Origin of the sequence: Streptomyces sp. NPDC004629 (assembly GCF_042873595.1) — a bacterium.
GTDB lineage: Bacteria > Actinomycetota > Actinomycetes > Streptomycetales > Streptomycetaceae > Streptomyces.
Genome location: NZ_JBIALO010000003.1, coordinates 319,654 through 377,324, shown reverse-complemented (window position 1 = coordinate 377,324; position 57,671 = coordinate 319,654). Strand labels below are relative to the sequence as shown.

The window sequence follows — 57,671 nt, the reverse complement described above, 5'->3', positions numbered from 1 at the left end:
GCCCCGCACCTCGTCACCGACGCCGACACCGCCCCGCACCCCGACGCCGACACCGACCTCCGCGCCCGCTCCGCCGCCCGCTCCGACGGTCTACCGGTGGAGCGAGCTGCGCTACGACGTCACCGGCGACGGCACCAAACCGGAGATGCGGGCGGCCGGGAGCAGCTGGGTGTGGCGGCGGTCCGGTTTGTCCATCGACTACCGCTGGTACACGCACGGCGTCACCGTGCACGGCAGGTCCTCCGTCACCATCGACCTCAACCGCGCGTGCTCGGCCTACGACGCGATGGCCGGCGTGGACGACCTGAACCTGGGCCTCGGCAAGGTCTACTTCTCCGTGTACGCGGACGGCGTGCGGCTGTGGAAGTCCGGGCCGGTCAAGGGCGGTGACCCGGCCATCCCCGTGCATGTGAATCTGGCCGGGCGCGACACCGTGCGACTGGTGGTCGAGCCGCACAACGTCTTGGACGGCCTGGCGCTGGCGGACTGGGCGGATTCCAAGTTCACCTGCCAGTAGGGGCGGGCGGCCTCGTGACGGGGACGGGGGCCCCCGCCCGAAGCTGCTCCAAGACATCGGCCACGGTCAGGGACGCGCCGCGGGCGCGCTCGGCCGCGCAGCGGTCCGGAGGCAGACCCGCCAGGGCGGCGGACTCGATCCGCTCGGCGCACCTGCGCTCCGGCACGGGGCGGGGACGGCCCGCCCGCCAGTGGTCACCGGCGGCGAGCAGCCGGACCGCGCCCGGCAGATCACCGAGGGCGGCCAGCAGCTGCGCCCCGATGTCCGCGAGGCCCGCGGTGACCGTCTCGGCGCACCTCTGCGCCGCGGCCTCCCGCAGCGCGTCGGCCACGAGCGGCAGCGCGCGCCCAGGACCCCACTCCCGCGCGGTGACCAGAACGTCGAGCGCGCTCAGCGCCGCCGTGAACTGCGGCGGCGGGGTGCCGCGGACCGCCGCCGCGCGGGCCGCGTCGCACAGCCGGCGGGCGCGGGCTGTGTCGTCGTCGTCCAGCGCGATATGTGCCCGCTGCATGAGAGCGAACGCCCGCGCGTCCGCCACCCCGTACCGTTCGGCGCCCTCCTCGGCCTCGTCCAGGGCGGCCAGGGCGCGCGCCCGGTCGCCGGAGCGGTAGGCGACCTCGGCGAGCCGGGACACGAGAAAGGGCGACTCGGCCCAGGCGCCCACCTCGTGGGCGAGCCGCAGCGCCTCCTCGTACTCGCTTCCGGCCTCCTCGAACCGGCCGCGGGCCATGGCCGCCTCCCCGGCCACGCCGCACACCTGGGCGCGTATCCAGCGGTCGCCCACGCGGCGGCTGAGGACCCGCAGCTCCGCCAGGTCGTCATCGACGCCGCGCAGGTTTCCGGGCGAGTCGACGACCATGTGGGTGCGGAGCATCAGGGCGACGGCCAGCTCCCAGTCGCCGCCGTACGCGCGGCAGTTGGCTACCACCGCGTCCATCGTGGGCCGCGCGTCGGCCGGGGCGTCCGCGTAGGACGCGGTCAGCGGCCACGCAAGGCCCGGCATCCGGGCCGCCCTGGGACCGCCGTGCCGGAAGGCGTCCTGCACCCGGGCGACGTAGGCGGGGGTCCGCTCGTCCGCGGCGAGGTCCGGGGCAGCGGACTCGGAGACCAGGAACAGGTACATCATCCGCAGGTCCATGCGCAGGGTGTGCCGCGGATGCCGGGCCGCCCCTTCGGGGTCGGTGAGGAAGGCGCCCACCGGGTCGGCGCGCTCGACCAGCAGGGGCAGCTCGGCGGCGGGGGCGCCGTCGGTGACCGCGTCCAGGGCGACCCCCAGCCGCAGTGCCAGCCGCGCCCACTCCGCCCCCTCCAGACGGTGGTTGCGCAGCCACCAGAACCAGCCGACGGCGAGGACGATCGCCCCGGCGTCCTCCTCGCGGCCGTCGCGCACCGCGCGCCCGAGCGCCGCGCGAATGTTGTCGTGCTCGCTCTCCAGGCGGTCGACCCACGGGAGTTGCCCAGCCGAGCGCAGCAGCGGCTCGGCCCGCTCGACCAGCGCGCGCACCCACGCGCGGTGCCGCCGCTCGACCGCCGCACGCCGCTCGGGGGACTCGGCCGCGCGCTCGGCGGCGTACTCGTGAATGGTCTCCAGCATGCGGTACCGCATGGGGCCGGTGCCGTCCCGGCCGGTGGGGGCCGCCACGATCAGGGACTTGTCGACGAGCGCCCCGACCAGGTCGGCGGCGGGGCCCGTGCACACGGTCTCGGCCGCCGCGAGGTCCCAGCCGCCGGCGAACACCGACACCTCGCGCAGCGTCGTACGCTCCCGCTCGTCCAGCAGATCCCAGGACCAGTCCACGACGGCGCGCAGGGTCTGCTGGCGGGGCAGGGCCGTGCGGCTTCCGGAGGTGAGCAGACGGAAGCGGTCGTCGAGGCGGTCGGCGATCTGCCGGGGCGTCAGCAGCCGCAGCCGGGCGGCGGCCAGTTCGATGGCGAGGGGCAGGCCGTCGAGGCGCCGGCAGATCTCGGCGACCGCTTCCTCGTCCCGGAGCGCGCCGACCGCGTCGGGACGGACGGCGGTCGCGCGCTCCGCCAAGAGGCGGCGCGCCTGCTCGGGGGCGAGGGGCTCGACCTGGCGCACCGACTCACCGGGGACACCCAGGGGTTCACGGCTGGTGGCGAGGATCGTGAGCCCCGGGCAGCGGGTGAGCAGCGTCTCGGCGAGGGCGGCGACCGCGCCGATGACGTGTTCGCAGTTGTCAAGGATCAGGAGTTCGCTGCGCGGGGCGCAGTACTCGACGAGCAGGGCCACAGGGTCGCCCTGCTGGGCCGCCAGCTCGTTGGTCATGAGCACGGTCTCGCGCAGACCGAGCGCGCTGACCACCGCGCCTGGCACCGCCTCCGGCCGGTCGAGCGGGGCCAGCTCGACCAGCCAAGCCTGCGGAAGCCCGGCGGCGGCTTCCTCGGCGAGACGGGTCTTTCCCGAGCCGCCCGGTCCGGTGAGGGTGACGAGGCGGGCCCTGTGCAATTCGGAACGAACGGCGTCCAGTTCGGGTTCCCGGCCGACGAAGGAATTCAGGCGGGGGCGGATGTTGCCGACGCGCTCGGGTGGTTGGGGGAGAGCGGCGGACGCGGGCCGGGCCGGGGCATCCATGAGGGTGTTCTGGGTCAGCAACGTCCGGTGCAGCTCGCGGAGTTCCCGGCCCGGGTCCGTGCCGAGGCCGTCGGCGAGGGTGCGGCGGGCCGTCTCGTACGCGGCGAGGGCGTCGGCGCCGCGGCCGGTGTCGCGCAGGGCGCGGACCAGGAGGGCGTGCAGGGACTCGTCGTACGGGTGGGTCGCGGTCAGCTCGCGCAGTTCGGGTACGACGTCGTGGGCGCGGCCGAGCCGCAGTGCCGCCTCGGCCCGGGTCCTGACCGCCTCCAGGTGGCGGGCCTCGGCGCGGGTCGCGGCGGTGCGGTCGGGAAGGTCGGCGAGGGCGGGGCCGCGCCAGAGGGCAAGGGCCTTGGTGAGGGCGCGCCCCGCGGCGGCCGGATCACCCGATTCCAGGGCGGTGGTGCCGTCGCGCACCAGCCGTTCGAAGACGAAGAGGTCGATGTCGTCGCGGGTCGCTTCGAGGCGGTAGCCGCCCGGGACTGCGGCGACGGTGTCCCTGCCGAGGGCGCGGCGGAGGCGGCCGACGAGGGCCTGGAGCGCGGCCGGGGCGTCCTGGGGTGGGTCGTCCGGCCAGACGTCGGCGATCAGGGTCTCGGAGGTGGCGGTACGGCCGGGGCGCAGGGCGAGCGCGGTGAGAAGCGCGCGGAGGCGGGGGCCGCCCACGGGGACGGTGACGCCCGCCTCGTCCGTCGCTTGGGCCACGCCCAGAATTCCGTACCGCACCGAGTCATTGTCACCGGGTCCCACCGCGACGGCACGGGAGTTTCACCGACGCCGACGGGGCGGTCCCGTCCGGCACCGGGATTCCGGAACGGTACGGCGACCGGTACGCAGGCCCAGGCGCCCCTCCGCCCCGGAACCCCACCGGACGCGCGCTGCCGCACCGACACACGCGGCTTCCCAGGCCGGGCGCCGGTACGCACGCGTGCGGCGACGCAGCCGCGGGTGGCGGCGGCCGAGCAAGCACAGGGGGATGACGCAGCAGCCTCGAACGGCGGCGCAAGCCCGGCGGGCGATGCGGGCCCGGTCGGTGGTGCAGGCCCAGGGGGCGATGTCGGCACAGGTGGTGCGGGCCGGTCGGCGGTGCGGGCTCGGGTGGCCGCGCAAGCACTGGGAGCGATCGGCTCGAACGGCGGCGCAAGCCCCGGGGCCGATGCAGACGAGCGACGCGGGCCCCGCGGGGCTGTACAGGCGCGGATGGCCGCGCAAGCCAGGTGGCCGCGCAAGCCGGCGGGCGATGTAGGCACAGGTGGTACGGGCCCACGGGCACGGACAGCGGCGCAAGCCGGTAGCCGCACACGCCCGGCGGGCGATGCGGGCCCGGTCGGTGGTGCGGGCTCGGGTGGCCGCGCAAGCCCTGGGAGCGATCGGCTCGAACGGCGGCGCAAGCACCCGGCGGACGGACGGGCGCGGGCGGTGGTGCAAGCGCGGGTGCATGCGCTGGGCGGCTGGGGTACGGCTGGCCGGAGCGGCCTACCTGGCAAGGGCGGGGTCTCCCCGGCAGGGGCAGCCCGCCACGCACGTGTGGCCGCCAGGCTGGTGCGGTGCGGTGCGGCCAAGAGGCGGGGCGCTCGCGCGCGGCGGGGCCCCGACGGCGCCCACGCATCCGACTTCGCACGGCGCCCCCCCACCCACGCATCCAACTCCACACAGCGACCCGCGCCCGGCGCTGCGACAGCGGCGTGCGTCGGCGTCCTTGTGGGTGGCGGGGACCGGTGTCGGTGTTGCTCGGTCGGGAGCGGGGGCGCGTGTCACCCGGTGCGAGGGGCGGCCTCGGGTCAGCCGCCGGAGGCCAGGGCTCCCCTTCTGGGGGCTATACCCGAGGGGACGGCGCGGGCGCGGGCGGGGGTGCCGCTCCAGCATGTGCCGCGGCGGGCCAGCAGGCGGCGCAGCCACAGTTCCAGGGAGACCAGGTCGGCGAGGCCGTCCAGCGGCAGTGGTTCGCCTGCCGCCGCCCCGCGCAGCGCCTTGCGGACCACCCGGGCCTCGATCAGGCCGGCCTCCGCGAGCAGCGGGGTCGTGAACAGGGAGATCAGCGAGTCGGCGGCGACGCGCAGGCCGGTGCGGGCCGCGGCGGAGGCGGAGGCGTGGGAGGGGGCGCCCCAGCCGGGCGGGAGCCCGGTGACGCCGGCGCCTTCCAGGACCGTACGGAGGATCTCGGCGCGGGCACCGGGCTGGACGCGCAGGGCCTCGGGGAGGGCGCGGCAGGCGCGCACGACCTGGTTGTCGAGGAACGGCGCGTGCAGGCGCTGGGAGCGGACCTCGGCGGCCTGTTCCAGGACGCGCAGGTCGGCGGCGTGCCGGGCCAGGGCGGCACGCGCGCGGTAGTCGCCGGGACGCTGCCCGGGGCCGACTCCGGAGCGGTTCGCCGCGCCCTGAAGCAGAACCGATACTTCAGCCAGTGCCTCTCCGGTCAGCCAGCGCGCCGCCGGCCCCGGTCTGGCCCAGGTGAGCGCGGCCAGGGACGCGCCGACCGCGCCCGCGGGGTCCTCGAAACGGCGGCGCAGCAGACGGTCGGCGAGCGTTTCCAGGCCGGCCCGGTACGGCGTCCGCGCCAGCCGCCGTGCCGCGCCGTACACGCGCGCGGGGACCAGCACCGAGCCGTCCGCCTTGGCCAGCGCGGCGACCGGGCGCACCAGGTGGCGCCGCTTGCGGTCCATGAGGAGGTCCGCAAGGCGCGCCGGGTGCGCGTCGAGGACCTGCCGGGCGCCGTAGCCGGTGAAGTGGTCGGCGCTGCCCGCGGCCAGGCGCACGCGGTGGCGGGCCGCCGACGCCAGGGACGGCCCCGGTTCGTCGGTGAGCGGGCCGTCCAGGTCGGCGTACGGGAGCAGTTCCTCCCCGCCGGTCACCACCACGTGGTGCAGGCGTGGGTTGGCCGCGAGCGTCCCGGCCCGTTCCAGTTCGGCCTCCCGGCCGCCGACGGCGAGGTCGTTGAAGGTGACGGCCAGCAGGCGCTCGCCCGCGCCCGTGCCGTGGCCGAGGAGCGTGCCGGGCCTGCCCGGGAGGCCGGCCGCCAGCAGCGCGAGGGTGCCCGAGGCGGGGCCGCCGGACAGGTCGGCGCCGATGCCCGGTACGGGCATCCCGCGCGCGGCGCGCCGTTCGGCGGGCCCCATGCCGGGCACCGGGCCGGGGTCGAGGTCGATGCCGGGTACGTGCCGGGGCGCGGCGAGACGGGTGCGCACGGCCTCCACGAGCGCGTCGCGCACGGCGTCCACGGCGCTGTCCGGGTCGGCGGGGGGCGCCGCCACCGCGAGGGAGGCGACCGGCTCGTACCCGGCGATCTCGCGCGCGCCGGCGCGCAGGATCAGCGCATGCCCCGGCGGAACGCGTCGCACGCCCTCGTACGGGGTCGAGTCGTGCAGCGCCGCCGGTACGTCGGGGGCGGCGAGCAGGGCGGCGAGGTGGCCGAAGTCGAGGTTGGCCTCAATGAGATCGGCGAGGGGCAGGGCGGCGGTGGCATAGGCGGTGCCGCCCGCCCAGGGGGTGTGGAAGACCGGGCGGGCGCCCGCCAGATCGCCGCAGACGGTGATGCGCCGGCCGACCTGGACGACGGCGGTGTAGCTGCCCGGCCACGCGGTCAGATGGCGCAGTGCGCCCCCGCGCGCGGTGAACAGACCGAGCCGAAGTTCTTCGTCGGAGGCACCGCAGGTGCCCAGGACGGCGATGCGGTTCTGCGCGTCGGCCTTCACCACGCGCACCTCGTCGGGCCGCCAGTCGCCGACCGCCCACAGCGGATCGGGGTCGCCCCACAGGAGCTGGGAGCCGATCGGGTGCACGGTCTCGCCGTCGTATCCGGTGGCGCCCGCGGAGCCGGGACCGACGGCACCCGCGGTGGTGCTGCTCCATCCCACCAACCACCGCATCGCCGCCTCCACAGGCTGTGGACAAACAGTGCACCGTACGAACCGGTTCACCATGCTGCCATGAACAACGCGGCCCGGAGGGACGGTGGCACCGCCTTCGATCGGGGGAACGCGACCACGCGCGCGTGCCTGTGACAAGGCCAACCCCTATAGGGCGCAAGGAGGTTGCGACGCGAATGCGCCCCCAAACGCTCCCCAAAAAACGCCCTTCGCGCCCTCAACTCCCATGGTGGGAGGGGTAATCACCCGCGGGAGGCAGGATCGATTTCCGGCCAATTCGCCGGAGCAGGGACAAGCGCGCACACGCTCCGTACAGGCCCTGCGCAGCGCAACGGGCGGCACGGTGAAGCGTACGGTCCGGGAGGCGGGCATCGCCCCCCGGACCGGTCCGCCACCCGCGGGGATGTAGGCGGCGGTATCCCCCAGCCCACTGGATCCAGTACAGCGGGCCGACCCACGCACCGCCCATGGAACCGTTCCCCAGGTGGCCGGAGAAGAGCGCACGGACGGGCGCACGGCCACACGGCGGGGGCACGGCGCGGCACACCGTGCACGGTGCGTACAGGGCCCGTACTCCCGTACGGGACCACAATCCCGCCATCCGGAACAATGCCTCTTAACGCTTGGGATGCGGCGAACTACGCTGGGTTTACGAATGCCGCGTGGTTATGCCAGCGCGGCAGCCGTCTGTGTCGAGGGGTGGCGCATGTCCAGGGAGCAACGCGGGCCGAACGAAAAGCTCGGCGCCGTTCTCGCCCTCGCGGGAATCAGCAACGCAGGACTCGCGCGACGCGTCAACGACCTTGGCGCCCAACGCGGGTTGACTCTTCGCTACGACAAGACGTCGGTGGCGCGCTGGGTGTCGAAGGGGATGGTGCCGCAAGGAGCCGCCCCGCACCTCATCGCGGCCGCCATCGGCCAGAAGCTCGGCCGTCCGGTGCCGCTCCACGAGATCGGCCTGGCGGACGCGGATCCCGCCCCCGAAGTGGGCCTCGCCTTCCCCAGGGACGTGGCCCAGGCGGTGAAGTCGGCGACGGAACTGTACCGGCTCGACCTCGCCGGACGCCGGGCCGGTTCCGGCGGCATCTGGCAGTCGCTCGCCGGGTCCTTCGCGGTGAGCGCCTACGCGACGCCCGCCTCACGATGGCTGATAACCCCCGCCGACAGTTCGGTGGCGCGTGAGGCGAACCCGTCCGAGGGCTCCGGGGCACCGATCAAAGTCGGCCACAGTGATGTGCAGAAACTGCGGGAGGCCGCCGAGGACGCCAGGCGCTGGGACTCCAAGTACGGAGGCGGCGACTGGCGTTCGTCCATGGTGCCCGAGTGCTTAAGGGTGGAGGCGGCGCCGCTGCTGCTCGGCTCGTACTCCGACGAGGTCGGCCGCGCCCTGTTCGGCGCCTCCGCCGAACTGACCCGGCTCGCGGGCTGGATGGCGTTCGACACCGGGCAACAGGAGGCCGCGCAGCGCTACTACATCCAGGCACTCCGGCTCGCGCGCGCGGCGGCCGACGTCCCCCTCGGGGGATATGTGCTGGCCTCCATGTCCCTCCAGGCGACCTACCGGGGCTTCGGCGACGAGGGCGTCGACCTCGCGCAGGCCGCCCTGGAGCGCAACCGGGGCCTGGCCACCGCCCGCACCATGAGCTTCTTCCGTCTGGTCGAGGCACGCGCGCACGCGCGCGCCGGTGACGCGCAGGCCGCCGGCGGGTCCCTGAAGGCGGCCGAGGGCTGGCTGGAGCGGTCCCGGGAGGGCGACAACGACCCGTCCTGGCTCGGCTTCTACTCCTACGACCGGTTCGCCGCCGACGCCGCCGAGTGCTACCGCGACCTGAAGGCACCGCGCCAGGTCCGCCGCTTCACCGAGCAGGCGCTGTCGAAGCCGACGGAGGAGTTCGTGCGCTCGCACGGCCTCAGGCTCGTCGTCTCCGCGGTCGCCGAACTGGAATCGGGCAATCTGGACGCGGCGTGCGAGCAGGGGGTGCGGGCGGTCGAGGTCGCCGGGCGGATCTCGTCCGCGCGGACGACGGAGTACGTGAAGGACCTGTTGCACCGCCTGGAGCCGTACGGGGACGAGCCACGGGTCGTCGAGCTGCGGGAGAGGGCTCGGCCGTTGCTGATGGCCCCCGCGTAGGGGCCGCCGGATGCGCCGGCCCGGGGCCGGGGTGCCGTCCGGGCCGCCCGCCCGTGAACGGTTCCCGCGCGGTTCCCCGGACCCCTCAGGTCTGCTGTCCGACCTGCGTTTGAAGTCACTGTCAGTGGCGCAGTGCACTATCGGAAGCGGGAGGTGGTGCGGGTGCGGGCGGGAAGCGCGTACGACTGCGACGTGCTGGTGATCGGCGGCGGCATCGTCGGTCTGTCGACGGCGTATGCGATCACGCGTGCCGCGCCGGGCACCCGGGTGACGGTGCTGGAGAAGGAGGCGGGCCCGGCCCGGCACCAGACGGGCCGCAACAGCGGGGTCATCCACAGCGGGATCTACTACCGCCCCGGCTCGCTCAAGGCGCGGTACGCGGTGCGGGGCGCGGCCGAGCTGGTGAAGTTCTGCGCGGAGTACGGCATCGCCCACGCCGTCACCGGCAAGCTGATCGTCGCCACGGATCGGGCCGAGCTGCCCCGGCTGCACGCGCTGGTGCAGCGCGGCCGGGAGAACGGTATCCCGGTGCGGGAGCTGGGCCCCGCGCAGATCGCGGACTACGAGCCGGAGGTGCGGGGGCTCGCGGCGATACACGTCGGCACGACGGGGGTGTGCGACTTCGTCGGAGTCGCCCGGCAGCTGGGCCGGGCGTCCGGGGCGGAGATCCGGTACGGGGCGCGGGTCGTGCGGGTGGACCGCCGCCCGGAGCGCGGCGTCGCGGTCCTGACGGCCGCCGGGAGCGTCGTACGGGGACGGGTGCTGGTGAACTGCGCCGGGCTGCACTGCGACGAGGTGGCGCGGCTGACCGGGGACGAACCCGGGATGCGGATCGTGCCGTTCCGGGGGGAGTACTACGAGCTGGCGCGGCCCGAGCTGGTGCGTGGGCTGGTGTATCCGGTGCCGAACCCGGCGTTCCCGTTCCTCGGGGTGCATCTCACCCGCGGGATCGATGCGGGCGTCCACATCGGCCCCAATGCGGTCCCGGCGCTGGCCCGGGAGGGGTACGGCTGGGGGACCGTACGGCCGCGCGAGGTGGCCGGGACGGTGGCCTGGCCCGGCACCTGGCACATGGCCCGCAGACACTGGCGGTACGGGGCCGGGGAGTTCCACCGCTCGGTGTCGAAGCGGGCGTTCGCCACGGAGGTGCGCAGACTGCTGCCGGCCGTGACACAGGACGACCTGGTGCGGGCCGCCGCGGGGGTGCGGGCGCAGGCGCTGCTGCGGGACGGGACGCTGGTGGACGACTTCCTGCTCCGCGAGGGGCCGCGGGCGATCCATGTGCTGAACGCGCCCTCGCCCGCGGCCACCGCCTGCCTGCCGATCGGAAGAGAGGTGGCCCGCAGGGCGCTGACCGCGCTCACCGCACCGTGAAACACCACGCCACCGCCCTCCGCCGAGGCTGGGGCTCCGCCGCGGGTGGCGGGGAGGGTCTGGGGCGGTCGGGGGTGCCGGGTGGCTGGGGCCCGCGGTGGCCGTGTGCTGCCGCGGCTCGGGCACCATGTGTGTGGGGTGCCGTGCATCAGATGCTCGGCGTGCTGGACCGGGGGCGGCAGGGACCGGGCCGACGCGCCTGGGGGCGTCGCATGGTCCTGTGAGTTGTCGCGTGCGCGGGGCGCGGTTCGGTCCGCGCTGCACCACATAAAATCGACTCACTGTGGCTGACTCCGTGAACACCCCCGAAACCCCCGGCGCCCACCCGGCCACCCCGGGTGAGCTGCCGCACCCGCACGCCCCCGGCGTCTCCATCCGGCACACCCGGGCCAAGGGTGAGCCGCGGTTCCCGGACGGCCCCCGGGCCGACCCCGCCGGATCGCACTTCGAGCGGCGGATCCGGAGCTTCCAGCCGCGCCGCAGCCGGGTGACCACGGGGCAGGCGGACGCGTTGCAGCGGCTGTGGCCCAAGTGGGGCCTGGACATCGACGGGCAGCGGATCGTCGACCTGGAGGAGCTGTTCGGCAACGAACGGCCCGTCGTGCTGGAGATCGGGTTCGGGATGGGCGAGGCCACTGCTCGGATGGCCGCCGAGGACCCCGAGGTCAACATCCTCGCCGTCGACGTGCACACCCCGGGACAGGGCAACCTGCTCAATCTCGCCGACCGGATGGGGCTGTCCAACATCCGGGTGGCGAACGGGGACGCCATCATCCTGCTCCGCGAGATGCTGCGCCCCGACTCACTCGACGGGCTGCGTGTCTACTTCCCCGACCCCTGGCCCAAGAAGCGGCACCACAAGCGCCGGCTGATCCAACCGGAGTTCCTCACGCTGGCCGCCTCCCGGCTCAGGCCGGGTGCGCTCGTGCACTGCGCGACGGACTGGGAGCCGTACGCCGGGCAGATGCTCGACGTGCTGACCGCGCACCCGGACTTCGAGAACACCCGGCCGGACGGCGGTTTCGCGCCGCGTCCCGGGTTCCGGCCGCTGACCCGTTTCGAGGCCCAGGGACTGGACAAGGGTCATGTGGTGAACGATCTGCTCTTCCGCCGCGTACCGCACCGGGGGCAGCAGCGAGAACGGAGATGACGGCGGTTCCCCCACCGGATTCATCGTCAGGTGATCGTTAGGGTCGATGCCGTGGCCACCTCCTCCCCGTACCCGACGTACCCCGCCGACGCCGGTGACCGTGCGTTCCGGGCCGTGCGCTGGTGGCAGCGCGGATGGGTGCGCTACGGAGCGCTGATCCTCCTGCTCGCGGTCTCCGGGCTGGTCATCCTGGCGCTGGTGCGCGAGCAGACCGGCACAGAGGGGTTCCTGGTCGGCCTGGGGCTCGCCGTGCTGCCGGTGCCGCTGCTGCTGGCCGCCTTCCGGTGGCTCGACCGGGTCGAGCCCGGACCCTGGCGCAACCTGCTGTTCGCGTTGGCCTGGGGGGCGTGCGCGGCCGCGCTGATAGCCATCGTCGCCAACAGCTTCGCCACACGGTGGATAGCCACGACGACGACGGATCCGACCAGCGCGGACACCCTCGGCGCGACGGTCATAGCGCCCGTCGTCGAGGAGACCGCCAAGGCCGCCGCCGTCCTCCTGGTGTTCCTCTTCCGCCGGCGGGACTTCACCGGGATCGTCGACGGGGTGGTGATAGCGGGGGTCACCGCCACCGGGTTCGCCTTCACCGAGAACATCCTCTACCTCGGTACGGCCTTCGGCACGGACCAGCTCACCGGCGACCGCGGCATCGCCTCCGTCACCGCCGCCACCTTCTTCGTGCGCGTCATCATGTCCCCGTTCGCGCACCCCCTCTTCACCGTCCTGACCGGCATCGGCTTCGGTATCGCCGCGCGCGCCGCGGACCGGGGGCCCGCGCGACGGGCCCTGCTGCCGCTGTGCGGGCTGCTGCTGGCGATGGGCATGCACGCGTTCTGGAACGGTTCGTCCACCTTCGGCGAGTACGGGTTCTTCGCGGTGTACGGGGCGTTCATGGTGCCCGCGTTCGGGCTGCTGACCTGGCTGGCGATCTGGACCCGGCAGCGCGAGCTGCGGATGGTGCGGGAGGAGCTGCCGGCGTATGTGTTCGCGGGCTGGCTGGGGCCCGCCGAGCCGTTCGCGCTGGGCTCGATGGGGGCGCGGCGGCTGGCCCGGGACTACGCAGGCCACCACCTCGGCAAGCAGGCGGCGCGGGCGGTGGCCCAGTACGAGGCGTACGCGACGTCCCTGGCGTTCCTGCGGCAGCGCGGCCGGCGGGGGCGGGCCGGGGCGGACTTCGTCGTACGGGAGCGGGAGTTACTGGCCGAGTTGTGGCAGCGGCGGGCGGTGGCCCGGCCGGCCCTGGAGTACGCGGCACGCTCGAACGCGCCGGCGTGGCCGGTTCCCGGCGCACCGACGCCGTACGGCTACCCGGCACCGCCCCATGCCCAGCCGACGGTGCCGTACCCGACGTACAACCCTTACCGGTCGTAACCCTTGAGTGACGGGGCGGCGGTCGGGTGCGGGAGCATCGTGGCCTTTCGCGCAGTTCCCCGCGCCCCTGTGGGCGCCGCCGCCCGTCGTGTTCCTGCGGTCTCCGCCGTCGCGCGGTGGCGGCTCAGCGTGGTGTCCAGACGAACCACACTCGCGCCAAGGGCGCCGCATCAGCCCACAGCACCCCACCCCACCAGGGGCGCAGGGAACTGCGCGAGGAACCACAACGCTCCCGCAGCCAACCGACTACCTGCCACCCGCGCGGACCACACCCGCTCAGGGCGCCGCATCAGCCCACAAGACTGCGCCCCATAGGGGCGCGGGGAACTGCGCAACCCGCCGCAACGCTCCCGCACACGACCGACCACCCGCCGCCCGCGCGGAGCGCATGCGTCGGGTCAGGTCGATGCCTGGGTGAGGCGGTCGGTTTCCTCTTCCGTCAGGGTCAGGTCGGCCGCGGCGAGCAGGGCCGGGAGCTGGTCCACCGTCCGGGCCGAGGCGATCGGGGCGACCACCGTCGGCCGGGTCGCGAGCCACGCCAGCGCCACGCTGGGCACGGCGACACCGTGGGCGGCGGCGATCTCGTCCAGGGCCGTGAGGACCTTCTGGCCGCGCTCGCTCTCCAGGTGCTTGGCCGCGCCCCCGGCACGTACGCTGTCGACGGTCGTACCGGGGCGGTACTTGCCGGTGAGGAAGCCGGCGGCCAGGGAGTAGTACGGGAGGGCGGCGAGGCCGGCGCGGGCGGCGACGTCCTGGAGCGGGCCCTCGTAGGTGTCGCGCGAGACCAGGTTGTAGTGCGGCTGGAGCGCCACGTACCGGGCGAGGCCCTCGCGGTCGGAGAAGTCCAGGGACGCCTGGAGCCGCTCCGCGCTGATGTTGGACGCGGCGATGTACCGCACCTTGCCGGCCCGCACCAGTGCGTCGAGCGCGCCGATGATCTCCTCGACCGGCACGTCCGGCTTGTCGAAGTGCGTGTAGTAGAGGTCGATGTAGTCGGTGCCGAGCCGGCGCAGCGAGGCGTCCGCCGCGGCCGTGATGTTGGCGGCGGACAGTCCCGGGTAGTCGGGGTGCTGGCTGACCTTGGTGGCGATCAGGACGTCCGAACGGTTGCCGCGCGCCTTGACCCATGTGCCGATGATCGTCTCGGACTCGCCGCCCTTGTTGCCCTCGACCCACGCCGAGTAGGCGTCGGCGGTGTCGATGAGGTTGCCGCCGGCGGCCGTGTAGGCGTCGAGGACGGCGAAGGACGTCGGCTCGTCGGCGCTCCAGCCGAAGACGTTGCCGCCGAGGGCGAGCGGGAAGACCTCAAGGTCGGAGGGACCGAGTTTTTGAAGGGAAGTCATACTCGCCTTCAACGCGCCCGCCGGAACCCCCGATTCCATCACCGTACGCAAAGACCGGGTAAACACCGGACCGGCAGCCCTGACGTCGGGGGGATGGGCGCCAGGACCGCCGGGGAACGGGGGGTGTGCGGGGATGTGCCGAGTGGGTCAGGGGTTGAGGCCCTTGCTGCGCAGCCAGGCCATCGGGTCGATGCCGGTGGACTCGCCGCCGGGGTGGACCTCCAGGTGGAGGTGGGGCCCGGTGACGTTGCCCGTGGCGCCCACGCGGCCGATGACGTCCCCGGTGTTGACCTTCTGCCCGACGCTGACGCTGATCGACGACTGGTGGCAGAGCCACACCTCGGTGCCGTCGTCCAGGGTGAGGATCGTGCGGTAGCCGTAGGAGCCGGCCCAGCCCGCCTCGGTGATCGTGCCGGTGTGGACGGCCTTGATCAGCGTGCCCGTGGGGGCGGCGAAGTCGAGGCCGGTGTGATAGCCGGAGGACCACATGGAGCCGGCCTGGCCGAAGGTGCCGGTGACCGTGTACGAGGAGGTCGGCAGGGTGTACTGCCTGGCCAGCGCGGCCAGTCGCGCCTCCTCGGCCTTCTTCTTGGCGGCGGCCTCCGCCTTCTCCTTGGCGGCGGCGGCCCGGGCCGCGGCCTCCTTCTCCGCCTTGGCCGCCGCGTCGGCGACCTCCTGGTCGGCGGCGGACACGGCCGCGGCGACGGCCTTGGTCTCGGCCTGGCCCTGCTGCTGCTCGGCCTGGGCCATGATGCGGTTGCGCAGCGCCTCGCCGGCGTCGGTGGTGCCCTCGGCGCTGTCGGCCTCGGTCACGCCGACGCTGCTCAGGGCGGTCGCGGAGCCCTTGGCGGCCTCGGTGCCCGCGCCGTCGCCGAGCAGGGAGCCGACGGAGGGCAGGTCGGGCATGGAGATGGACACCGGCGGCTTGCCGGTGTTGGCGCTGGCCATGCCGCCCGCGCCGACGGCGGCTATGACGCCGACGCCGAGGACCGTGGAGCTGCGGGCGAGTCCGCCGCCGCGCTGCTTGCCGACGCGGTGCCGACCGCGTAGCGGGCGGATGGAGTCCTCGGTGGGATTCCACTCCTCCCAGGGGCCCTCGTCGGTGCGGTAGGTGCCGTAGCCGAAGGTCTCGGTGCCGTACTGGCTCGGCGCGAACGGGGCTTGTGGGGCGGGCCGGTTGGACGCCACTCGGGCGTACTCCTTTCCTTCCTCCGCCTACCGGGTTAGCTGACGGGTTCGGAGCAGGAAGGTCTCCTACGCGCGTATACCGGCCGTGTTCCCACGGCGGTGTCCGCGTGATTCACCCCAAGGTGGTGGTTCCCCGGTTCCCTTGCGGGATTCGGCGCGTGAGCACGGTGCCGCCTCTTGTGACGGCTGGGACAACCGCGCTGCGTTATCGAACGTTAATAGACTCGGAGGGCAGATTCCAAGCCGTTCAGCTTGATCGTTAACGCTTTCCGGCGCGGACTTACCGCCCATGACCGGCGAAAATCGGGCGAGTTGACCCCTCGCGCAGGGAAACTCGGGAAACCCATGGGACTTGACGGTGTGTCAGTTGTTATGCGGAGGGCGGTCGTCCGATCACCGCTCGTGACCACGCCCGAGTCGCGTCACCATGGGTGGAAAACACTCAGGGCCGGAATCCATGTACTGGATTCCGGCCCTGAGCCTTCAGTAGCGGGGACAGGATTTGAACCTGCGACCTCTGGGTTATGAGCCCAGCGAGCTACCGAGCTGCTCCACCCCGCGTCGGTGTTCCACCAGTGTACGCCATGCGCAGGACGGCGAGCACACGGACAGCCGCCCGGCCCCCGCCGGGACGTCAGCCGAGCAGATGGCGGTTCGGTTCCCTGGCCGCGGCCTCATACTCGGGCAGGACGACGACGCCGACGCCCGCGGCCGTCAGCAGCCCGCTCCCGTCGGCTCCCGCGACGAACGTGTCCGGCTCCCGCCAGGCCGTGACCACCCGTCGCACCCCCGCGTCCAGGATCAGCCGCGCGCAGGGCACGGGCCGCGAGGCCCGCCGGGCGCACGGCTCAAGGCTGCTGTAGACCGTGGCGCCGGCCAGCCGCGGATCCGCCGGATCGGTCTTGGCGAGCGCGGCCTCCTCCGCGTGAACCACGGGGTCGCCCGCCTCCCGGGAGAATCCGCGTGCCAGCTCCGTCCCGTCCGCGGCCACCACGACCGCGCCCACGCTGAACGCCGTCCGCGAGGGCGGGCACCGTTCCGCCAGCTCGCAGGCGATCCGCAGCCAGTGCCGGTCCGCGGCGACGGCCGCCGGACCGCTTCCGGGGGCGGTCGGCTCGTACCGCATCAGGACCACGTCCTCGATCCGCCGGGTCTCCAGGAGCCGCAGCCGCCCGCGCTGGTACTCCCCCGGCCCGAACAGCCGGGGCGCCCCCGGGTCCCCGACGAGCAACGGGGCGACGACGAGCTGGATTTCGTCGGCGAGACCCTGCCGGAGCAGTTGTGTGTGGACGGTCCCGCCGCCCTCGACCATCAGGCGCCGCACCCCGCGCGCCGCATACAGGTGGGAGAGGAGGGCCGGCCAGTCCAAGCGGGGGCCCAGCGGGACGACGTCGGCCGCGAGGCCGGCCCGCCGCGCCCGCTCGGCGCCCTCGTCCGTCGCGTAGAGGACCTTCTCGCCGCCGGTGTGCCAGAACCGGGCGTCCGGGTCCAGGTCGCCCGAGCCGCTGACGGCGACCTTGAGCGGGTACTCCGGCCGGCCCGCGGCGAGCCGGGCCGCGCGCCGCTCGGGCGCGTTGACCAGCAGCCGCGGGTTGTCGGCGCGGATCGTGCCCGCGCCGATCAGGATCGCGTCGACGGACGCCCGCACCTCGTCGACCCGGTCGAAGTCGGCCGGGCCGGACAGGAGCAGCCGCTCGGGGCCGGTGTCGTCCAGACAGCCGTCGAGGGAGACGGCGGCGGACAGCAGGACGTACGGGAAGGGCATCGGCGTGCTCCATCGTGGAGACGGACGGGCTGGGTCGGGCGGGGCCGGTTTCGGCGGCTCCGGATCGGCGCGGGCTTGGTTCAAGTTTGAAACAAACTTACACTGGCGGCATGACGACCCGCTGGCTCACCCCCGAGGAGCAACGCGCCTGGCGCGCGTACGTCGCGGCCTCCCTGCTGCTGGAAGACGCGATCGACCGGCAGCTCCAGCAGGACGCCGGCATGCCGCACCTGTACTACTCCATCCTGGCCAACCTCTCCGAGGCGCCGGAGCACCGGCTGCGGATGACCGACCTGGCCGAGCGGTCGAAGATCACCCGCAGCCGGCTGACATACGCAGTGACCCGGCTGGAGAAGGACGGCCTGGTCCGGCGCGAGGGGTGCCCGTCGGACCGGCGCGGCAGCATCGCCGCGCTGACGGAGGCGGGGGTGGCGGCCCTGGAGCGCACGGCACCCGGGCACGTCGAGACGGTGCGCGCCGCCGTCTTCGACCACCTCAGTGAGGAGCAGGTGGGGCAGCTGGAGGAGATCTGCACGGCGATCGCGCGGGCCTTGCACGGGGACGGGGCACGCCCCGCCTCCGAGGACCTGCCCTGGCGGCGCCGGTCGACGCCCTCCTGTTCCTGAGCGCGTCGCCCCGGCCGTTGTCGCGGGTCCGAATTCCCGTTGCTTCAAAATTGAAGCATGGAGTAGGCTCCCAGCCGAAGTCCTGTTTCAAAACTGAAGCAGATGCAGCCCTTCGGACCCGGAGAACCCGCATGCCCGACACCCCCGTCGCCACACCGCGCGCCCGCGTCCGGGTACCGCTGCGCTTCCACGACGGATACGCCGTCGACGCCGACCTCGTCACCTTCCACGGCCTCGCGGACGGCCGCGAACACCTCGCCGTCGTCCTCGGCGACGCCGGCCCCGTCCCGCTGGTCCGGCTGCACTCCGAATGCCTGACCGGCGACGTCTTCGGCTCGGCCCGCTGCGACTGCGGCCCCCAGCTGCGGGAGGCGGTCGAGCGCATCGCCGACCGCGGCGGCGTCCTGCTCTACCTGCGCCAGGAGGGCCGCGGCATCGGCCTCTACAACAAGCTCGACGCGTACGCCCTGCAGGACCAGGGCCTGGACACGTACGAGGCCAACGCCGCGCTCGGCCTGCCCGAGGACGCCCGCGACTACACGCCCGCCGCCCAGATGCTGCGCGCCCTCGGCATCGAGGAGCTGGACCTGCTGTCCAACAACCCCGACAAGGCGGAGCAGTTGCGGGCGCTGGGCGTCGGCGTCCGCGAGCGGGTGCCGACCGGTGTGTTCCGCACCGCCCACAACGTCCGCTATCTGCGGGCGAAGGTGCTGCAGACCCAGCACACGCTGCCGCTGGGCGAGCTGACGGAGCGCAACGCCGGCTGACCCGGCACCGCTGCCCCGACTTCGCCGACCCGGCCCCGCGGGCACCTCCGGGACAGCGACCCGGCCCGCGGTCACCGGCGGGCGGCGGACCAGGTCCCACGCTCACGGCACCGCGGTCACCGTCCCGCGGTCAGGGCTGGGGCCAGCAGGCCGGGAGCAGGAACGCGGGTAGCAGGGCCAGGGCGAGCAGCCCCGCCGCGACGGAGTACGCGACGCGGAATCCCAGCAGCGGCTCCCGGGCGGTCAGCGCTCGGCGCACGAAGACGGCGGCCAGCAGCACGCCGGTGAGGGCGGGGACGAGCGTCCCGGGCGCACCGACGTCGCCGCGCTCACCGCCCCGCGCGAGCCCGAACAGCAGCAGGGCGAGGCCGACCATGTTGCCTCCCGAGGTCCTGGCGGCCTGGCAGGAGGCGGGCCCGGTTCCGGTCGGCTGCGCGCTGGCCGACGCGATGACGGCCCTCGCCGATGCGGGCCTGATCGACGTACGCGGAGACGCGGACCTGGCGGGCGCCCACTTCATGGCCCTGATCTCCCACGCCGTCGTCCAGCTCTCCCACTACGGCGTACGCCCCCTGCCCCCGCAGCAGACGGAGCGGTTGATCAGGGGCGGGTCGAGGCGTTCCTACGGGCGTACGGGGTGAGTTGACGGTGGCGTTCCTGCCGGCGTACGCGGTGCGCTGACGAACCGGACACGCGCCTTCACCGGGCCGTGTCCGGCAAAAGCTACCCACCACCAGAGGCGCGGCCGTCACCCGGATGTCACGCCCGGCTCGACGGCCCGGTGCGCCGGCACGAGCATGAGTCTGGGTACCGCGGCGGACCTTTGGCGCCTCTCGGGCCCGCCGCGGCAGGTCCCCACAGGGTGTGCCCCTCGCAGACGTCGACGCCGTGCGAGGGGCACACCCACCCCGAACCGGGGCGGCGAGCCGAGGCACATGCCCTGCCCTTCGAGGAAGCGTGGTCGGCGAGGCCGGTCAGGGTTAGGACGGTGGGGCCGGCGACGGTGCCGGCGTCGGTGCGACGTCCGTACCGCGTCAGGTCATGCAACGCTGGATGTCCGACGGGCATTTCCGCTGAGCAGCGTCCGAACCGCGCCGGCTTCAGGCGCTTGCAACCGCTCGTAGATGTCGAGTGCTTCGCTCCACGACGCAACGGCACGGTCGGTCTCACCCAGTGTCGAGAGCGCTCGGCCGAGAACCGTCAGAACGTTGGCCCGGCGCCATTCCCCCCCGATGCCCCGCAACACGGTGAGCGCCATCTCGGCGTTGGCCGCGGCCTGAGCGGGGCGCTGTGCGGCGAGGTCGACCTCAGCCAGGCGGAAAAGGCTCATCCCCTCCCACAGGCGCTGACGGCTGTCGCGGAACACCTCCAGGGCCTCGTGCAGCCGGTCGGCAGCGGAGTTCAGCTCTCCGCTCTGGGTAAGGGCCAGGCCGAGTGCGTAGCGTCCGTTGGCGCCGCGCAGGGAGTTGCCCGTGGCTTCATGGATGTCGAGGCCCTGCTGCGCCAGCGCGACGGCGCTCGCCGTCCGTCCGGTCGCGAGGTGAATCCGCGACAGGTTGGACAGGGCGCCCGCCTCTCCCGGGCGGTCGCCCAGCGAGCGGAACTGCTCGATGGCCTGGCAGAGATGCTCCTCACCGTCCCCGAGCCGGTTCTGGTAGAGCGCGATGACGCCCATGATGTTCAGCGCGTCACCCGTGGTCCAGTGGTCACCCGTCGATCGGCCGAGCCGCACCGCCTCACGTACTTCTCGCTCCGCCTCCTGGAAACAGCCCGTCCAGGAGTGCAGGTGGGCGAGGATCGCTCGTGCCCTTGCCTCGGTCTGCGCATCGCCCGTTGCCTCGGCCGCGTCCAGCAGGGCCGTGACGGCCGACTCGTAGTGCTTGAAGTCGCTGCCGGACTCGGCGAGATCTCGCGCGACGAGCAAGAGATCAATCCCCTTGCGCAACTCAGCTGTGATGACGGCCTGATGGGCCGCACACAGGAGTGACCTCCCTTCGCAAAACAGCCAGTCCAGGGCCTCGTCCCGGCGGCTGAAGCGCAGTCCGTCCCCTGCGGCCGGCTCCAAGTGGTCGACCAGCCGGTCACCGGGCCGTTCCAGCGTGTACACGCGTACCGCGGTCGCCAGGTAGAAGTCGAGTAGCCGCGACAGGGCCGCCTCCCGCTCACCCGGCGGTTGCTCGTCCCTCTCCGCGCAGGCGCGTGCGTAGAGGCGGAGCAGCTGGTGGTACCGGTACCGGCCGGCTGCCGCCGGCTCCACCAACGATGTGTCGATGAGGGATTCGAGGAGATCCTCCGTGTCCTCCACGGGGAGGCCGAGCATGGCCGCGGCTGCCGCCAGGGAGATGTCCGGCCCGTCAACCAGGCCCAGCAGGCGGAACGCGCGCGCCTGTGCCGGCGCCAACTGCCTGTAGACCAACTCGAAGGTGGTCTTTACCGCCAGGTCCCCCGTCTGCAACTCGTCCAGTCGCCGCTGCTCGTCCGCCAGTTTCGTCGCCAGCGTCGAAACGGTCCAGGAACGCCGCATCGCCAGCCGCGACGCCGCGATCCGGATCGCCAGCGGCAGGAACCCGCACGCGGCGACCACGTCGAGGGCCGCTTCGCGCTCGGCGGAGACCCGTTCCCGTCCCACGATCGCGGTGAACAGCCGGAGGGCGTCCTGTGGACTCAACACGTCCACGTCCAGCAGGTGGACACCTGGCAGGTCGCCCATGCGGACCCTGGACGTGATCAACGCAGCGCAGCCCGCCGTGCCGGGCAACAGCGGCCTCACCTGGGCCGCGTCACGCGCGTCGTCCAGGAGCACGAGCACCCGCCGGCCGTCCAGCACCGACCGGTACAGCGCCGCCCGCTCCGCCAGGGAGTCGGGGATCGCCGAGTCCTCCGTGCCCAGGGCCCTCAGGAAGGAGCCGAGGACCTCCTCCGATTCCGCCTCCCTCGACGTCGTGCCCTGAAGGTCGACGTACAACTGGCCGTCGGGGAAGGCCGAGCGCGCTTGATGCGCGACATGGATCGCCAGCGTCGTCTTGCCCACGCCGCCGATACCCGCCAGCGCCGACACCGCCATCACCCGTCCGTCGGCGGCCGAGGTCAGTATCTCGCCCAGCTCCGCCACATAGGACTCCCGGCCCGTGAAGTCCGGTACATCGGCGGGTAGTTGGGCCGGGCGCACCGTGACTGCGGGGGGCTCGATCACCGATACCGAGGGTTCTGCCAAGGCCGGGTCGGCCTGGAGGATCCGGTGTTGCAGCTCCCTCAGCGCCGGCCGAGGGTCAACGCCCAGTTCCTCGGCGAGCAGGCGCCGGGTATCCGCGTACACCGCCAGCGCCTCGGCCTGCCGACCGCTCCGGTACAACGCCAGCATCAGCAGTTCACGCAGCCGCTCCCGCAGGGGGTGCGCCGCGGTCAAAGCCGTGAGCTCCGAGACGGCCTCGGCGTGGTGCCCCTGTTCCAATTCCATGTCCAGGCGCGCTTCGAGGAGTTGGAGACGCCACTCCTCGATACGCAGGCGCTGCGCCTCCGCGTACGGGCCGGGCACCCCGGACAGCGTCTCGCCATCCCACAGAGCCAGCGCCCTGTCGAGCAGATCACGCGCGTGCCACAGGTCTCCGGCGTGCCTTGCCTTCTCCGCCTGCGCCGCCAGATCCTGCGCCGTCGCGAGGTCCAGGGCCCCGTCGGCGAGGTCCCGGATCGCATAGCCGCCCGACTCGCTCACCAGGACCCCGGGGTCGAGTACCTTGCGCAGCCGGGACGCGTACGTCCGCACCGCGGCCAGCCCCTGCGACGGGGGCTCGTCGCCCCACAGGGCACCGATCAGCTCGGCTGCGGTCGCCGTGCGGCCCTCGCGCAGCAGGAGAGCGGCCAGCAGGCCACGCTGCTGAGGGGATCCCGTGGGCAGGGGCTCGTCCCCGCGCCAGGCCCGCACCGGCCCGAGTACCCTGAAGCGGAGCGCTGTCGGCTGGTCCGGCGATGTGGCGGGACGCCGCTGCTCCGGTACCGGTGGTACTCCGTCCATCGCTGCCTCCCCGCCCGCCAGGCTACCAACTCGTTTAGCAGACGTATATGGATCGTTTATCGGCGCCTGCGACCATCGGCTCACCGCACTCTGTGACTTGCCCAGTCCGGGGCTGCGCTTAGCCGGGGTGCCCCGGGAGTGGCATCCCGGGGCCCCGGCCGCCCGGTGGGCGGCCCGGCGACTTCAATCTGCTCTCTTCCTCAACTCTGGTCTATCTGAGGCCGTTTGAGCTACCGTCATGCCCGTGCTGCCCGTGCGGCGAATGGGCCGACCCCTGCCAAGGGTCCTTGACGGTCCGTCTGCCGACGCGCGCCAGCGAATCCGGACTGGGCAAAAGTCATAGGGAGAACGAGCGCTGTCATGCAATCAATCAGTCCACCTGTGCTTGTGGCCGGAGTCGTGGTGACTCTGGCCTATTTCGTATTGGTCGGTTACCTCGTCAGGTCCTTGAGGACCAATAAGCGGCTGCCCGTGGTGATCGCAGCCGTGACGGGACTCGTGGGCGCGCTTCCCGCAGTGCTCTACGCCCTGTACTCCGCGCTCGACGCCGTGGCATAGGCGCCCGCGCCGGATGCGGATCCGGCCAGAAGCCGGGGAAGCGGCTGCACAACCAGGCCGCTCCCCCGGCAACCCCGCCCACACGGCCGGCCGTTGCAGTGGCCGGTACGTCGCCATGCTTCGGCAGGGGTGGGGCCGCCTTCGTGCGTTCAAGGAGCGGTCATGCCTCCGGCGGTCGGTCGTAGGCGGCAAGCATCGCCTTCGCTGTCGACGCGTCCTGGAAGACCAGCTGGGCGATCGACGAGGAGCTGTGGGCCATCGACGGCGCGGAACTTCTGGGCGCTCCGGAGTCCGTGCTGGAGGTCGGCTGCGGCACCGGGCGTGCCCTCGCCCACCTTGCGCAGCAGGGCGTCAAGGCGACCGGCGTGGACCTGGCGCCGCGCATGGTGCAGCGCGCGGGCGAGAAGTGGGCGCCGCTCGGCGTGCGGATCGAGCAGAGGGAGATCCTGAACTGGCTCGCCACCCACGACGGCCGCTACGACGCGGTGTACTCCATCTTCGGTGCGGCCTGGTTCACCGACCCGTCCCGCCTGTTCCCCCTCGTCCGCGAGCACCTGGCGCCGGGGGGCGGCTTCGTCTTCTCCCAGCCGCCGGCGATCCCGGGCGCCTACGGCCCGCAGGGCATGTACAAGGGCGGCTTCGCCGGGAAGGCGATGTTCACGTACCGGTACAGCTACCGGCCCGCGGTATGGGAACGGCTTCTGCTCAGGGCCGGATTCGCCACCGCCGAGGCGACCGAGGTGGATGCCCCGAAGGCCGGGCACATCGGCACCCTCATCGTCCGGGCCCGCGCCTGACCCCTCGACGGCCCCGGCCGGACGCCGATCCGGCCGGGGCCGCTCCATGTCTTGATCGTCTGCGCCTCGGGCGAGCAGCGGGCCAGCTGACGATCACTGAGGGCCCGAAAATGCCGTGAGCCCCAGTCCAGATGCTCTCTGAACTGGGGCTCACCGGTAGGCCCTGTGGGACTCGAACCCACAACCAATGGATTAAAAGTCCACTGCTCTGCCAATTGAGCTAAGGGCCCAGGCGTTGTTGCCTCCCCGAGCATAGCCGGACGAGGCCGTGTCGCCGATCGGGTACCGGGGACACGGCCGCGTCGGGGGGACGGAACGGCCGAAACCGGGTCGCGTGGGCAGGGCCGGGCCCAGGTTGTTCCTGGGTTGACGGGAGGTCCGCAGGGCGCATCAGCCCCATAACCCCCTTCAGCCCCAGAGGGCTCCACCGCACAGAGCTGAAGCGGCTCCGCTCTGCGCTCATGGCGCTGCGTGGATCTGGGACGTCGGGATAGGGTCCGTTGGGAGGTGCGGGGGAATGAGTTTCCGGCTGGCGGCGTACGCCGTGTGCATGGAGGGCGGGCGGGTACTGCTCGCCCGTCACGTGCCGCCGAAGGGCGAGAGCAACTGGACCCTTCCGGGTGGCAGGGTCGAGCACGCGGAGGATCCGTTCGACGCGGTGATCCGGGAGGTCGCTGAGGAGACCGGCTGCGATGCGGTGGTCCAACGCCTGCTGGGCGTGGACTCCCGGGTGATCCCCGCGGCCGAACGTGCCATCCCCGGCGGACCTGAGCATCAGAATGTCGGCGTTTTCTACCAGGTCCGTATCACCGGCGGCCGGCTGCGGCCGGAGCCGAACGGCGAAATCGCCGAGTCGGTCTGGACTCCGATTCCCGATGTCGCTCGCCTGCGCCGGTCATCGCTGGTCGACATCGGCCTCGCCCTGGCTCAGACGCTTCCGCCGACCGGCCACGTCGCTGCCGTCCCGGTCGGCGGCCTGATCCAGCACTGAGGCGCCATCGGGGCTTCCCGGCGCATCGGCCCCAGAACCCCCGCAACCCCGAGCCCATCAGCCCCACGCCCCGGGCGGCCCCCAAGCGCATTGGTCGGCGGGTCCCTCAAGGATCCCCCGTCGTATCGGCCACAGAGTCCTCGGGGGCCAGGGGCGTGGGCGTGGGAGGGTCAGGGGTCTGCTGGTTCTCGGGTGGGTGAGTGGGGGAGGTGGGTTCGGGTGTGGGTGGGGCTGAGGAACCAGTGGCGTGCCGAGGCCAGCCACCAGGCCGGGGCGAAGCCCAGGACGACCAGGACGGCGACCGGGGCGTAGTTGAAGGTCTCCCAGGTGACCGGGGAGACCTGGGGCAGCATGAAGAGGACCGTGATCACGCCGACCCACCCCACCGCGACGATCCCGACCGGCCGCGACCAGCGGCCCAGATGCCAGGGCCCCCGCTCGAACGCCGCGCCCTTGCGGATCCGCAGCAGGGTCGGGACGACGTACGCGATGTAGAGGCCGATCACGGCGATCGAGGTCACGGCCGCGTACGCGGTCTCGTTGATCAGGTAGGGCAGCCCGAGGACGAGCGCGCCCGCCGCCGCCAGCCAGACCGCCGCCACGGGGGTGCGGGTGCGCGGGCTCACGGTGTGCCAGACCCGCGAGAAGGGCAGCGCGCCGTCGCGTGAGAAGGCGTAGATCATGCGGCTGTTGGCGGTCACGGAGGCCATCCCGCAGAACAGCTGCGCGCCGATCACGACGAGCAGCAGCAGCTTGCCGGCGGTCGCGCCGAGCGCGTCCAGGAGGATCTGGGCGGGCGGTGCCCCCGTCGGCGAGGCCAGCGCCCCGTCGTAGGACTGGATGGCGAAGGTGAAGCCGAGGAGGAGGACGAAACCGGCCACCCAGGACGTCCAGATGGAGCGGACGATGCCCTTGGGACCCGCCGTCGACGCGTCGTGCGTCTCCTCCGTCATATGGGCGGAGGCGTCGTAGCCGGTGAAGGTGTACTGCGCCATCAGCAGGCCGATCAGCACCACGTACACGCCGCTGCCCCAGCCCGTGTTGTTCACGAACTCGGTGAACACGAAGGACGCCGAGCGGTGCCGGTCGGGTACGAAGGCCAGCGCGCCGACGATCAGGCCGACGCCCAGCACGTGCCACCACACGCTGACGCTGTTCAGGAAGGCGACGATGCGGACGCCGAAGGTGTTCAGCAGGCCGTGCAGCAGCAGGATCACCGCGAACAGCAGGATGGTGCGCCCCGGGGTGACCTCGAAGTCAAACTGCAGATTCAGATAGGCGCCGAGGAAGGACGCGGCGCCGAAGTCGATGCCCGCCGTCACCGCGACCTGCCCCAGCACGTTGAACCAGCCCGTGAACCAGGCCCAGGCGGCGGCCGAACGCGGCGGGGCCAGGCGGTGCGCCCAGAAGTACAGGCCGGCCGACGTCGGATACGCCGAGCAGATTTCCGCCATCGACAGGCCCACGAACAGCGTCATCAGACCGACCGCCACCCAGCCCCAGGTGATCACCGCCGGGCCGCCGGTGTTCATCCCGAAGAGATAGAGCGTCAGACAGCCGGACAGGACCGAGATGATCGTGAAGGAGACGGCGTAGTTGGAGAACGCCGACATGCGCCGGGCGAGGACCTGGGTGTAGCCGAGCTGGGCAAGCCGTTCCTCGTCCGACGGCCGGCCCGCGATCGCGTCATCTGTCATGTCCCCAGCGATTCCCTCGCCGGGGGTATGACATGCGTCACACAGTGACCGGAAAGTGGCGGTAGTGCTGCCAGCCGGTCGCGATGCGCACCCGCGCGGCGAACGACCCCTTGCCCGTGCCGGTCTGCCGGCACCTGACGAGCGCCGTGGCCCCCACCGGTGTGTCGGTGGGGGCCACGGCGTTCGGTCACGGTGCGTCAGGCACGCGGGGTGCGTCAGCCGTTGCGCTTCCAGCGCGGCTTGTCCTCACGGCGCCCGAAGGAGCCGGAGCCGCGGTGGTCGTCACGGCGGCCGTACGGACGGTCGTGGCTGCCGGCGCGGAAACCGGGGCGGTCGGTCTGGCGGTCCCGGTTGAACGGGCGGTCGCTGCCGCGGTGCCCGGTCCGGTCGTCCCGGCGGAAGCCACCCCGGTCGTCGCGGCGCTCGAAGGAACGCCCGCCACGGTCCCGGTCACGGTCGAACGAACGGTCTCGGTCGAACGAACGGTCCCGGTCGAGCGGACGACGGTCGTCCCGGCGGAAACCGCCCCGGTCGTCACGCCGCTCGAAGGAACGCCCGCCACGGTCGTCCCGGCGGAAACCACCGCGGTCGTCACGCCGCTCGGACGGACGCCCACCGCGGTCACGGTCACGGTCACGGTCGAAGGAACGGTCACGGTCGAACGGACGACGGTCATCGCGGCGGAAACCACCCCGGTCGTCACGCCGCTCGAAGCCACGGTCACGATCCCGGTCGCGGTCCCGGGTGAACCCGGTGCGCTCGCCGCGCTCGCCCCGCTCCTCACGCCGGTCGCGACGCTCGTACCCGCCCGGCGCCGACGTCCGCTCACCGCGCTCCGCGCGCTCGGCCCGCTCCGGCCGTTCCACGTCCTGTGCCGTCGGCTGCTCCGGCACGGACACCTCGGTCGTCGCCTCCGCAGCCGCCGCCTGGGCCTCGGCCACCGCGGCCGCCGGGTCCTCGCCACGCTCGCGGGCGACCCTCGCGACCAGCCGGTCGGCCTCCTCGCGCAGCTCGGACGCCCGGCGCTGGGCGCGCTCCAGCTGCTTGGTGAGCTGGGCGACCTCGCGCTCGGCCTGCTGGGCGGCGTTGCCCGCGGACTCGGCCTGGACCTCGGTCATCGAGCGGGCGCCGGTGATCTCGGCGACCTCCGGGTCGAAGGCACCGGCGCCCTGGATGATGTGGCGCGCGGCGTCGACGCCCGCGTCCTCCATCAGACGGAAGATCTGGCGCCGCTGGTGCGGCAGCGACAGGGAGACGACCGTGCCGGTGCGGCCCGCACGTGCGGTGCGGCCGGCCCGGTGCAGATAGTCCTTGTGGTCGCCCGCCGGGTCGACGTTCAGCACCAGGTCGATGCCGTCCACGTGGATGCCGCGGGCGGCGACGTCGGTGGCGACCAGGACGTTGACGTACCCGTCCTTGAAGTCGGCCAGCGTCCGGGTGCGGGCGCCCTGGGTCATGCCGCCGTGCAGCGCGTCGGCCTTCACGCCCGCGTCGCGCAACTGCTCGGCGACACGGTCGGCGCCCAGCTGGGTGCGGACGAAGATGATGGTGCGGCCCTTGCGGGAGGCGATGGCCGCGGTGACCGGCGCCTTGTCCTTGGGCTTCACGATCAGGATGTGGTGGGACATCGTCGTGACCGCGCCCTGGGCCGCGTCCACCTCGTGTGAGACGGGCGAGGAGAGGTAGCGATCGACGAGGGTCTGGATCTCGTTCTCCATGGTCGCGGAGAACAGCATCCGCTGGCCGCCTGCCGGCACCTGGTCGAGCAGTTCGGTGACCTCGGGCAGGAAGCCCAGGTCGGACATCTGGTCGGCCTCGTCGAGTACGGCGATCTGCACGTCGTCCAGGGAGCAGGCGCCGCGGTTGATGATGTCGCGCAGCCGGCCCGGGGTGGCCACGAGGATGTCGACGCCCCGCTCCAGGGCGTAGATCTGGTTGCCCATGGACGTACCGCCGCAGACGACCTTCATCTTCAGGCCGAGGACGTCGCCGTACGGCTGGAGCGCGTCGGCGACCTGCATGGCCAGCTCACGGGTCGGGGTGAGGATGACGGCGCGCGGGTGCTTCTTCTCGGTGCGGCCGCCCGCCAGCGTGGCCAGCGTGGGCAGGCCGAAGGAGAGCGTCTTGCCGGAGCCGGTGCGGCCACGGCCGAGGATGTCCTTGCCGGTCAGGGCGTCCGGGATGGTCGCGGCCTGGATCGGGAACGGCACGGTCACGCCGTTCTGCGCGAGCTTGCGCACGATGCCCTCGGGCAGGCCGAGGTCGGCGAAAGTGATCTCGGGGGTGTCAGCGGTCTCGCTGACCTCGGAAACCTCGGTGCCAACGTCGGCCCGGCCGTCCTCGACGGCCTCCGGGTTCGCGGAGTGCTCGGTGTTCTGGGGGTGCTCTGTGTTCTGGGGGTGCTCGTGGTGCTCGGGGTGCTCGGACACGACGACATGGTCGGTGCTGGACACGGACATGCGAATGCGAAACCTTCCGGAGTCTCGTCGGCACGCGCCCGTCAACTCCGTGGTGCGCAATACGACCGCCTCAATGCGGTCAGCCACGGCAAAGGAGAGAACGCGCCACACGGCGCGCTCTGCGATGGCGCCGGGCAAATGGGATCAAACGATCTACCACCATACGCACCCACCACCCCCCAACGCAAACCGAGCCCCGAACCACAGCCGACCGGCACCCCGACGAGGCCGAAGTCCCGCCGGCCCGAAGCGCCCGGCTAGGCCGGAGCGCCCGCCGTCGGGGCCGGCTCGCGCTGCACCAGTTGCGGGCCCGGCTCCTCGTGCGCCGACGAGGACGGCTCCGCGGTCGGCGGCACGGGCGGCGAGGCGGGCGGCTCGGGAGGCGTCGGCGGAGGCGTCGGCTCGTCCGTGTGCGGGTCGGGCGGCTGCCCCCCGGGCGTCGCCGGATCGCGCGGCTTCTCGCTCCGCCCGGGCCCGGTCGTCGTCGCGGGCGCACTGCCCCGGCCCGAGGGCGTGGCCGACGCGGACGCCGACTCCTCGGACGTCCCCTTCCCGCCGCGCCCACGCTTGCCGTCACCGCCCTCAGCGCCCAGGCCCCCGGCAGCGGCGCCGGACACCGCCGAGCCGCCGCCGGGCGCCTTGCCGCCCTGCTGCGCGGCGGACGCCGACGGCCCGGCCCGGCCGGCATCGTCGCCGACGTTCACGCAGCCGGCGGCAGCGGCGACGGCCAGCGCCGTGACGGCGAGACGGACGGGTACGGACAAGGGGCGCACGGGAGCCACCTCCGACGACGGGCGGGCCAAGAAGACGACCTGCCCAACTCCCGCCGCCCACAAGAAGACACGCCTCAGCCCCGTCAGCCGTAGCCGAGCGCATGCAGACGGGCGTCATCGATCCCGAAATGGTGGGCGATTTCATGCACCACGGTCACCTCGGTCTCCGCGACGACCTCCTCCCGCGTCTCGCACATCCGCAGCGTCGGCCCCCGGTAGATCGTGATCCGGTCCGGCAGCACGCCCGCGTACCACTCACCGCGATCCGTCAGCGGAGTCCCCTCGTACAGGCCGAGCAGCTCCGGATCGTCGGCGGGCGGCTCGTCCTCGACGAACACCGCGACGTTGTCCATCAGCCGCGTCAGCTCCTGCGGAATCCGGTCCAGGGCCTCGGCGACCAGTTCCTCGAACTCCTCGCGCGTCATCTCCAGCACAGGGCCATTGTCCGGTACGGGACGGCCGCACGAGCGCCGCGGACCGCCGCATATCCGCTTCCGCGCCTGGGCATACGGGACCAATGGTCCGCGCCCGCGTCTCCCTGCCGAAACGCATCGTCTCCATACCGAAGCACGTCATCCCCGTGCCGAAGCACATCGCCTCCGTGACGAACCGGCTCACCTCCCTACCGAAACGCGTCGCCGGCCTGCCCCGGCGCCTCGCCTCCGCAGCGAAACGCGGCCCGAAGACGCCCCGTGCCCTGCCCGCCCTCGAACTCGCCGACCGGTCGCGCCCCTGGGCCCGGGCCCTCGGCCTGACGGCGGTCGTCCTGGTCGGCGCCTGGCTGGGGCTGCTGATCGTCGGCAACGTACGGGCCCCCGTCGGACCCATGAACACGACGATGACCCTGCGCCCCTCGCTCACCGGCGGCACGAAGATCAATGTCTCCCCGCTGGGCGCGCTGACCCTCGACAGCCATGTCGCGCCCGTCCGCCTGGACGTGAACGTCGACCAACTGGACCCGCTGCGCTCCCAGGCCCTCCTCGACCACCCCGAGCGGCTGTCCGGCCTCCAGGACGAGGTCTCCCGGGACGTCGAACACGGCACCATCGACCTGGCCGTGCGCTCCTGCGTCGCCGTCGTCGCCGGCGCCACCGCGCTGGGCCTCGCCGTCTACCGCCGCCCGCGCCGCGCCCTCACCGCCGGCGGCCTCGCCCTGGCCCTCCTCGCCGCCTCCGGCACGACGGCGTACGCCACCTGGAGCCCCAAGTCAGTGCTGGAACCGAAGTTCTCCGGCCTGCTCTCCTCCGCGCCCTCCCTGGTCGGCAACGCCCGCAGCATCGTCACCGAATTCGACGTCTACCAGAAGGAATTGGCGCGCCTGGTGACGAACGTGACGAAACTGTACGACGTCACCTCCACGCTCCCGGCCTACCAGCCGGACCCCACCACCCTCCGCGTCCTGCACGTCTCCGACATCCACCTCAACCCGGCGAGCTGGAAGATCATCGCCTCGCTGGTGGAGCAGTACAAGGTGAACGTGATCGTCGACTCCGGCGACACCATGGACCACGGCACGGCCGCGGAGAACGGCTTCCTGGACCCGATCGCCAACCTGGGCGTGCCCTACGTCTGGGTGCGCGGCAACCACGACTCCCGCGTGACCCAGCGCTACCTGGAGCGCCTGAAGAACGTGCACGTCCTGGACGACGGCCGGGCGCGGACCGTGGCCGGCCTGCGGTTCGCCGGCATCGGCGACCCGCAGTTCACGCCCGACCGCTCGGCCGCGCCCGGCGGCGACCGGGCCGAGCAACTGGCCGGGGACCGGCTGGCCTCGGCGCTGCGCGACCAGCGGGCCGCAGGGACGCCGGTGGACGTGGCCATCGCCCACGAGCCGTCGGCGGCCCGGGAGACGGACGGCGAGGTACCCCTCGTGCTCGCCGGCCATCTGCACCACGAGCAGACGGAGGTCATGAGGTACGGCACCCGGCTGCGCGTCGAGGGGTCGACCGGCGGCAGCGGACTGCGCGCCGTGGAGGGCCGTTACCCGGACCCGATCGAGGCCTCGATCCTCTACTTCGACCGGGACAGCCGACGCCTCCAGGCCTGGGACGAGATCAAACTGGGCGGGCTCGGACTGACGACAGCCGAGGTCAGCCGCCACCTCCCGGAGGAGAACCTGCCGGGCGCGAGCCCCTCCACCACGCCGTCCGGGACATCCGCACGGACCCCCACTCCGTCCGGCTCGTAAACCGTTTTGGCGATACCCCCCGCCATCCCATATGCTTCTGACGTCCCCGACGCGCTGAGAAGCGCCCAGGCGGGCCGATAGCCCTCATCGTCTAGCGGCCTAGGACGCCGCCCTTTCAAGGCGGTAGCACGGGTTCGAATCCCGTTGGGGGCACGCAACACCGTGTGCGACACTGTTGCACACAACGCAAGGTCCTGTGGAGCAGTTTGGAGTGCTCGCCACCCTGTCAAGGTGGAGGCCGCGGGTTCAAATCCCGTCAGGACCGCGAAGACCTCGAAAGAGGTCTTGCGGCTGGGTAGCTCAGCTGGTACGAGCGTCCGCCTGAAAAGCGGAAGGTCGCCGGTTCGACCCCGGCCCCAGCCACAGTCAAGGCCCCGATCTCCGGATCGGGGCCTTGTTGTATGCCCCGTACACCCCGTACCCCCCAGGGAGGGGCGCGTCGCGCCGCAAATCCGTTAGCCATGGATTTCTCCGGGATGAGATCCTGGGTCGCGTATGTCTACGCATCCCGCCCCCGGCGCACAGTCCCTCGGCGTTCTCGCCGGCCGCCTGACCGAGTTGTCGCTGCGTGATGCGCACCGACTCGGGCGCAGGCTTGAGGGCGCGCGCAAGATCCGTAAGCCGGAGGCCCGTGCGGCCGTGCTCGCCGAGATCGAGGGCGAGGTCGTCAGGGCCGAGGAGCGCATGACCGGGCGGCGCTCGCGCGTGCCCGAGGTCGGCTATCCGGAGCAGTTGCCCGTCAGCCAGAAGAAGGACGAGATCGCGGCGGCCATTCGCGATCACCAGGTCGTCATCGTCGCCGGTGAGACCGGTTCCGGCAAGACGACGCAGATCCCGAAGATCTGTCTTGAGCTGGGCCGTGGCGTCCGCGGGATGATCGGGCACACCCAGCCCCGCCGGATCGCCGCCCGTACGGTCGCCGAGCGGGTCGCGGAGGAGCTGCGGACGCCGCTCGGTGAGTCGGTCGGCTGGAAGGTGCGGTTCACCGACCAGGTCGACCCGGACGGCACCTTCATCAAGCTGATGACGGACGGCATCCTGCTCGCCGAGATCCAGACCGACCGTGAGCTGCGCGCCTACGACACGATCATCATCGACGAGGCCCATGAGCGGTCTTTGAACATCGACTTCCTGCTCGGCTATCTGGCGCAGCTGCTGCCGAGGCGGCCGGACCTGAAGGTCGTCATCACGTCGGCGACCATCGACCCCGAGCGTTTCTCCCGGCATTTCGGCGACGCGCCGATCGTGGAGGTCAGCGGGCGGACGTATCCGGTGGAGGTGCGTTACCGGCCGCTGCTGGAGGAGGACGGTGACGACGCCGACCGGGACCAGATCACCGCGATCACGGACGCGGTCGAGGAGTTGATGGCGGAGGGCCGCGGCGACATCCTCGTCTTCCTCTCCGGCGAGCGGGAGATCCGGGACACGGCGGACGCGCTGGAGAAGAAGAGCTACCGGTTCACGGAGATCCTGCCGCTGTACGCCCGGCTCTCGCATGCCGAGCAGCACCGGGTCTTCCAGCCGCATTCCGGCCGTCGGATCGTGTTGGCGACGAACGTCGCCGAGACGTCCCTGACCGTGCCGGGCATCAAGTACGTCATCGACCCCGGCTTCGCGCGGATCTCGCGCTACAGCCATCGCACCAAGGTGCAGCGGCTGCCCATCGAGCCGATCTCCCAGGCGAGCGCGAACCAGCGCAAGGGCCGCTGCGGCCGTACGTCCGACGGCATCTGCATCCGGCTGTACTCCGAGGACGACTTCGAGGCCCGGCCGGAGTTCACGGATGCCGAGATCCTGCGGACGAACCTGGCCTCCGTCATCCTGCAGATGACCGCGGCGGGCCTCGGCGACATCGAGAGGTTCCCGTTCATCGACCCGCCGGACCATCGCAACATCCGTGACGGCGTGCAGCTGCTCCAGGAGCTGGGCGCGCTCGACCCGGCGCAGCAGGACCCGCGCAAGCGGCTGACGCAGACCGGCCGCAAGCTGGCGCAGCTGCCCGTCGATCCGCGGCTGGCCCGTATGGTCCTGGAGGCCGACCGCAACGGCTGTGCGCGCGAGGTCATGGTCATAGCGGCGGCGCTGTCCATCCAGGATCCGCGTGAGCGCCCGGCGGACAAGCAGACGCAGGCCGATCAGCAGCACGCCCGGTTCAAGGACGAGACGAGCGATTTCGTCGCCTTCTTGAACCTGTGGCGGTACATCCGTGAGCAGCAGAAGGAGCGGGGTTCTTCCTCGTTCCGCCGGATGTGCAAGCAGGAGTTCCTGAACTTCCTGCGGATCCGCGAGTGGCAGGACATCTATACGCAGTTGCGAACCGTCGCGAAGCAGATGGGCATCCACCTCAACGAGCAGGACGCCCCCGCCGACCGCGTTCATGTCTCACTGCTGGCCGGCCTGTTGTCGCACATCGGCATGAAGGACGTGAAGAGCGCCGGCGCGGAGAGCGGCAAGGGCGGCGGGAGGAACGAGTATCTGGGCGCCCGGAACGCGAAGTTCGCAATCTTCCCGGGTTCGGCGTTGTTCAGGAAGCCGCCGCGGTTCGTGATGTCGGCGGAGCTGGTGGAGACGAGCCGGCTGTGGGCCCGGGTCAACGCGAGGATCGAACCGGAGTGGGTCGAGCCGCTGGCGGGTCACCTGGTGAAGCGGACCTACAGCGAGCCGCACTGGGAGAAGGACCAGGCGGCGGTGATGGCGTACGAGAAGGTGACCCTGTACGGCGTCCCGATCGTCGCCGACCGCAAGGTCAACTACGGCCGGATCGACCCGGAGGCCAGCCGCGAGCTGTTCATCCGGAACGCGCTCGTGGAGGGGGACTGGCGCACCCATCACAAGTTCTTCGCGGACAACCGCAGGCTGCTCAGCGAGGTCGAGGAGTTGGAGCACCGGGCGCGGCGCCGGGACATCGTCGTGGACGACGACACGCTGTTCGACTTCTACGACCAGCGGGTGCCCGAGGACGTGGTGTCCGGGGCGCACTTCGACGCGTGGTGGAAGCGGAAGCGGCACGAGCAGCCGGACTTCCTGGACTTCGAGCGGGAGATGCTGATCCGCGAGTCGGCGGCGGCGGTCACCGAGACCGACTATCCCGATTCCTGGCGTCAGGGGCCGCTGACGTTCCGTGTGACGTACCAGTTCGAGCCGGGTGCGGACGCGGACGGCGTGACCGTGCACATTCCGCTCCAGGTCCTCAACCAGGTCACGGCCGAGGGTTTTGACTGGCAGATCCCGGGGCTGCGCGAGGAGGTGGTCACGGAGTTGATCCGTTCGCTGCCGAAGCCGATCCGGCGCAACTATGTGCCCGCGCCCAACTATGCGAAGGCGTTCCTGGAGCGTGCGGTGCCGTTGCAGGAGCCGCTGCCGGTGACCATGGCGCGTGAGCTGAAGCGGATGGTGGGGGTGCCGTTCGAGGCGGACGACTTCGACTGGTCGAAGGTCCCCGACCATCTGAAGATCACTTTCCGGATCGTCGACGAGCGGCGCCGCAAGCTCGCCGAGGACAAGGACCTGGAGGCGCTGCGGCTGCGGCTGAAGCCGAAGGCGCAAAAGGCGCTCTCGCAGGCCGCGGCGGCGACGGCCGTGCGCACGGGCGGCGAGTCGCTGGAGCGCACCGGGCTGACGGACTGGACGATGGGGTCGCTCACCCGGGTCTTCGAGACGCGCCGGGCCGGTCAGCCCGTGAAGGCGTACCCGGCGCTGGTGGACGACGGCGACACGGTCTCCGTGCGGCTCTTCGACACCGAGGCGGAGCAGACCGAGGCGATGTGGCGGGGCACGCGCCGGCTGATCCTGCGGAACATCCCGGTGAATCCGGCGAAGTACGCGAGCGATCATCTGACGAACGCCCAGAAGCTCGCCCTGTCCGCGAATCCGCACGGCTCCGTGCAGGCGCTGTTCGACGACTGTGCGATGGCGGCGGCGGACCGGCTGATCGCCGATTTCGGTGGTCCGGTGTGGGACGAGGAGTCGTACCGGAAGCTGTACGACAAGGTGCGCGCGGAGATCGTGGACACGACGGTGCGGACGGTCGGTCAGGTGCAGCAGGTGCTGGCCGCCTGGCAGTCCTGTGAGCGCCGGCTGAAGGCGGTGCGCAGCCCGGTGCTGCTGCCGAATCTGGCGGACGTCAGGGCCCAGCTGGACGCCCTGGTGAAGCCGGGCTTCGTGACCTGGGCGGGGGTGCGGCGGCTGCCCGATCTGATGCGCTATCTGGTGGCGGCGGACCGGCGGCTCCAGCAGATGGCGACGGGCGTCCAGCGGGACACCACGCGCATGGAGAAGGTGCACGAGATGCAGGACGAGTACGCGTGGCTGCTGGAGCAGTTCCCGCAGGGCCGTCCGGTGCCGGCCGCGGTCCTGGACATCCGGTGGATGATCGAGGAGCTGCGAGTCAGCTACTTCGCGCATGCGCTCGGCACGGCGTATCCGGTCTCGGACAAGCGGATCGTGAAGGCGATCGACGCTGTCGTCCCGTGATCGCTCGGGTACGTTGGGTGAGTTCGACCAGGGGCCCACCCTCCTGTACAGTCTTTTCTCGCAGCGCACCGCACGAATGGCGCCGCGACACCAGGTCCTGTGGAGCAGTTTGGAGTGCTCGCCACCCTGTCAAGGTGGAGGCCGCGGGTTCAAATCCCGTCAGGACCGCAGTGCATGAGGGCCCGCCCCGACAGGGGGCGGGCCCTTTTTGTGTTTCCGGGTGCGGCCGGATGGAGCCGGGGCGCCTTGACGGCGGCACTTTCCACCGGTACCCAGGGAGCAGGGCCCACCCGACCCCGTGTGCGGGCCTGTGGAGGTGGGGTATGGCGGCGGTGGCCAGGCACGAGACGCGGGCGCTTCTCAGGGCCCATCTGTCGGCCGCTTCTTCCTACCGGCATGTGACCCGCCATTGCGCGATCTGCCACCGTCTGCTGCGTCTGGCGATGGCCTCCGCCCCGCGGAGCGCGGAGGCCGGGGAGGACGCCGGCGAGGACGAGAGCGCCCTTCCCGCGTGACTCTCGCCGCCCCAACACCCTTGCCACGATGGGCAACTGGCCCCGCGGGCCGGCTCCAGCGCGAGCCCTGGGCGGGCTCCTCTAGCGCATCCGGACCGGCGGTAACAAGCACCTCGACATGTGACGGGTGTCACCGCACGAGTTTGTGAAACGGTGGCTCTTACGCACGTCCTACAACTAGTCAATTTAATATGTACAATTGCACCCCTCTCCGGGGCCTTCCGCAGCGGATCCGACACCCCTCCCCAGACTCCGACAAGCCCGCTCACAGACCCCGCGTCTGCCCGGCCGTCGGCGCACAAAAAAGATCGCGCTGGACCCGGCGGAGTCCAGCGCGATCGACGACGCACCCTGTGTCGCTGCCTAGAACGTTCTGATCGGCTTGGGCGTGGGGCCTGTTGGGGCAGATCCCGCGTCGCTTGGAGCTAGGTTCCGGGCGCCTCGACCGATCGGGGGAACCAGTCGTATTGCCCGGTTATGGAGTTGTCAGGCCTCGCTGCGCTGCTGCGGGATGCCCGCGAGCAGTGCGCGGACCTCCGCCTCGCGGTAGCGGCGGTGCCCGCCGAGCGTACGGATCGACGTGAGCTTTCCGGCCTTCGCCCACCGCGTGACCGTCTTCGGGTCCACACGGAACATCGTGGCGACCTCAGCCGGGGTCAGCAGCGGCTCGGCATCAGGGGTGCGAGCGGTCATGAGCGGCCTCCTCGGGAGAACCGAACCTTCTCGGTTCTTTCCTCTAAATTCTGCACCTTGACCCGCGTTGCCCGAAATGGCGGACGCGAGTCGAGTCGGTTATAGGACGAACGGCTTGTCCTCGGCACTACAACTACACCATCTGTCCAGCCGCGTCGGCCAAACCGATGGAATTGCCCTCCCAGGTGTTCATCACCGACGGAAGCCGATGGACCATGCCATAGCGGACAGTCACGCCACTGTGACGATCAGTCACAGTCGCCCCCAGGAGTCACCAGACCCCCCTAAAGCGTCTGATGCTGAGCCCTTCCCGGACTCCTTGTCCTATTTTGGCATGAGGAGGGGTAAGAGACGCAAGGGCCGGGTAAAGTGCGGTCCATCACCCTTGACGCAAAAGCCCGGATCGGGTCCAACATCCCGTGACGTCGGGGACGTCGGGGAAGTGCCGTCGACCGTACGCGGTCCCTGCCGTCACAGCCGTGACCTACATCACTTCTGATATCACATCAGTTTGCGGAGCGAAGGTCCCGGACCGTCCGCCAGCGCTCCACGAGCCGGCCGTACGCCTCCCCCGCGGCGGCCCCGTCGCCCCGGCGCAGCGCGTCGATGCCCTCGGCCACGTCGGCCGCCGAGTGGTCCCCCGCCAGCTCGCCCGCGGGCACCGCGTGCACCAGACCGCCGTAGTCCAGCTCCACCAGTGAGCGCGGATGGAACTCCTCAAGCCAGCGCCCGACATCCAACACGCCGTCGATCAGGGGCCCCTCCTCGACCGCGTCCTTGAGCGTGCGCAGCGCCCGCGCCACCCGGCGCCGGGCCTGCACCATCGGCGTGCGGTAGCGCAGCAGCGGCGCCTCCTCGTCGGCGCCCTCGGCGTACTCCCGCTCCGTGTCGGAGACCAGCACGAACCAGCTCAACGGCACCTGCCAGGTGGCCGTGCGGATCCAGGGGCGGGCATCGGGGTTACGGGCGAGCCAGCGCTCGTAGTCCTGGGCGGCCTGGCGGCGCACGACCGGGGGCAGCACCGCGTCCAGGACCGGCGGCGGCAGCTCATCGGCCAACTCGCCCAGGGCCTGCCAGCCCCGCAGCCGGGTGCGCCAGGGGCAGACGCAGACCACCCCGTCGACGTCCAGCACAAAGGCCTCGCCGCTCTCGTGCACCGGCACCGGCATCGGCGGGGTGGGCAGCAGATCCGCCAGGGAGCGGCGCAGCTCGTCCTGGTAGGAGGGGCGGTCGGGGCGGCGGGCGTAGCGCGCCCAGTGGCCGCGCTCCGACTCCGGGAAAGCGGCCAGCGGTTCGTACACACGCAGATACGTCGCGTAGGGGACGATCACCGAGGACACCTTGGGCACGCCTGCTCCCTCCCCATCGGACCCGGCTCGAAACCCGTGCGGAACCCGCACTCGGACCTGCCCGAGCGGCGCTCGGACATAGGGAAACCCAGGGAAATCCTGCCACGGCCACGGACGGACGGACGACGCGTCAAGGTGATCCTGAACACTGTGCGGTCGGCGGGCGGCCCAGGCTCTACGCTCGTGCCACGGCATCCCGCCACCTGCACGGGAAACCCGTTCTCCACTCGCCGCTACTTACCCGGGAGTCACCACAGTGACCGACGTGACCAACGGCGTCCTGCGCACCCTGTTCCACTCGGACCAGGGGGGACATGAGCAAGTCGTGCTCTGTCAGGACCGCGCCAGCGGCCTCAAGGCCGTCATCGCCATCCACTCCACCGCCCTGGGCCCCGCGCTCGGCGGCACCCGCTTCTATCCGTACGCGAACGAGGAGGAGGCCGTCGCCGACGCCCTCAACCTCGCGCGCGGGATGTCGTACAAGAACGCCATGGCCGGTCTCGACCACGGCGGCGGGAAGGCCGTGATCATCGGCGACCCGGAGCGGGACAAGTCCGAGCGGCTGCTGCTCGCCTACGGGCGGTTCGTGGCCTCGCTCGGCGGGCGGTACGTCACCGCGTGCGACGTCGGCACCTACGTCGCCGACATGGACGTCGTGGCGCGCGAGTGCCGCTGGACGACCGGCCGTTCCCCGGAGAACGGCGGCGCGGGTGACTCCTCCGTACTCACCGCCTTCGGCGTCTACCAGGGCATGCGCGCCTCCGCCCAGCACCGGTGGGGCGATCCCTCGCTGCGCGGACGCCGGGTCGGCATCGCCGGCGTCGGCAAGGTCGGCCACCACCTGGTGCGGCACCTGCGGGACGAGGGCGCCGAGGTCGTGATCACGGACGTGCGCGAGGAGGCCGTGCGCCGCATCCTCGACCAGCACCCCGAGGGCGTGACGGCGGTCGCCGACACCGAGGCGCTGATCCGGGTCGAGGGGCTGGACGTCTACGCCCCGTGCGCGCTCGGCGGCGCCCTCGGCGACGACAGCGTGCCGGTGCTCACCGCCAAGGTGGTGTGCGGCGCCGCCAACAACCAGCTCGCCCACCCGGGGGTGGAGAAGGACCTCGCCGACCGCGGGATCCTCTACGCGCCGGACTACGTGGTGAACGCCGGCGGGGTCATCCAGGTCGCCGACGAACTGCACGGGTTCGACTTCGACCGGTGCAGGGCGAAGGCGGCGAAGATCTTCGACACCACGCTGGCCATATTCGCACGTGCGAAGGAAGACGGGATTCCGCCGGCCGCCGCGGCCGACCGGATCGCCGAGCAGCGGATGGCGGAGGCCCGCACCGCACGCTGAGCGCTCCGCCGGAGGGCCCATGACGCGCCGCCGGCCGGCTGCGGCGGCATCGTGGCCGGTCCCCCGATCCCCCGTCCGACCGGTACCCGCCGGCTTGAAGTTAGAGAGAACTCTCACTTCAACCGGCGGGTCGTTCCCGGATAAGTGGTTAAAATCGCCACTGACCAGCGAGGACGGGGCACCTCGCAGGTCCTGCGCAGACGCGCGTCCTGCGGGCGACGTACCGTATGGGCGTGGGCTCAGGTACCGTGGAAGCCCTACGGACGGGCCTCTCTGCGGAGAGTCCGTTCCGGATCATGAACGCGTGTCAGACTCTGGGGCCGTCGAGCCCCGTCGTTGAGGGGGTCGAGCCATGGGGCGCGGCCGGGCCAAGGCCAAGCAGACGAAGGTCGCCCGCCAGCTGAAGTACAACAGCGGTGGGACGGACCTCTCACGCCTGGCCGAGGAGCTGGGCGCATCGACGTCGAACCAGTCGCCGAACGGCGACCGCTTCGAGGACGATGAGCATGACGACGACCTGTATTCACGGTACGCCGACCTCTATGAGGACGACGACGAGGAGGACGAGGACGGCCAGTCCTCGCAACACCGTCGCGGCGCGTGACGCCGGTAGCGGCCTTAGCCGTGTCATCCCGGTCCGGGGTTCACCACCGGACCGGGATTTATGCTGACGTCGCGGTTACGCGTAGCCGCCCACCAGCTTCGCGCCCGTGGGTTCGTCCCCTCGGTCGGTGATCTCGCCGGCCACCCAGGCATCGACCCCGCGGTCCGCGAGCGTCGCGAGGGCCGCGTCCGTCGACTCCTGCGGCACGACCGCGATCATGCCGACGCCCATGTTGAGGGTCTTCTCCAGCTCCGGTCGCTCTACGTCACCGGTCCTGCCGACCAGGTCGAAGACCGGGCCCGGGGTCCAGGTGGAGCGGTCGACGACGGCGTGCAGCCCGTCCGGGATCACCCGCGCGAGATTGGCGGCGAGCCCGCCACCGGTCACATGGCTGAAGGCGTGCACCTCGGCGGTGCGGGTCAGCGCCAGACAGTCCAGGGAGTAGATCCTCGTCGGCTCCAGCAGCTCCTCGCCGAGGGTGCGGCCGAACTCCTCGATCCGCGCGTCCAGGGACAGCCCGGCCTGGTTCAGCAGCACATGACGGACCAGGGAGTACCCGTTCGAGTGAAGACCGGAGGACGCCATGGCGATCACCGTGTCCCCCGTACGGATAAGTTCCGCGCCCAGCAGCCGGTCGGCCTCCACGACGCCCGTGCCGGCGCCCGCGACATCGAAGTCGTCCTCGCCCAGCAGACCCGGGTGCTCGGCCGTCTCGCCGCCCACCAGAGCGCATCCGGCCAGCACACAGCCCTCCGCGATGCCCTTCACGATGGCCGCGACCCGCTCCGGGTGCACCTTGCCGACGCAGATGTAGTCGGTCATGAACAGCGGCTCCGCGCCGCACACCACGATGTCGTCCATGACCATCGCGACCAGATCATGGCCGATGGTGTCGTACACGCCCAGCTGACGGGCGATGTCTACCTTCGTGCCGACGCCGTCGGTGGCGGAGGCCAGCAGCGGGCGCTCGTAGCGCTTGAGCGCCGAGGCGTCGAACAGGCCGGCGAAGCCGCCGAGGCCGCCGAGGACCTCGGGGCGCCGGGTCTTCTTCACCCACTCCTTCATCAGTTCGACGGCGCGGTCGCCCGCCTCGATATCGACGCCCGCGGCTGCGTAGCTGGCACCAGTGGTCTCAGGCATGACTGTGACTTTCGTGTCGTACGGCAGGTGTTACGGGCGACGGATCGCGTCGACTGCGGCCGGGGCGGCCGTGCCGGCCGCCAGCTCGGTCTCCAGGAGCTGCTTGCCGAGCAGCTCGGGGTCCGGGAGTTCCATTGGGTACTCGCCGTCGAAGCAGGCGCGGCACAGGTTCGGCTTGGCGATGGTGGTCGCCTCGATCATGCCGTCGATGGAGATGTAGGCCAGGGAGTCGGCGCCCAGCGAGGCGCCGATCTCTTCGATGCTCATGCCGTTGGCGATCAGCTCGGCGCGGGTGGCGAAGTCGATACCGAAGAAGCAGGGCCACTTGACGGGGGGCGAGGAGATCCGGATGTGCACCTCGGCCGCGCCCGCCTCGCGGAGCATGCGGACCAGGGCGCGCTGGGTGTTGCCGCGCACGATGGAGTCGTCCACGACGACCAGGCGCTTGCCCTTGATGACTTCCTTGAGCGGGTTCAGCTTCAGGCGGATGCCGAGCTGGCGGATGGTCTGCGAGGGCTGGATGAAGGTCCGGCCGACGTAGGCGTTCTTGACGAGACCGGCGCCGAACGGGATCCCGCTGGCCTCCGCGTAGCCGATGGCGGCGGGAGTGCCGGACTCCGGGGTCGCTATCACCAGGTCGGCCTCGACCGGGGCCTCCTTGGCGAGGCGGCGGCCCATCTCCACACGGGAGAGATACACGTTCCGGCCGGCGATGTCGGTGTCGGGGCGGGCCAGGTACACGTACTCGAAGACACAGCCCTTGGGCTTCGCTTCCGCGAATCGCGACGTACGCAGACCGTTCTCGTCGATCGCCACGAACTCGCCCGGCTCGATCTCACGCACGAAGCTGGCGCCCGTGATGTCGAGGGCGGCGGTCTCCGAGGCGACCACCCAGCCGCGCTCCAGGCGGCCCAGCACCAGCGGGCGGACGCCCTGCGGGTCACGGGCGGCGTACAGGGTCTGCTCGTCCATGAAGACGAGCGAGAAGGCGCCCCTGACCTTGGGGAGGACCGCGTGCGCGGCCTCCTCGATGGTCAGCGGCTTGCCGTCGTCGTCGACCTGCGCGGCGAGCAGCGCCGTGAGCAGGTCGGTGTCGTTGGTGGCCGCGACCCGGGTCGAGCGGCCGTTGGTGTCCTTCGGCAGGTCGGCGACCATCTCGGCGAGCTGCGCCGTGTTGACCAGGTTGCCGTTGTGGCCGAGCGCGATGGAACCGTGCGCCGTGGCACGGAACGTCGGCTGGGCGTTCTCCCACACGGAGGCGCCGGTGGTCGAGTAGCGGGCGTGTCCGACCGCGATGTGACCCTGGAGCGAACCGAGTGAAGTCTCGTCGAAGACCTGCGAGACCAGGCCCATGTCCTTGAAGACGAGGATCTGGGAGCCGTTGCTGACCGCGATTCCCGCGGATTCCTGACCCCGGTGCTGGAGGGCGTAGAGCCCGAAGTACGTGAGCTTTGCGACCTCTTCGCCCGGAGCCCAGACCCCGAAGACGCCACACGCGTCCTGGGGGCCTTTCTCACCGGGGAGCAGATCGTGATTGAGTCGACCGTCACCACGTGGCACGGCTCCGAGTGTAGGCGAGATCGACCACTGGTCCGAATTGGCTAATGCCCCGAAGATGCGTGTTCGTCATCCGTCACGGTTCCGCGACCGCGCTGACCCACTCGCCGTTTTCGCTGGTCAGCGTGAGGCTTCGGTGATCCAGGCGGTAGCCGACCGTGCCGCCGAAGAGGCGCAGCAGGCTCTTTTCCGTATGCATGAGTGAGACGTCGCACACCATTCGGGTGGTGGCGGGAGTGCCCAGAGTGATATGGGCGTCGCGGACCGTGGCCTTCGCGGTCACCCGGTTGCAGCCCAGGCTGCCGGTGACCCGGCCGCTCTTCTCGCCGAAGACGAGATACGGCGCGGCGCCCCCGGGCGGCGAGGCCGCGGTGCCGTCGGGGCCGTCGGGGCCGTCGGCACCGAGTGCCGTGATCATCCACTTGGAGCCCCGCAGTGGCGCGTCCGGCTCCTCGGTCAGCCGCACGGTGTCACCGGCCTCGGTAACAAGGGTCAGTTCGCCGCCGCGCACCCGGGTGGTGAGCGGGCCGTCGGCGAGGGTACGGGCGAGCGCCCGCTCGAAGGCCATCGGCTCCTGCGCGCAGCCCATCTCGGTCACCCCGGCGTCTTCGAGCGTCAGACGGTCGCCGTCGAAGGCGGCCAGAGCGCTGAAGTGATTGCAGCCGTAGTTGCCCCGGACCCGGCCGTCGGCGAACTCGGCGTAGGCCCCGGCGGGCGCCCGCCGCATCGTGCCGTCCACGGTGACGCTGTCGACGCTCCAGCGGACGCCGGTGACGGACGCGCGGACGGAGCCGGAGCCGCCGTCCGCGCGCTCGCTGCCGCAGGCCACGAGCGGCAGCAGCACGAGCGGGGCCATCAGGGTCAGGCGCCGCCTCTTCCGGTTCCTGGTCCACGTGCTGTCCATGGTCCTTCGACGCGGCGATGCGGCCTTCGGTTCACGCTACGACATCAGCGGCAGCAGTCCGCCGAGATCCGCGCGCTCGCCGCTCGCGCTGACCTTCGCGTCCGCCACGGCGTCCGCCCAGGCCAGCCGTCCCGTGACGAGCCGGATCCAGGTCAGCGGGTCCGTCTCCACGACGTTCGGCGGAGTGCCGCGGGTGTGCCGGGGCCCCTCCACGCACTGCACGACCGCGTACGGCGGGATGCGCACCTCGGTGGAGCCGCCCGGCGCCTTCACCGCGAGGGCGTCGGCGAGCAGGCGGGTCGCCGCGGCGAGCGCCTGCCGGTCGTAGGGGGCCTCCAGACCGGGCACGGCGGCGTTCAGGTCGTCGGTGTGGACGACGAGTTCCACGGTCCGGGTGACGAGATAGTCCGCGAGCGGCAGGGCGCCGGCGTTGGTCTCCAGGATCCGGCTGCCGGGATGCGCGTCGAGCCGGGCGACGAGGTCGCGCTCGACGTCCGCGAGGTAGGCGACCGGATCGGGGTGACGCGCCACGATGCCGCGGGTGAACTCGTCGATGGCCGGGGCGCCGGCCGACGTGGCGAACGGCCAGTCGAGAAGCGTGGCGCCCTGCCGGGGCGGCTCCGGCCGGTCGAGGGAACGGCCGATCGCCGTGACCGCCATCCCGATGTGCGCGACGAGTTCGCGTACGGTCCAGTCGCCGAGCCGCGTGGGAAGCGCCAGCTGTTCGGGAGTGAGGGTGCGGACCGCTTCCCGTACGGTGCCCAGCTGGGCGAGGACCGCGGTGCGGGTTCTGGCGGGGTCGTAGGTCCGGGTGCGCGTTCTGGCCGGGGACATAGACGCTCCGCTGGGTGGGCCGAAGGGCGTTGGAGGGGGGTGCGTTGGGAGAGCGGGGGTGTGGGAAAGGGTGGGATCCGTGGTTGAGCCGGTGCGGGTTCGTCGTGGTTGAGCGCGCCGTTCCCCGCGCCCCTGTCGGGCGCGCTGGCCATCAGCTTCGCTGCGTGGTCCGGGGCGCCTCGGGGAGGGTGGATCCGTTGGCGGACTGGGTGCGGGTTCGTCGTGGTTGAGCGCGCCGTTCCCCGCGCCCCTTTCAGGGCGTTGCGGGTGGAGCCCCGCTGTGGGCGGGGCTCCGGGGGTTAGGACAGGAGGGACGGGATGGTTGATTCGTGGGTTGTGCGTAGGTGGGCCAGGGGGAGGTCGAACTCGTCCTGGAGGGTGATCGTGTCGCCGTCCACCACTCCGATACGGGTGGCCGGCAGGCCCCGCGCACCGCACATGTCGTTGAAGCGGACCTCCTCCGAACGGGGCACCGCGACGAGCGCGCGGCCGGCCGACTCGGAGAAGAGGAAGGTGAAGGCGTCCAGACCGTCCGGCACGACCAGGCGCGCGCCCTTCCCGCCGAGCAGGGCCGACTCGACGACCGCCTGGATCAGACCGCCGTCCGACAGGTCGTGCGCGGAGTCGATCATGCCGTCGCGGGAGGCGGAGATCAGGATCTCGGCCAGCAGCCGCTCGCGCTCCAGGTCCACGGCCGGCGGCAGACCGCCCAGGTGGTCGTGGATCACCTGGGACCAGGCCGAGCCGCCGAACTCCTCACGCGTGTCGCCGAGGAGGTAGAGCAGCTGGCCCTCCTCCTGGAAGGCGACGGGGGTGCGACGGGCGACGTCGTCGATGACGCCCAGAACCGCCACGACCGGGGTGGGGTGGATCGCAGCCTCGCCCGTCTGGTTGTACAGGGAGACGTTGCCGCCCGTCACCGGCGTGCCCAGCTGCCGGCAACCGTCCGCGAGGCCGCGCACGGCCTCCGCGAACTGCCACATCACCGCGGGGTCCTCGGGCGAGCCGAAGTTCAGGCAGTCGGAGACCGCGAGGGGCTTCGCACCGGTCGTCGCCACGTTCCGGTACGCCTCGGCGAGCGCCAGCTGCGCGCCCGTGTACGGGTCCAGCTTGGCGTAGCGGCCGTTGCCGTCCGTGGCGATGGCGACGCCGAGACCGGTCGACTCGTCGATGCGGATCATGCCCGAGTCCTCGGGCTGGGCCAGCACCGTGTTGCCCTGCACGAAGTGGTCGTACTGGGACGTGATCCACTTCTTCGACGCCTGGTTGGGTGAGCCCACGAGCTTGAGGACCTGGTCCTTCAGCTCCGCCGACGTCGCCGGCCGGGGCAGCTTGTTCGCGTCGTCCGCCTGGAGTTCGTCCTGCCAGGCCGGGCGGGCGTACGGGCGCTCGTACACCGGGCCCTCGTGCGCGACCGTACGCGGGTCGACGTCGACGATCTTGCCGCCGTGCCAGTAGATCTCCAGACGGTCGCCGTCGGTGACCTCGCCGATCACCGTGGCGATGACGTCCCACTTGGCGCAGATCTCCAGGAAGCGGTCGACCTTCGCCGGCTCGACGACCGCGCACATGCGTTCCTGCGACTCGCTCATGAGGATTTCCTCGGGCGAGAGCGTGGAGTCGCGCAGCGGGACGTCGTCCAGGGTGACGCGCATGCCGCCGGAGCCGTTGGAGGCCAGCTCGGAGGTGGCGCAGGACAGGCCGGCCGCGCCGAGGTCCTGGATGCCGACGACCAGCTTCTCCTGGAAGGCCTCCAGGGTGCACTCGATGAGGAGCTTCTCCTGGAAGGGGTCGCCGACCTGGACGGCGGGGCGCTTGGAGGGCTTTGCGTCGTCGAAGGTCTCGGAGGCGAGGATCGACGCGCCGCCGATGCCGTCGCCGCCCGTGCGGGCGCCGTACAGGATGACCTTGTTGCCCGCGCCGGACGCCTTCGCCAGGTGGATGTCCTCGTGCCGCATCACGCCGATGGCACCGGCGTTGACCAGCGGGTTTCCCTGGTAGCAGGCGTCGAAGACGACCTCGCCGCCGATGTTGGGCAGGCCCAGGCAGTTGCCGTAGCCGCCGATGCCGGCGACGACTCCGGGGAGCACCCGCTTGGTGTCGGGGTGGTCGGCCGCACCGAAGCGCAGCGGGTCGACCACGGCGACCGGGCGGGCGCCCATCGCGATGATGTCGCGGACGATGCCGCCCACACCCGTGGCCGCGCCCTGGTAGGGCTCGACATAGGAGGGGTGGTTGTGGGACTCGACCTTGAAGGTCACGGCGTAGCCCTGGCCGACGTCCACGACGCCGGCGTTCTCGCCGATGCCGACGAGGAGCGCGTCGGACTCGGGGGCCTTCTCGCCGAACTGGCGCAGATGGACCTTGGAGGACTTGTACGAGCAGTGCTCGGACCACATGACGGAGTACATGGCGAGTTCGGCGCCGGTCGGGCGGCGGCCCAGGATCTCCACGATCCGCTCGTACTCGTCCTTCTTCAGGCCGAGTTCGGCCCAGGGCAGCTCGACGTCGGGGGTCGCGGCCGCGTGTTCGACCGTGTCCAGAGGCGTCCGGCTCATGCGCCCACCAGCTTCTTGAGGATCGAGGTGAAGAAGGGGAGGCCGTCGGTGCGGCCGGTACCGATCAGCGGTTCCACGGCGTGCTCGGGGTGCGGCATGAGACCGACGACGTTGCCCGCCTCGTTGGTGATGCCGGCGATGTCGCGCAGCGAACCGTTGGGGTTGACGTCCAGGTAGCGGAAGACGACCCGGCCCTCGGCCTCCAGCTTGTCGAGCGTGTACCGGTCGGCGACGTACCGGCCGTCCATGTTCTTCAGCGGGATGTGGATCTCCTGGCCCTCGCGGTAGTCGCCGGTCCAGGCGGTTCCCGCGTTCTCCACCCGCAGCCTCTGGTCGCGGCAGATGAAGTGGAGGTGGTCGTTGCCGAGCATCGCGCCCGGCAGGAGGTGGGCCTCGGTGAGGATCTGGAAGCCGTTGCAGATGCCGAGGACCGGCAGTCCGGCCCGCGCCTGCTCGATGACGCTCCCCATCACCGGCGAGAACCGGGAGATGGCGCCGGCCCGCAGATAGTCGCCGTAGGAGAAGCCGCCGGGCAGCACCACGGCGTCGACCTGCTTGAGGTCCTTGTCCTTGTGCCACAGGGCGACCGGTTCGGCGCCGGCGAGGCGGATCGCGCGCCGGGTGTCCTGGTCGTCGAGGCTCCCCGGGAAAGTGACGACGCCAATACGAGCGGTCACTTGGCGGCCTCCGCGACTTCCGCCGCCTCTTCGACCTTGACGGTGAAGTCCTCGATCACGGTGTTGGCGAGGAAGGATTCCGCAAGATCGTGGATGCGGGCGAGCGCGGCCTCGTCGACCGGCCCGTCAACTTCCAGTTCGAATCGCTTTCCCTGACGTACATCCGAGATACCTTCGAAACCCAGGCGCGGCAGGGCACGCTGGACCGCCTGGCCCTGGGGGTCGAGGATCTCCGGCTTGAGCATGACGTCGACTACGACGCGTGCCACTGGCACTCCCGGTGTGTGGTGCTGAGCAGGTTCCTTCAGCGTACCCGTACGGAATTTCTACGCGGGTAGAGTTGGAGGAACCTACGTGATCGCCATCACGATCCGGCATCGAAGGGGTGCGGTTGTGAAAAGTTCCGGGAAAGATCCTCGGTCGGTCCCTCATAGCTATTGCGCTCGGACACGCTGAGGGATTTAGTCGGGCTTCACATTTCATTGCCGGGCACTGTACAAATGAATTGGCAATAGCCGATACTCGGCACGTCATCGCAGCTGAGCTGTATGAGGTGCCGCACGAAGGGACCGATATTCGTGGCGCAGAAGGTCGTGGTCACTCTCTTTGACGACATCGACGGCTCGGAAGCGGCGGAAACGATCGCCTTCGGACTCGACGGCAGGTCGTACGAGATCGACCTGAACCGGGCCAACGCCAAGAAACTGCGTAAGGCCCTGGAGCCGTACGTGGCGGCCGGCCGCAAGCGGTCCAGGTCGGGCAAGACGTACCGGCAGACGGAGGTCGCCCCCGATCCGGCGGCCGTCCGCGCCTGGGCACAGGCGAACAAGATGGACGTACCCGCGCGGGGCCGCATCCCCAAGAAGGTCTACGAGGCGTTCAGCGCCGCGCAGTGAGCGCGGCCGACGACAGGTCACCCGCCCCTCGCCGCAACCGACTTGCGCTGCACCCCTCCTGATCAGCTAGAGTCTGGAGCACGCCGAGGGGCGAGGCCGAAAGACCGAGGCCCATGGAGTACTTGCGGGTGTAGTTCAGTAGCAGAACATCCCCCTTCCAGGGGGAAGGCGCAGTGTGCAATTCCTGTCACCCGCTCTGCACCGCCGTCCGGACCACTCAGGAGGATCGGGTAGGCTGGTGCCCGCACCGATCGGTGGAAGCCGATCGGTAGCAATGCGGACGTAGCTCAGTTGGTAGAGCGCAACCTTGCCAAGGTTGAGGTCGCGAGTTCGAGCCTCGTCGTCCGCTCGGGAATGAGACCCCGGTCCACTGGACCGGGGTCTTTTCATTGCCCGCCGGCCTCCGCCCCCACCCGTCTCTGACATTTGTCATGCCGAGCGATGACATCGCGCACTGCTGCCCGGCCCGGTGCGCCGGGACGCTGATGTCATGGACAACGACGAACACGAACACGTGATTGAGGTCACCGACCTCCGACGTGTCTACGGGGGCGGGTTCGAGGCCGTGCGCGGGATCAGCTTCTCCGTGGCGCGGGGCGAGGTCTTCGCGCTGCTGGGCACCAACGGGGCCGGCAAGACGTCGACGGTCGAGCTGCTGGAGGGGCTCGCGGCACCGGCCGGCGGCCGGGTGCGCATCCTCGGCCACGATCCCCACACGGAGCGGGCCGCCGTGCGCCCGCGCACCGGCGTCATGCTCCAAGAGGGCGGTTTCCCCGCCGAGCTGACCGTCGCCGAGACCGCGCGGATGTGGGCGGACTGCTCCAGCAGGGCACGCCGGGGCACCGCCGAGGCGCTGGCGATGGTCGGCCTGGACCGGAAGGCCGGGGTGCGGGTGAAACAGCTGTCCGGGGGTGAGCGGCGCCGCCTGGACCTGGCCCTCGCCGTCCTCGGCGAGCCCGAGGTGCTGTTCCTGGACGAGCCCACCACCGGCCTGGACGTCGAAGGCCGCCGGGACACCTGGGAGTTGGTGCGGGCGCTGCGCGACGCCGGGACGACCGTGCTGCTGACCACGCACTACCTGGAGGAGGCGGAGAACCTGGCCGACCGGCTGGCGATCCTGCACGAAGGCCGCATCGCCGCTTCCGGGACCCCGGCCGAGGTGACCGCGCTGCGGCCCTCCCGGATCTCGTTCGAACTGCCCACGGGCTACTTCCTCGGCGACCTGCCGCCGCTGGCCCCCCTTGGGGTGTGCGAGCACGAGGTGGATGGCCGGACGGTTCTGCTGCGGACCCGGGAGCTGCAACGGGCGGCCACCGGACTGCTGGTGTGGGCCGAGCGGAGCGGCGTCGCACTGCACCGACTCGACGTGCGGTCGGCCTCGCTGGAAGAGGCGTTCCTGGGGATCGCCCGGGAGAGGGAGGCGAGCGCGGCATGAGCACCCGGACCCGTACGAGTACGCCGACCCGCACCGGCAGCACGGACCAGCCGGGCGCCCGGGACAGCCGGCGCACCGGCCGGGCGGCACTCTCGGCCCGGCGGCTGCGCGCCCTCGCCCGCGCCGAGTTCACCCTCCTCGGCCGCAACCGCACCGTGATCGTGACGGCGCTGCTCGTGCCGCTGGCGCTGCCGTTCAGCGTGCGGCCCGCGCTCGACCGGATGGACCTGGGGGCCTCGGGCCTGAGCGTCGGCGCGGTCATGCTGACCGCGGCGATCGGCTTCTCCTTCCTGTTCGCCGTGTACACCGCCCTGGTGAGCGCGTTCGTCGCCCGCCGCGAGGAACTGGTGCTCAAGCGCCTGCGCACCGGGGAACTCGGCGACGGCGAGATCCTGGCCGGCACGGCCCTGCCCGCCATGAGCCTCGGCCTCGTCCAGGCCCTGGTGCTGTCCGTGGGCTGCGCGGTCCTCCTCGACGCCGGGGCACCCGAAGCGGCGTACCTGACCGTCCTGGGCGTCGTGTGGGGCCTCGTGCTGTGCGCCGCGCTCGCGGCCCTCACCGCCGCCTTCACCAGGACCGCGGAGAGCGCCCAGGTCACCGCGCTGCCGTTGATCTTCGTCTCCATGGTCGGATCGGGCATCGCGATCCCCCCGGAGGTCATGCCCGACCGGCTCGCCTCCGTCTGCGCACTCCTCCCGCTGTCCCCCGCCATCCGGCTGGTGCAGGGCGGCTGGACCGGCCGGCTGACCGGATACGAGGCCCTGGGCGCCCTGGCCATCGCGCTGGCCTGGACCGCAGTCGCGGTGTTTGCTGTACGACGGTGGTTCCGCTGGGAGCCGCGGCGCTGACCACGGGCCGACGACACGGGGACGGGGAGATGGGCAACGGGCACGGCTGGTGGCGGCGAAAGAGCACGCCGGGCAAGGTCGAGACTTATACGCGCTGGTCGTTCCACTTCTTCGCGGTGATGGAGCTGGCATCGTTCGGACTGTCGACGCTCGCGCGGGGGGACGCGGCCCTCGCGGGCTGGCTCACGGCGATGGTGCTGGCGCACGCGGTGCTCGGCGCCCTCACCGCCTCCCGCGCGCTGGACTGGACCCGCGGCCTGCGCCCGCAACCGGTGCGGCTGCTGTGGGCGTACGGCGCGGTCACCTTCGGGGTCGCGGTCGCCGCGCTCGGCTTCAAGGAGTACTGGCCGGGTGGCAACGGCGTCGACGCGGCCACGGGGACGGTGTTCGCCGGCGTGCTGGTCTTCGGCGCCGGGACGATGCCGCTCGGGGTGCGCGACCGGCGGCGGGTGCCCGCGCTCGTGACCGGCTTCGCAACCGGCGCCGGGCTGGTCGCCTTCCTGCTGGGCGTGCCCGGTCCCGCCGTACTGATCGTCGTCCTCACGGTCCTGGTCGGCGCCGGGTTCCTCGCCTTCACCTGCATCTTCTCCGTCTGGCTGCTGAACGCCGTCTACGAACTGGACACGGCCCGCGAGACCCGCGCCCGGCTCGCCGTCGCCGAGGAACGGCTGCGGTTCGGACGGGACCTGCATGACGTGCTGGGGCGCAACCTCTCGGTGATAGCGCTCAAGAGCGAGCTGGCCGTGCAGCTCGCGCGGCGCGAACGGCCGGAGGCCGTGGAGCAGATGATCGAGGTGCAGCGCATCGCACGGGAGTCGCAGCGCGAGGTGCGGGACGTCGTACGCGGCTACCGTGACGCCGACCTCTCCGTCGAACTCAGCGGTGCGCAGGGCGTGTTGACCGCGGCCGGGATCGACTGCGAGATGACGGGCGAGGCCAGAGGGCTGCCCGCCGACGTGCAGTCGGCGCTGGGCTGGGTGGTGCGCGAGGCCACCACCAATGTGCTGCGGCACGGGAACGCCGGGCGGTGCCGCGTGGACCTCGGGGTGCGCGACGGACACGTGGTGCTGACCGTGGAGAACGACGGGAGGTCCGGCGCCCCCGACGCCGCCGGCGGGGGTGCCGGGCTCGCGGGACTGCGGGAGCGGCTGGCCGCGGTGGACGGCACGCTGGAGGCGGACGCCGTCGGAACGGACAGGTTCCGGCTGGTGGCCGAGGTGCCCTTGACGAGTCAGAGCGGAGTGACGCGATGAGTTCCCCGGTACGGCTGCTGCTCGCCGACGACGAGCACCTCATCCGGGGTGCGCTGGCCGCGCTGCTCGCCCTGGAGGACGATCTCCTCGTCGTGGCGGAGGCGGCGAGCGGACCCGAGGCGCTGGCGATGGCCCGCGCCCACCGTCCTGACGTGGCCGTGCTGGATCTGCAGATGCCGGGCGCCGACGGTGTGAGGGTCGCCACATCGGTACGGGCCGAACTGCCCGACTGCCAGGTTCTGATCGTCACCGGGCACGGCCGCCCCGGACATCTGAAGCGGGCCCTCGCGGCGGGCGTGCGCGGCTTTGTGCCGAAGACGGTCAGCGCCCAGCGGCTCGCGGAGATCATCCGTACCGTGCACGCCGGAAACCGCTACGTCGACCCGGAGTTGGCCGCCGACGCGATCTCCGCCGGGGACTCGCCGCTGTCCCCGCGGGAGGCCGAGGTGCTGGAGCTGGCCGCGGACGGGGCGCCGGTCGCGGAGATCGCCCAGCGGGCCGCGCTGTCCCAGGGGACCGTGCGGAACTACCTCTCCTCGGCGGTGATCAAGCTCGGCGCCGAGAACCGGCATGCGGCGGTCCGTCTCGCCCGGGAGCGAGGTTGGGTATAGTTGCTCTCGCGCCACGGCGCAATGCGGACGTAGCTCAGTTGGTAGAGCGCAACCTTGCCAAGGTTGAGGTCGCGAGTTCGAGCCTCGTCGTCCGCTCGGGATGAGACCCCGGTCCACCGGACCGGGGTCTTTTTCGTGCCGTCAGCTCCAGCTCGTGCCGGTCAGCCGCTCGTACGCCTCCACGTACTTCGCCCGGGTCGCCGTCACGACCTCCTGCGGCAGCGGCGGCGGGGGCTGCTCGCTCCTGCGGTCCCAGCCGGACTCGGCGGAGGTCAGCCAGTCGCGCACGAACTGCTTGTCGTACGACGGCTGCGCGCGGCCCGACTGCCACTGGTCGGCCGGCCAGAAGCGAGAGGAGTCCGGGGTGAGCACCTCGTCGGCCAGGACCAGGGTCTCCCCGTCGAAGCCGAACTCGAACTTGGTGTCGGCCAGGATGATCCCGCGGTCGCGGGCGATGTCCCGGGCCCGGGAGTACACGGCGAGGGTGGCCTGGCGCAGCTGGGCCGCGGTCTCGGCGCCGACCTGGCGGGCGACCTCCTCGTAGGAGACGTTCTCGTCGTGCTCGCCGACCTCGGCCTTGGTGGCCGGGGTGAAGATCGCGCCGGGCAGTTCGGAGCCGTCGACCAGGCCCTCGGGCAGGGCGAGGCCGCAGACCGTACGGGACTCGGCGTACTCGGCCAGGCCCGAGCCGGTCAGATAGCCGCGGGCCACGCACTCGACGGGGATCATCCGCAGGGACTTGCACACCAGGGTGCGGCCCGCCCAGTCGGCGGGCGCGCCCGCGGGCAGCTCCGAGCTGAGCACATGGTTCGGCACCAGGTCGGCGAGCTGGTCGAACCACCACAGGGACAGCCGGGTGAGCACCCGGCCCTTGTCGGGGATCTCGGTAGGCAGCACCCAGTCGTAGGCGGAGATGCGATCGCTGGCGACCATCACGAGGTCGCCCGCCTCGTTCTGGTACAGCTCGCGCACCTTCCCGGTGTGCAGATGCACCAGACCCGGCACCTGGATCGGTTCGGGCTTCTCGACGAATCCGGACACGGTTCCTCCCCGTGGCTCTGTCCAACGGGTTGATTCTCCCGTATCGGACAGGGGCCGCCGACAGGGGGTCAGTCACGCTTGCAGATACGGTCCAGCAGATTGGCCGTGGCGCGCTGGACACGGCTGTCCACGTGCCCGGGGCGGTCCAGGGCCGGGGACCAGGCGAACGTGCCGGACGCGAAGACGAGCGCGCCGGAGGGCGCCCGGTACAGCGAGGTCTCCTGGTGGCGCAGGACGCCGTCGCTGTCGGTGTAGGGGGAGTGGGCGAGCAGGATGCGCTCCTCGTGGTCGGGCAGCGGGGTGCGCGGGAAGTAGCGGTCGGCCTCGCCCGCCACCAGGCCGGCCAGTTCGTCGCCCTCGTGCGCGCCGGTCGCCTCCCACAGCCAGTGGCTCGCGTTGCGCACGACCAGGGGGTGGGGTTCGGGGACCCGGCCCGCGTACTGGATGCCGACGAGTTGCTGCTCGGGCCGGTCGATCTCCCGCCACAGCACCGGCCGGCCGGGGCCCTTGCGCTTGCGGCAGGTGAGCAGGCGGTCGGGGACGCCGGACGGTGCGGGGCCCAGCTCCACCTGCCAGTACATGGTGTTGGCGGACAGGAAGACCAGCGAGGTGCCGTTGTCCCGGGCCAGCTCCGCGGTGCGGCGCATGCTGGTCGACCAGTACTCGTCGTGGCCGGGGAAGATCAGGCCCCGGTAGCGAGTGGGATCGACGCGGCCGGCGTGCAGGTCGCGGGCGTCGGCGTAGGCGAGGTCGTAGCCGTAGCGCTCGGCCCAGCGGATGAAGTCGTAGGCATGGCCGACATGCAGGGGCAGGCCCGCGCCGGCGTACGGGCGGTCGAAGGAGACGGTGGTCGCCGCGTCGGCCTCGCCCAGCAGGCGGCCCTCGTCGTCCCAGGCGTGATAGAGGCTGGCGCCGATGCGGCCGTCCTCCGGGTAGAGGTTGTAGGCCTGCCAGGTGATGTCGGGCAGCAGCAGGAGCAGGTCGGCCGGCCGGCTGTCGCGGACCGTGAACGGCACGTGGGAGCGGTATCCGTCCACGGTGGTGAGGACGGCGACATAGGCGCCGTTGCTCCAGGACGACGGGACCTGGAGCCGCCAGGACAGCCACCAGTGGTGGCAGGAGACCGTGCGGTCGGCGGTCAGCGGCGGGGGCTGGACGATGCCGGAGAGCCGGGGGCTGGTGGTGATCTTGGCGGCGCCGTCGCCGCCGTAGTGACCGATCCGGTAGACGTCGACGCTGAACTCCTGCGGCGGGTCGACGGTGATGTGGAAGTCGACGGCCTCGCCCGGTGCCACCGCGCCGGTCGAGGTGAAGCCCTTGATCTGCCGGTGCACATCGTCGGCCGAGCGCGGGCCGCCCGACGAACGCGGTGCCGGCACCCGGGCGGGTCCGGCGGCGGCGGACTGCTGCGGGATCGGGTCCACGTACCAGGGGACGACGTGGCCCGTGTCGTCGAAGTAGGTCTCGCTGCCGCGCAGCCAGGGAACGGGTCCCTGGCCGAAGGGGTCGCTGACGGCGTGTGCGAGTGCGCCCGACTCCCAGCGGCGGATGTGTTCGGATCCCATGGTCGCTCCCCTCCCTCGTGCCCCCGTGGTGCGCCGTTCGCGCTGCCGTGTGCGCCCTCCGGCGCCACGTGCGCGAACGGTCCCAGCACATCACATTCCGCACGCGCGCAGTCACTACTTGTTGTGAATTGACTGAAACTGGAAGATCGGGCTCCGCTACGCCGCGGGTCCTGGAGCCGCGGCGGGGGGCGTCAGACCAGCCGTACCGGCTTCTCCGGCCGTATCCCCGACTCGAACAGCCAGGCGCGCAGCGGGGCCGGGTCGCCGTCCTCGGTCAGGCTGAGGACTCGGGAGCCCAGGTCGGCGACCCGCTCGCCGTTGACGATCAGGGACGGGCCGTCGAGCCAGTCCAGGCCTGGGGTGGCACCGGCGGTGTCCATCGCGGCACAGCAGACCATCGCCGTGACGTGGTCGGCGAGGAGTTCACGGGCGGTGCGCGGCGGCTGGAGCGGGAAGAGCGGCAGGGCGCCGTCGTCCCAGAGGGCGGTGTCGGGGGCCTGGCCGGGGGCGGTACGGCCGGTGGGTGCGGCGGCGGCCGACGCCTCCTCACGGGCCAGTTCGGCGCTGAGCCGGGCGGCGAGCGCGGCTCCGCGCGGGGTCCCGGTGTCGGCACCCGTCTCGTCGCACCACTCCGGCCACTCCTGCGGCTCCGGCCGCTCCGGCCGCTCCGGCCGCTCCGGCTTCGCAGCGTCGCCGGGGACGGGGTGGCCGGGCGGGCCGGCAAGATCGGTGCCATCGGTGACCTCGGTCAAGTCGTCGAGGTCGCTCGGGCCGGGGTGGCCGGTGAGATCCGCGAGGTCGGTCCCGCCCAGGTGGTCGGTGAGGTCGGTCCCGCCCAGGTGGTCGGTGAGGTCGCGGCGGGTGGTGACGGTGGGGGTCGGTGGCTGTGACAGGTGGTCGAGGACGCGGGCCAGGGTGGGGCCTTCGGGGTCCCGGGCGGTGGCGTCCGGCACAGGGCGTACGCCCAACGCGTCCAGGACGCGGTGGAGCCGGGCGGCGTCCGTACGCCACTTGCGGTCGACGACCTCCTCCGGATACTCCTGCCAGTCCACCGGGGACCAGTCGGGTCCCGGCTCCGCCGGGCCGCCGTGGAAGAGGCGGGCGGCGAGCAGCGAGGCCGCCTCGTCCACCGTGCCGGGTTCCTCCAGCAGATCGCAGGCGGGGCGCTCGCCGAGCCGGGAGGCGAAGCCCTCGGCCAGCCGGTCACGGC

General features: G+C 71.8%; 42 protein-coding genes, 9 tRNA genes, 1 pseudogene and 1 riboswitch (2 of these 53 only partly in view). Of the genes and pseudogenes, 27 read left to right on the top strand and 25 right to left on the bottom strand.

What is annotated here, in order from left to right:
• Positions 1 to 517 carry the 3' end of a sigma-70 family RNA polymerase sigma factor gene (locus ACFYTE_RS07000; protein WP_388705916.1) on the top strand. Its footprint begins 1,496 nt before the window's first position, so the window shows 517 of its 2,013 coding nt (coding positions 1,497-2,013); the start codon falls outside the window, past its left edge; the stop codon is at positions 515 to 517.
• Here the strand turns inward: ACFYTE_RS07000 and ACFYTE_RS06995 are convergent.
• Complete coding sequence (locus ACFYTE_RS06995) at positions 504 to 3,833, bottom strand: BTAD domain-containing putative transcriptional regulator (protein ID WP_388705914.1); 3,330 nt, start codon at positions 3,831 to 3,833, stop codon at positions 504 to 506. The genes ACFYTE_RS07000 and ACFYTE_RS06995 overlap by 14 nt on opposite strands.
• Positions 3,834 to 4,888: 1,055 nt before the next feature.
• Positions 4,889 to 6,973, bottom strand: a complete 2,085-nt coding sequence (locus ACFYTE_RS06990; protein WP_388705912.1) for an asparagine synthase-related protein — start codon at positions 6,971 to 6,973, stop codon at positions 4,889 to 4,891.
• Between the two features lie 706 nt (positions 6,974 to 7,679).
• Between ACFYTE_RS06990 and ACFYTE_RS06985 the strand changes: the two genes are divergently transcribed.
• The 4 genes from ACFYTE_RS06985 to ACFYTE_RS06970 all read left to right on the top strand — a co-directional run bounded on the left by ACFYTE_RS06985 (position 7,680) and on the right by ACFYTE_RS06970 (position 12,999).
• Positions 7,680 to 9,104, top strand: a complete 1,425-nt coding sequence (locus ACFYTE_RS06985; protein ID WP_388705909.1) for an MFS transporter — start codon at positions 7,680 to 7,682, stop codon at positions 9,102 to 9,104.
• Positions 9,105 to 9,257: 153 nt separating this feature from the next.
• Positions 9,258 to 10,478, top strand: a complete 1,221-nt coding sequence (gene lhgO / locus ACFYTE_RS06980; protein ID WP_388705957.1) for an L-2-hydroxyglutarate oxidase — start codon at positions 9,258 to 9,260, stop codon at positions 10,476 to 10,478.
• Positions 10,479 to 10,761: 283 nt separating this feature from the next.
• On the top strand, positions 10,762 to 11,628 hold the full coding sequence (trmB, locus tag ACFYTE_RS06975) for a tRNA (guanosine(46)-N7)-methyltransferase TrmB (protein WP_388705906.1): 867 nt from the start codon (positions 10,762 to 10,764) through the stop codon (positions 11,626 to 11,628).
• A 51-nt stretch (positions 11,629 to 11,679) separates the two neighbouring features.
• Positions 11,680 to 12,999, top strand: coding sequence for a PrsW family intramembrane metalloprotease (locus ACFYTE_RS06970; RefSeq protein ID WP_388705904.1), 1,320 nt, complete (start codon positions 11,680 to 11,682; stop codon positions 12,997 to 12,999).
• 398 nt (positions 13,000 to 13,397) lie between these two features.
• Here the strand turns inward: ACFYTE_RS06970 and ACFYTE_RS06965 are convergent, their stop codons facing one another.
• From ACFYTE_RS06965 to ACFYTE_RS06950, 4 genes are all read right to left on the bottom strand, one after another.
• Positions 13,398 to 14,342, bottom strand: a complete 945-nt coding sequence (locus tag ACFYTE_RS06965; protein ID WP_388705901.1) for an aldo/keto reductase — start codon at positions 14,340 to 14,342, stop codon at positions 13,398 to 13,400.
• A gap of 147 nt (positions 14,343 to 14,489) precedes the next feature.
• Positions 14,490 to 15,530, bottom strand: a complete 1,041-nt coding sequence (locus ACFYTE_RS06960; RefSeq protein WP_388705899.1) for a M23 family metallopeptidase — start codon at positions 15,528 to 15,530, stop codon at positions 14,490 to 14,492.
• A 7-nt stretch (positions 15,531 to 15,537) separates the two neighbouring features.
• A riboswitch (cyclic di-AMP (ydaO/yuaA leader) is annotated at positions 15,538 to 15,697 on the bottom strand.
• A gap of 320 nt (positions 15,698 to 16,017) precedes the next feature.
• Positions 16,018 to 16,091: transfer RNA gene (locus ACFYTE_RS06955), tRNA-Met, on the bottom strand.
• 73 nt (positions 16,092 to 16,164) lie between these two features.
• Positions 16,165 to 17,295, bottom strand: coding sequence for a dihydrofolate reductase family protein (locus tag ACFYTE_RS06950; RefSeq protein ID WP_388705896.1), 1,131 nt, complete (start codon positions 17,293 to 17,295; stop codon positions 16,165 to 16,167).
• A 110-nt stretch (positions 17,296 to 17,405) separates the two neighbouring features.
• Here ACFYTE_RS06950 and ACFYTE_RS06945 point away from each other — a divergent pair, with 110 nt between their 5' ends.
• Positions 17,406 to 17,921 carry a MarR family winged helix-turn-helix transcriptional regulator gene (locus tag ACFYTE_RS06945; protein ID WP_388705895.1) on the top strand — a complete coding sequence of 172 codons (516 nt, stop codon included), beginning with the start codon at positions 17,406 to 17,408 and terminating at the stop codon, positions 17,919 to 17,921.
• A 131-nt stretch (positions 17,922 to 18,052) separates the two neighbouring features.
• Positions 18,053 to 18,688 carry a GTP cyclohydrolase II gene (gene ribA, locus ACFYTE_RS06940; RefSeq protein WP_388705893.1) on the top strand — a complete coding sequence of 212 codons (636 nt, stop codon included), beginning with the start codon at positions 18,053 to 18,055 and terminating at the stop codon, positions 18,686 to 18,688.
• 130 nt (positions 18,689 to 18,818) lie between these two features.
• Here ribA and ACFYTE_RS06935 read toward each other — a convergent pair whose 3' ends face one another.
• Positions 18,819 to 19,064: a hypothetical protein gene (locus tag ACFYTE_RS06935; protein WP_388705890.1), complete on the bottom strand. Its 246-nt coding sequence runs from the start codon at positions 19,062 to 19,064 to the stop codon at positions 18,819 to 18,821.
• Here ACFYTE_RS06935 and ACFYTE_RS06930 point away from each other — a divergent pair.
• Complete coding sequence (locus ACFYTE_RS06930; RefSeq protein WP_388705887.1) at positions 19,063 to 19,329, top strand: TetR/AcrR family transcriptional regulator C-terminal domain-containing protein; 267 nt, start codon at positions 19,063 to 19,065, stop codon at positions 19,327 to 19,329. The genes ACFYTE_RS06935 and ACFYTE_RS06930 overlap by 2 nt on opposite strands.
• A 398-nt stretch (positions 19,330 to 19,727) precedes the next feature.
• Here ACFYTE_RS06930 and ACFYTE_RS06925 read toward each other — a convergent pair whose 3' ends face one another.
• On the bottom strand, positions 19,728 to 22,700 hold the full coding sequence (locus tag ACFYTE_RS06925; protein ID WP_388705885.1) for a BTAD domain-containing putative transcriptional regulator: 2,973 nt from the start codon (positions 22,698 to 22,700) through the stop codon (positions 19,728 to 19,730).
• An 821-nt stretch (positions 22,701 to 23,521) separates the two neighbouring features.
• Here ACFYTE_RS06925 and ACFYTE_RS06920 point away from each other — a divergent pair.
• Positions 23,522 to 24,055: pseudogene (locus ACFYTE_RS06920) on the top strand (class I SAM-dependent methyltransferase); the annotation flags it as partial.
• A gap of 157 nt (positions 24,056 to 24,212) precedes the next feature.
• On the opposite strand, the gene ACFYTE_RS06915 reads toward ACFYTE_RS06920, so the two are convergent.
• Positions 24,213 to 24,285: transfer RNA gene (locus ACFYTE_RS06915), tRNA-Lys, on the bottom strand.
• A 287-nt stretch (positions 24,286 to 24,572) separates the two neighbouring features.
• On the opposite strand from ACFYTE_RS06915, the gene ACFYTE_RS06910 reads away from it, so the two are divergent.
• Positions 24,573 to 25,046 (top strand): NUDIX hydrolase, encoded by a 474-nt coding sequence (locus ACFYTE_RS06910; protein WP_388705882.1) that lies wholly within the window; start codon positions 24,573 to 24,575, stop codon positions 25,044 to 25,046.
• A 170-nt stretch (positions 25,047 to 25,216) separates the two neighbouring features.
• Here ACFYTE_RS06910 and ACFYTE_RS06905 read toward each other — a convergent pair whose 3' ends face one another.
• The 4 genes from ACFYTE_RS06905 to ACFYTE_RS06890 all read right to left on the bottom strand — a co-directional run bounded on the left by ACFYTE_RS06905 (position 25,217) and on the right by ACFYTE_RS06890 (position 30,409).
• Positions 25,217 to 26,743, bottom strand: a complete 1,527-nt coding sequence (locus ACFYTE_RS06905; RefSeq protein ID WP_388705881.1) for an amino acid permease — start codon at positions 26,741 to 26,743, stop codon at positions 25,217 to 25,219.
• A 215-nt stretch (positions 26,744 to 26,958) separates the two neighbouring features.
• A complete protein-coding gene (locus tag ACFYTE_RS06900) occupies positions 26,959 to 29,202 on the bottom strand; it encodes a DEAD/DEAH box helicase (protein ID WP_388705878.1) in 2,244 nt (747 codons plus the stop codon).
• Between the two features lie 257 nt (positions 29,203 to 29,459).
• A complete protein-coding gene (locus ACFYTE_RS06895; protein ID WP_388705876.1) occupies positions 29,460 to 29,975 on the bottom strand; it encodes a hypothetical protein in 516 nt (171 codons plus the stop codon).
• An 83-nt stretch (positions 29,976 to 30,058) separates the two neighbouring features.
• Positions 30,059 to 30,409 (bottom strand): metallopeptidase family protein, encoded by a 351-nt coding sequence (locus ACFYTE_RS06890; RefSeq protein ID WP_388705873.1) that lies wholly within the window; start codon positions 30,407 to 30,409, stop codon positions 30,059 to 30,061.
• Between the two features lie 83 nt (positions 30,410 to 30,492).
• On the opposite strand from ACFYTE_RS06890, the gene ACFYTE_RS06885 reads away from it, so the two are divergent.
• From ACFYTE_RS06885 to ACFYTE_RS06855, 7 genes are all read left to right on the top strand, one after another.
• Entirely contained in the window at positions 30,493 to 32,163 is a 1,671-nt protein-coding gene (locus ACFYTE_RS06885) for a metallophosphoesterase (RefSeq protein WP_388705870.1), read from the top strand.
• A gap of 80 nt (positions 32,164 to 32,243) precedes the next feature.
• A tRNA-Glu gene (locus tag ACFYTE_RS06880) sits at positions 32,244 to 32,316 on the top strand.
• Positions 32,317 to 32,353: 37 nt separating this feature from the next.
• Positions 32,354 to 32,428, top strand: a tRNA-Asp gene (locus ACFYTE_RS06875).
• Positions 32,429 to 32,452: 24 nt separating this feature from the next.
• Positions 32,453 to 32,526, top strand: a tRNA-Phe gene (locus tag ACFYTE_RS06870).
• A 132-nt stretch (positions 32,527 to 32,658) separates the two neighbouring features.
• Complete coding sequence (hrpA, locus tag ACFYTE_RS06865) at positions 32,659 to 36,636, top strand: ATP-dependent RNA helicase HrpA (RefSeq protein ID WP_388705867.1); 3,978 nt, start codon at positions 32,659 to 32,661, stop codon at positions 36,634 to 36,636.
• A gap of 93 nt (positions 36,637 to 36,729) precedes the next feature.
• Positions 36,730 to 36,804, top strand: a tRNA-Asp gene (locus ACFYTE_RS06860).
• A 155-nt stretch (positions 36,805 to 36,959) separates the two neighbouring features.
• Positions 36,960 to 37,151 (top strand): DUF6274 family protein, encoded by a 192-nt coding sequence (locus ACFYTE_RS06855; RefSeq protein WP_388705864.1) that lies wholly within the window; start codon positions 36,960 to 36,962, stop codon positions 37,149 to 37,151.
• A gap of 486 nt (positions 37,152 to 37,637) precedes the next feature.
• On the opposite strand, the gene bldC is transcribed toward ACFYTE_RS06855, so the two are convergent.
• A complete protein-coding gene (bldC, locus tag ACFYTE_RS06850) occupies positions 37,638 to 37,844 on the bottom strand; it encodes a developmental transcriptional regulator BldC (protein ID WP_003949541.1) in 207 nt (68 codons plus the stop codon).
• Positions 37,845 to 38,350: 506 nt separating this feature from the next.
• On the bottom strand, positions 38,351 to 39,193 hold the full coding sequence (locus ACFYTE_RS06845) for a hypothetical protein (RefSeq protein WP_388705862.1): 843 nt from the start codon (positions 39,191 to 39,193) through the stop codon (positions 38,351 to 38,353).
• Positions 39,194 to 39,449: 256 nt separating this feature from the next.
• On the opposite strand from ACFYTE_RS06845, the gene ACFYTE_RS06840 reads away from it, so the two are divergent.
• Both ACFYTE_RS06840 and ACFYTE_RS06835 read left to right on the top strand, forming a co-directional pair.
• A complete protein-coding gene (locus ACFYTE_RS06840; RefSeq protein ID WP_388705860.1) occupies positions 39,450 to 40,538 on the top strand; it encodes a Leu/Phe/Val dehydrogenase in 1,089 nt (362 codons plus the stop codon).
• A gap of 352 nt (positions 40,539 to 40,890) precedes the next feature.
• Entirely contained in the window at positions 40,891 to 41,142 is a 252-nt protein-coding gene (locus ACFYTE_RS06835; protein ID WP_121895237.1) for a DUF3073 domain-containing protein, read from the top strand.
• 75 nt (positions 41,143 to 41,217) lie between these two features.
• Here ACFYTE_RS06835 and purM read toward each other — a convergent pair whose 3' ends face one another.
• The 7 genes from purM to purS form a co-directional block, all read right to left on the bottom strand.
• On the bottom strand, positions 41,218 to 42,282 hold the full coding sequence (purM, locus tag ACFYTE_RS06830) for a phosphoribosylformylglycinamidine cyclo-ligase (protein WP_388705858.1): 1,065 nt from the start codon (positions 42,280 to 42,282) through the stop codon (positions 41,218 to 41,220).
• 30 nt (positions 42,283 to 42,312) lie between these two features.
• On the bottom strand, positions 42,313 to 43,842 hold the full coding sequence (gene purF / locus ACFYTE_RS06825) for an amidophosphoribosyltransferase (protein ID WP_388705855.1): 1,530 nt from the start codon (positions 43,840 to 43,842) through the stop codon (positions 42,313 to 42,315).
• Between the two features lie 73 nt (positions 43,843 to 43,915).
• Complete coding sequence (locus tag ACFYTE_RS06820; RefSeq protein WP_388705852.1) at positions 43,916 to 44,743, bottom strand: META domain-containing protein; 828 nt, start codon at positions 44,741 to 44,743, stop codon at positions 43,916 to 43,918.
• Positions 44,744 to 44,779: 36 nt separating this feature from the next.
• A complete protein-coding gene (locus ACFYTE_RS06815) occupies positions 44,780 to 45,577 on the bottom strand; it encodes a sterol carrier family protein (RefSeq protein WP_388705849.1) in 798 nt (265 codons plus the stop codon).
• A 299-nt stretch (positions 45,578 to 45,876) separates the two neighbouring features.
• The gene (purL, locus tag ACFYTE_RS06810) at positions 45,877 to 48,135 is read right to left on the bottom strand and encodes a phosphoribosylformylglycinamidine synthase subunit PurL (RefSeq protein ID WP_388705842.1); all 2,259 of its coding nucleotides are present in this window, start codon (positions 48,133 to 48,135) and stop codon (positions 45,877 to 45,879) included.
• On the bottom strand, positions 48,132 to 48,812 hold the full coding sequence (gene purQ / locus ACFYTE_RS06805; protein ID WP_388705839.1) for a phosphoribosylformylglycinamidine synthase subunit PurQ: 681 nt from the start codon (positions 48,810 to 48,812) through the stop codon (positions 48,132 to 48,134). Before purQ ends, purL begins: the two co-directional genes overlap by 4 nt.
• The gene (gene purS / locus ACFYTE_RS06800) at positions 48,809 to 49,081 is read right to left on the bottom strand and encodes a phosphoribosylformylglycinamidine synthase subunit PurS (protein WP_067056252.1); all 273 of its coding nucleotides are present in this window, start codon (positions 49,079 to 49,081) and stop codon (positions 48,809 to 48,811) included. The genes purQ and purS overlap by 4 nt, the downstream gene beginning before the upstream one ends.
• A gap of 309 nt (positions 49,082 to 49,390) precedes the next feature.
• Between purS and ACFYTE_RS06795 the strand changes: the two genes are divergently transcribed.
• The 8 genes from ACFYTE_RS06795 to ACFYTE_RS06760 all read left to right on the top strand — a co-directional run bounded on the left by ACFYTE_RS06795 (position 49,391) and on the right by ACFYTE_RS06760 (position 53,951).
• A complete protein-coding gene (locus ACFYTE_RS06795) occupies positions 49,391 to 49,708 on the top strand; it encodes an Lsr2 family protein (protein WP_388705837.1) in 318 nt (105 codons plus the stop codon).
• A gap of 124 nt (positions 49,709 to 49,832) precedes the next feature.
• Positions 49,833 to 49,904 (top strand) — tRNA-Gly (locus ACFYTE_RS06790).
• 80 nt (positions 49,905 to 49,984) lie between these two features.
• A tRNA-Gly gene (locus ACFYTE_RS06785) sits at positions 49,985 to 50,057 on the top strand.
• A gap of 141 nt (positions 50,058 to 50,198) precedes the next feature.
• Entirely contained in the window at positions 50,199 to 51,143 is a 945-nt protein-coding gene (locus ACFYTE_RS06780; RefSeq protein ID WP_388705834.1) for an ABC transporter ATP-binding protein, read from the top strand.
• Entirely contained in the window at positions 51,140 to 51,991 is an 852-nt protein-coding gene (locus tag ACFYTE_RS06775; RefSeq protein WP_388705831.1) for an ABC transporter permease, read from the top strand. The genes ACFYTE_RS06780 and ACFYTE_RS06775 overlap by 4 nt, the downstream gene beginning before the upstream one ends.
• A gap of 29 nt (positions 51,992 to 52,020) precedes the next feature.
• Positions 52,021 to 53,244 carry a sensor histidine kinase gene (locus tag ACFYTE_RS06770; RefSeq protein ID WP_388705829.1) on the top strand — a complete coding sequence of 408 codons (1,224 nt, stop codon included), beginning with the start codon at positions 52,021 to 52,023 and terminating at the stop codon, positions 53,242 to 53,244.
• Positions 53,241 to 53,855, top strand: coding sequence for a response regulator (locus tag ACFYTE_RS06765; RefSeq protein WP_388705827.1), 615 nt, complete (start codon positions 53,241 to 53,243; stop codon positions 53,853 to 53,855). Before ACFYTE_RS06770 ends, ACFYTE_RS06765 begins: the two co-directional genes overlap by 4 nt.
• Positions 53,856 to 53,878: 23 nt before the next feature.
• Positions 53,879 to 53,951: transfer RNA gene (locus ACFYTE_RS06760), tRNA-Gly, on the top strand.
• Between the two features lie 45 nt (positions 53,952 to 53,996).
• Here ACFYTE_RS06760 and ACFYTE_RS06755 read toward each other — a convergent pair.
• From ACFYTE_RS06755 to ACFYTE_RS06745, 3 genes are all read right to left on the bottom strand, one after another.
• Positions 53,997 to 54,896: a phosphoribosylaminoimidazolesuccinocarboxamide synthase gene (locus ACFYTE_RS06755; protein ID WP_388705824.1), complete on the bottom strand. Its 900-nt coding sequence runs from the start codon at positions 54,894 to 54,896 to the stop codon at positions 53,997 to 53,999.
• A gap of 68 nt (positions 54,897 to 54,964) precedes the next feature.
• A complete protein-coding gene (locus tag ACFYTE_RS06750; RefSeq protein ID WP_388705821.1) occupies positions 54,965 to 56,461 on the bottom strand; it encodes a N,N-dimethylformamidase beta subunit family domain-containing protein in 1,497 nt (498 codons plus the stop codon).
• 191 nt (positions 56,462 to 56,652) lie between these two features.
• Positions 56,653 to 57,671, bottom strand: the 3' portion of a protein-coding gene (locus ACFYTE_RS06745; RefSeq protein ID WP_388705955.1) for a hypothetical protein. It continues 946 nt past the right edge of the window; the window shows 1,019 of its 1,965 coding nt (coding positions 947-1,965); its start codon lies off the right edge, out of view; it ends in the stop codon at positions 56,653 to 56,655.

Excerpts from the sequence above, each read along its gene's own strand:
- ACFYTE_RS06990 (WP_388705912.1), bottom strand. The coding sequence starts at position 6,973 with ATGCGGTGGTTGGTGGGATGGAGCAGCACCACCGCGGGTGCCGTCGGT.
- ACFYTE_RS06985 (WP_388705909.1), top strand. The coding sequence starts at position 7,680 with ATGTCCAGGGAGCAACGCGGGCCGAACGAAAAGCTCGGCGCCGTTCTC.
- ACFYTE_RS06965 (WP_388705901.1), bottom strand. The coding sequence starts at position 14,342 with ATGACTTCCCTTCAAAAACTCGGTCCCTCCGACCTTGAGGTCTTCCCG.
- ACFYTE_RS06950 (WP_388705896.1), bottom strand. The coding sequence starts at position 17,295 with ATGCCCTTCCCGTACGTCCTGCTGTCCGCCGCCGTCTCCCTCGACGGC.
- ACFYTE_RS06945 (WP_388705895.1), top strand. The coding sequence starts at position 17,406 with ATGACGACCCGCTGGCTCACCCCCGAGGAGCAACGCGCCTGGCGCGCG.
- ribA (WP_388705893.1), top strand. The coding sequence starts at position 18,053 with ATGCCCGACACCCCCGTCGCCACACCGCGCGCCCGCGTCCGGGTACCG.
- ACFYTE_RS06930 (WP_388705887.1), top strand. The coding sequence starts at position 19,063 with ATGTTGCCTCCCGAGGTCCTGGCGGCCTGGCAGGAGGCGGGCCCGGTT.
- ACFYTE_RS06935 (WP_388705890.1), bottom strand. The coding sequence starts at position 19,064 with ATGGTCGGCCTCGCCCTGCTGCTGTTCGGGCTCGCGCGGGGCGGTGAG.
- ACFYTE_RS06925 (WP_388705885.1), bottom strand. The coding sequence starts at position 22,700 with ATGGACGGAGTACCACCGGTACCGGAGCAGCGGCGTCCCGCCACATCG.
- ACFYTE_RS06910 (WP_388705882.1), top strand. The coding sequence starts at position 24,573 with ATGAGTTTCCGGCTGGCGGCGTACGCCGTGTGCATGGAGGGCGGGCGG.
- ACFYTE_RS06905 (WP_388705881.1), bottom strand. The coding sequence starts at position 26,743 with ATGACAGATGACGCGATCGCGGGCCGGCCGTCGGACGAGGAACGGCTT.
- ACFYTE_RS06900 (WP_388705878.1), bottom strand. The coding sequence starts at position 29,202 with ATGTCCGTGTCCAGCACCGACCATGTCGTCGTGTCCGAGCACCCCGAG.
- ACFYTE_RS06885 (WP_388705870.1), top strand. The coding sequence starts at position 30,493 with ATGGTCCGCGCCCGCGTCTCCCTGCCGAAACGCATCGTCTCCATACCG.
- hrpA (WP_388705867.1), top strand. The coding sequence starts at position 32,659 with ATGTCTACGCATCCCGCCCCCGGCGCACAGTCCCTCGGCGTTCTCGCC.
- ACFYTE_RS06855 (WP_388705864.1), top strand. The coding sequence starts at position 36,960 with ATGGCGGCGGTGGCCAGGCACGAGACGCGGGCGCTTCTCAGGGCCCAT.
- bldC (WP_003949541.1), bottom strand. The coding sequence starts at position 37,844 with ATGACCGCTCGCACCCCTGATGCCGAGCCGCTGCTGACCCCGGCTGAG.
- ACFYTE_RS06835 (WP_121895237.1), top strand. The coding sequence starts at position 40,891 with ATGGGGCGCGGCCGGGCCAAGGCCAAGCAGACGAAGGTCGCCCGCCAG.
- purM (WP_388705858.1), bottom strand. The coding sequence starts at position 42,282 with ATGCCTGAGACCACTGGTGCCAGCTACGCAGCCGCGGGCGTCGATATC.
- ACFYTE_RS06820 (WP_388705852.1), bottom strand. The coding sequence starts at position 44,743 with ATGGACAGCACGTGGACCAGGAACCGGAAGAGGCGGCGCCTGACCCTG.
- ACFYTE_RS06815 (WP_388705849.1), bottom strand. The coding sequence starts at position 45,577 with ATGTCCCCGGCCAGAACGCGCACCCGGACCTACGACCCCGCCAGAACC.
- purL (WP_388705842.1), bottom strand. The coding sequence starts at position 48,135 with ATGAGCCGGACGCCTCTGGACACGGTCGAACACGCGGCCGCGACCCCC.
- ACFYTE_RS06780 (WP_388705834.1), top strand. The coding sequence starts at position 50,199 with ATGGACAACGACGAACACGAACACGTGATTGAGGTCACCGACCTCCGA.
- ACFYTE_RS06775 (WP_388705831.1), top strand. The coding sequence starts at position 51,140 with ATGAGCACCCGGACCCGTACGAGTACGCCGACCCGCACCGGCAGCACG.
- ACFYTE_RS06770 (WP_388705829.1), top strand. The coding sequence starts at position 52,021 with ATGGGCAACGGGCACGGCTGGTGGCGGCGAAAGAGCACGCCGGGCAAG.
- ACFYTE_RS06765 (WP_388705827.1), top strand. The coding sequence starts at position 53,241 with ATGAGTTCCCCGGTACGGCTGCTGCTCGCCGACGACGAGCACCTCATC.
- ACFYTE_RS06750 (WP_388705821.1), bottom strand. The coding sequence starts at position 56,461 with ATGGGATCCGAACACATCCGCCGCTGGGAGTCGGGCGCACTCGCACAC.